At 69.5% G+C, this 55801-nt stretch carries 54 protein-coding genes and 3 pseudogenes (1 of these 57 cut by a window edge); 15 read left to right on the forward strand and 42 right to left on the reverse strand.

Going from position 1 to position 55801, the window contains the following annotated elements; genetic code table 11:
- Nucleotides 1-202 precede the first annotated feature (202 nt).
- The 3 genes and pseudogenes from ACIQVL_RS44115 to ACIQVL_RS44125 all read right to left on the reverse strand — a co-directional run bounded on the left by ACIQVL_RS44115 (nt 203) and on the right by ACIQVL_RS44125 (nt 1917).
- On the reverse strand, nt 203-838 hold the full coding sequence (locus ACIQVL_RS44115) for a hypothetical protein (protein ID WP_403445966.1): 636 nt from the start codon (nt 836-838) through the stop codon (nt 203-205).
- Nucleotides 839-905: 67 nt separating this feature from the next.
- A pseudogene (locus ACIQVL_RS44120) lies at nt 906-1559 on the reverse strand (IS701 family transposase); the annotation flags it as partial.
- Nucleotides 1560-1590: 31 nt separating this feature from the next.
- Complete coding sequence (locus tag ACIQVL_RS44125) at nt 1591-1917, reverse strand: integrase core domain-containing protein (protein ID WP_403478293.1); 327 nt, start codon at nt 1915-1917, stop codon at nt 1591-1593.
- 11 nt (nt 1918-1928) lie between these two features.
- Here ACIQVL_RS44125 and ACIQVL_RS44130 point away from each other — a divergent pair, with 11 nt between their 5' ends.
- On the forward strand, nt 1929-2909 hold the full coding sequence (locus ACIQVL_RS44130; protein ID WP_403478294.1) for a TniQ family protein: 981 nt from the start codon (nt 1929-1931) through the stop codon (nt 2907-2909).
- Between the two features lie 61 nt (nt 2910-2970).
- On the opposite strand, the gene ACIQVL_RS44135 is transcribed toward ACIQVL_RS44130, so the two are convergent.
- From ACIQVL_RS44135 to ACIQVL_RS44180, 10 genes are all read right to left on the reverse strand, one after another.
- Nucleotides 2971-3438, reverse strand: coding sequence for a hypothetical protein (locus ACIQVL_RS44135; RefSeq protein WP_403445957.1), 468 nt, complete (start codon nt 3436-3438; stop codon nt 2971-2973).
- 44 nt (nt 3439-3482) lie between these two features.
- A complete protein-coding gene (locus ACIQVL_RS44140) occupies nt 3483-4982 on the reverse strand; it encodes an MFS transporter (protein WP_403478295.1) in 1500 nt (499 codons plus the stop codon).
- 99 nt (nt 4983-5081) lie between these two features.
- Nucleotides 5082-6095 carry an NAD(P)/FAD-dependent oxidoreductase gene (locus ACIQVL_RS44145; RefSeq protein ID WP_403445952.1) on the reverse strand — a complete coding sequence of 338 codons (1014 nt, stop codon included), beginning with the start codon at nt 6093-6095 and terminating at the stop codon, nt 5082-5084.
- Nucleotides 6096-6292: 197 nt separating this feature from the next.
- Nucleotides 6293-6481 (reverse strand): hypothetical protein, encoded by a 189-nt coding sequence (locus ACIQVL_RS44150; RefSeq protein ID WP_403478296.1) that lies wholly within the window; start codon nt 6479-6481, stop codon nt 6293-6295.
- Nucleotides 6482-7262: 781 nt separating this feature from the next.
- Entirely contained in the window at nt 7263-8804 is a 1542-nt protein-coding gene (locus tag ACIQVL_RS44155; protein ID WP_403478297.1) for a glycosyl hydrolase family 79 C-terminal domain-containing protein, read from the reverse strand.
- A 157-nt stretch (nt 8805-8961) separates the two neighbouring features.
- Nucleotides 8962-9120, reverse strand: coding sequence for a hypothetical protein (locus ACIQVL_RS44160; protein ID WP_403478298.1), 159 nt, complete (start codon nt 9118-9120; stop codon nt 8962-8964).
- Between the two features lie 49 nt (nt 9121-9169).
- Entirely contained in the window at nt 9170-10060 is an 891-nt protein-coding gene (locus tag ACIQVL_RS44165) for an IS3 family transposase (protein WP_403478398.1), read from the reverse strand.
- 17 nt (nt 10061-10077) lie between these two features.
- Nucleotides 10078-10383: a transposase gene (locus ACIQVL_RS44170; protein WP_403434926.1), complete on the reverse strand. Its 306-nt coding sequence runs from the start codon at nt 10381-10383 to the stop codon at nt 10078-10080.
- A 67-nt stretch (nt 10384-10450) separates the two neighbouring features.
- Nucleotides 10451-10861 (reverse strand): nuclear transport factor 2 family protein, encoded by a 411-nt coding sequence (locus ACIQVL_RS44175; RefSeq protein WP_403478299.1) that lies wholly within the window; start codon nt 10859-10861, stop codon nt 10451-10453.
- Nucleotide 10862: 1 nt separating this feature from the next.
- Nucleotides 10863-11696, reverse strand: a complete 834-nt coding sequence (locus tag ACIQVL_RS44180; protein WP_403478300.1) for a TauD/TfdA dioxygenase family protein — start codon at nt 11694-11696, stop codon at nt 10863-10865.
- A gap of 241 nt (nt 11697-11937) precedes the next feature.
- Between ACIQVL_RS44180 and ACIQVL_RS44185 the strand changes: the two genes are divergently transcribed.
- The 4 genes from ACIQVL_RS44185 (at nt 11938) to ACIQVL_RS44200 (ending at nt 17358) form a co-directional block, all read left to right on the forward strand.
- Nucleotides 11938-12846 (forward strand): TIGR03564 family F420-dependent LLM class oxidoreductase, encoded by a 909-nt coding sequence (locus ACIQVL_RS44185; RefSeq protein ID WP_403478301.1) that lies wholly within the window; start codon nt 11938-11940, stop codon nt 12844-12846.
- A gap of 343 nt (nt 12847-13189) precedes the next feature.
- Nucleotides 13190-15403: an MMPL family transporter gene (locus ACIQVL_RS44190; RefSeq protein WP_403478302.1), complete on the forward strand. Its 2214-nt coding sequence runs from the start codon at nt 13190-13192 to the stop codon at nt 15401-15403.
- An 81-nt stretch (nt 15404-15484) separates the two neighbouring features.
- Nucleotides 15485-16684 carry a sensor histidine kinase gene (locus ACIQVL_RS44195; RefSeq protein ID WP_403478303.1) on the forward strand — a complete coding sequence of 400 codons (1200 nt, stop codon included), beginning with the start codon at nt 15485-15487 and terminating at the stop codon, nt 16682-16684.
- On the forward strand, nt 16681-17358 hold the full coding sequence (locus ACIQVL_RS44200) for a response regulator transcription factor (protein ID WP_355712364.1): 678 nt from the start codon (nt 16681-16683) through the stop codon (nt 17356-17358). The genes ACIQVL_RS44195 and ACIQVL_RS44200 overlap by 4 nt, the downstream gene beginning before the upstream one ends.
- Nucleotides 17359-17759: 401 nt before the next feature.
- Here ACIQVL_RS44200 and ACIQVL_RS44205 read toward each other — a convergent pair whose 3' ends face one another.
- From ACIQVL_RS44205 to ACIQVL_RS44235, 7 genes are all read right to left on the reverse strand, one after another.
- The gene (locus ACIQVL_RS44205; RefSeq protein WP_403478304.1) at nt 17760-18275 is read right to left on the reverse strand and encodes a DUF302 domain-containing protein; all 516 of its coding nucleotides are present in this window, start codon (nt 18273-18275) and stop codon (nt 17760-17762) included.
- A gap of 53 nt (nt 18276-18328) precedes the next feature.
- Nucleotides 18329-19207: an alpha/beta fold hydrolase gene (locus ACIQVL_RS44210; protein WP_403478305.1), complete on the reverse strand. Its 879-nt coding sequence runs from the start codon at nt 19205-19207 to the stop codon at nt 18329-18331.
- Nucleotides 19208-19319: 112 nt separating this feature from the next.
- Nucleotides 19320-19496 carry a hypothetical protein gene (locus ACIQVL_RS44215; protein ID WP_365695030.1) on the reverse strand — a complete coding sequence of 59 codons (177 nt, stop codon included), beginning with the start codon at nt 19494-19496 and terminating at the stop codon, nt 19320-19322.
- A 29-nt stretch (nt 19497-19525) separates the two neighbouring features.
- Nucleotides 19526-19876, reverse strand: a complete 351-nt coding sequence (locus ACIQVL_RS44220; RefSeq protein WP_403478306.1) for a UBP-type zinc finger domain-containing protein — start codon at nt 19874-19876, stop codon at nt 19526-19528.
- Entirely contained in the window at nt 19873-21345 is a 1473-nt protein-coding gene (locus ACIQVL_RS44225) for an ATP-binding protein (RefSeq protein ID WP_403478307.1), read from the reverse strand. The genes ACIQVL_RS44220 and ACIQVL_RS44225 overlap by 4 nt, the downstream gene beginning before the upstream one ends.
- On the reverse strand, nt 21342-22982 hold the full coding sequence (locus tag ACIQVL_RS44230) for an FAD-dependent oxidoreductase (RefSeq protein ID WP_403478308.1): 1641 nt from the start codon (nt 22980-22982) through the stop codon (nt 21342-21344). The genes ACIQVL_RS44225 and ACIQVL_RS44230 overlap by 4 nt, the downstream gene beginning before the upstream one ends.
- A gap of 113 nt (nt 22983-23095) precedes the next feature.
- Nucleotides 23096-23911 carry an oxidoreductase gene (locus tag ACIQVL_RS44235; RefSeq protein WP_403478309.1) on the reverse strand — a complete coding sequence of 272 codons (816 nt, stop codon included), beginning with the start codon at nt 23909-23911 and terminating at the stop codon, nt 23096-23098.
- A 204-nt stretch (nt 23912-24115) separates the two neighbouring features.
- Between ACIQVL_RS44235 and ACIQVL_RS44240 the strand changes: the two genes are divergently transcribed.
- Nucleotides 24116-24739, forward strand: coding sequence for a TetR/AcrR family transcriptional regulator (locus ACIQVL_RS44240; protein WP_403478310.1), 624 nt, complete (start codon nt 24116-24118; stop codon nt 24737-24739).
- A 396-nt stretch (nt 24740-25135) separates the two neighbouring features.
- Here ACIQVL_RS44240 and ACIQVL_RS44245 read toward each other — a convergent pair whose 3' ends face one another.
- The 4 genes and pseudogenes from ACIQVL_RS44245 to ACIQVL_RS44260 all read right to left on the reverse strand — a co-directional run bounded on the left by ACIQVL_RS44245 (nt 25136) and on the right by ACIQVL_RS44260 (nt 28687).
- The gene (locus ACIQVL_RS44245; protein WP_403440847.1) at nt 25136-25465 is read right to left on the reverse strand and encodes a hypothetical protein; all 330 of its coding nucleotides are present in this window, start codon (nt 25463-25465) and stop codon (nt 25136-25138) included.
- A gap of 276 nt (nt 25466-25741) precedes the next feature.
- Nucleotides 25742-27026, reverse strand: a pseudogene (locus ACIQVL_RS44250) (ISAs1 family transposase).
- A 418-nt stretch (nt 27027-27444) separates the two neighbouring features.
- Nucleotides 27445-28074: a DUF3887 domain-containing protein gene (locus tag ACIQVL_RS44255; RefSeq protein ID WP_403440844.1), complete on the reverse strand. Its 630-nt coding sequence runs from the start codon at nt 28072-28074 to the stop codon at nt 27445-27447.
- Nucleotides 28075-28366: 292 nt separating this feature from the next.
- Complete coding sequence (locus ACIQVL_RS44260) at nt 28367-28687, reverse strand: hypothetical protein (protein WP_403440841.1); 321 nt, start codon at nt 28685-28687, stop codon at nt 28367-28369.
- A 318-nt stretch (nt 28688-29005) separates the two neighbouring features.
- Between ACIQVL_RS44260 and ACIQVL_RS44265 the strand changes: the two genes are divergently transcribed.
- Together ACIQVL_RS44265 and ACIQVL_RS44270 are read left to right on the forward strand one after the other, a co-directional pair.
- The gene (locus ACIQVL_RS44265) at nt 29006-29707 is read left to right on the forward strand and encodes a hypothetical protein (protein ID WP_403440838.1); all 702 of its coding nucleotides are present in this window, start codon (nt 29006-29008) and stop codon (nt 29705-29707) included.
- 141 nt (nt 29708-29848) lie between these two features.
- Nucleotides 29849-30067, forward strand: a pseudogene (locus ACIQVL_RS44270) (transposase); the annotation flags it as partial.
- A 498-nt stretch (nt 30068-30565) separates the two neighbouring features.
- Here the strand turns inward: ACIQVL_RS44270 and ACIQVL_RS44275 are convergent.
- From ACIQVL_RS44275 to ACIQVL_RS44300, 6 genes are all read right to left on the reverse strand, one after another.
- Nucleotides 30566-31507, reverse strand: coding sequence for a LysR family transcriptional regulator (locus ACIQVL_RS44275; RefSeq protein WP_403440836.1), 942 nt, complete (start codon nt 31505-31507; stop codon nt 30566-30568).
- A 4-nt stretch (nt 31508-31511) separates the two neighbouring features.
- Nucleotides 31512-32873, reverse strand: coding sequence for an aminomethyl transferase family protein (locus ACIQVL_RS44280; protein ID WP_403478311.1), 1362 nt, complete (start codon nt 32871-32873; stop codon nt 31512-31514).
- A gap of 234 nt (nt 32874-33107) precedes the next feature.
- Complete coding sequence (locus ACIQVL_RS44285; RefSeq protein ID WP_403478312.1) at nt 33108-33530, reverse strand: substrate-binding domain-containing protein; 423 nt, start codon at nt 33528-33530, stop codon at nt 33108-33110.
- Nucleotides 33506-34033 (reverse strand): LacI family DNA-binding transcriptional regulator, encoded by a 528-nt coding sequence (locus ACIQVL_RS44290; protein WP_403478313.1) that lies wholly within the window; start codon nt 34031-34033, stop codon nt 33506-33508. Before ACIQVL_RS44290 ends, ACIQVL_RS44285 begins: the two co-directional genes overlap by 25 nt.
- 128 nt (nt 34034-34161) lie before the next feature.
- Entirely contained in the window at nt 34162-35586 is a 1425-nt protein-coding gene (locus ACIQVL_RS44295) for an NAD-binding protein (RefSeq protein ID WP_403478314.1), read from the reverse strand.
- Between the two features lie 226 nt (nt 35587-35812).
- Nucleotides 35813-36886, reverse strand: a complete 1074-nt coding sequence (locus ACIQVL_RS44300; protein WP_403478315.1) for an MBL fold metallo-hydrolase — start codon at nt 36884-36886, stop codon at nt 35813-35815.
- A 366-nt stretch (nt 36887-37252) separates the two neighbouring features.
- Here ACIQVL_RS44300 and ACIQVL_RS44305 point away from each other — a divergent pair, with 366 nt between their 5' ends.
- Nucleotides 37253-37888, forward strand: coding sequence for a TetR/AcrR family transcriptional regulator C-terminal domain-containing protein (locus ACIQVL_RS44305; RefSeq protein WP_403478316.1), 636 nt, complete (start codon nt 37253-37255; stop codon nt 37886-37888).
- 110 nt (nt 37889-37998) lie between these two features.
- Entirely contained in the window at nt 37999-39114 is a 1116-nt protein-coding gene (locus ACIQVL_RS44310) for a cobalamin-independent methionine synthase II family protein (RefSeq protein ID WP_403478317.1), read from the forward strand.
- A gap of 57 nt (nt 39115-39171) precedes the next feature.
- On the opposite strand, the gene ACIQVL_RS44315 is transcribed toward ACIQVL_RS44310, so the two are convergent.
- The 6 genes from ACIQVL_RS44315 to folP form a co-directional block, all read right to left on the reverse strand.
- Nucleotides 39172-40251: a chorismate-binding protein gene (locus tag ACIQVL_RS44315; RefSeq protein ID WP_403478318.1), complete on the reverse strand. Its 1080-nt coding sequence runs from the start codon at nt 40249-40251 to the stop codon at nt 39172-39174.
- 75 nt (nt 40252-40326) lie between these two features.
- The gene (locus tag ACIQVL_RS44320) at nt 40327-41190 is read right to left on the reverse strand and encodes a bifunctional 5,10-methylenetetrahydrofolate dehydrogenase/5,10-methenyltetrahydrofolate cyclohydrolase (protein ID WP_403478319.1); all 864 of its coding nucleotides are present in this window, start codon (nt 41188-41190) and stop codon (nt 40327-40329) included.
- A 250-nt stretch (nt 41191-41440) separates the two neighbouring features.
- Nucleotides 41441-42349 carry a formyltetrahydrofolate deformylase gene (purU, locus tag ACIQVL_RS44325; RefSeq protein ID WP_403478320.1) on the reverse strand — a complete coding sequence of 303 codons (909 nt, stop codon included), beginning with the start codon at nt 42347-42349 and terminating at the stop codon, nt 41441-41443.
- Nucleotides 42346-43218, reverse strand: a complete 873-nt coding sequence (locus ACIQVL_RS44330) for a methylenetetrahydrofolate reductase (RefSeq protein WP_403478321.1) — start codon at nt 43216-43218, stop codon at nt 42346-42348. The genes purU and ACIQVL_RS44330 overlap by 4 nt, the downstream gene beginning before the upstream one ends.
- Nucleotides 43219-43302: 84 nt before the next feature.
- Nucleotides 43303-44649: an aminomethyl transferase family protein gene (locus tag ACIQVL_RS44335; RefSeq protein ID WP_403478322.1), complete on the reverse strand. Its 1347-nt coding sequence runs from the start codon at nt 44647-44649 to the stop codon at nt 43303-43305.
- 143 nt (nt 44650-44792) lie between these two features.
- Nucleotides 44793-45683: a dihydropteroate synthase gene (folP, locus tag ACIQVL_RS44340; RefSeq protein WP_403478323.1), complete on the reverse strand. Its 891-nt coding sequence runs from the start codon at nt 45681-45683 to the stop codon at nt 44793-44795.
- Between the two features lie 373 nt (nt 45684-46056).
- Here folP and ACIQVL_RS44345 point away from each other — a divergent pair, with 373 nt between their 5' ends.
- From ACIQVL_RS44345 to folE, 3 genes are all read left to right on the forward strand, one after another.
- Nucleotides 46057-46956 (forward strand): LacI family DNA-binding transcriptional regulator, encoded by a 900-nt coding sequence (locus ACIQVL_RS44345; protein WP_403478324.1) that lies wholly within the window; start codon nt 46057-46059, stop codon nt 46954-46956.
- A gap of 425 nt (nt 46957-47381) precedes the next feature.
- Nucleotides 47382-48728 carry an aminomethyl transferase family protein gene (locus ACIQVL_RS44350; RefSeq protein WP_403478325.1) on the forward strand — a complete coding sequence of 449 codons (1347 nt, stop codon included), beginning with the start codon at nt 47382-47384 and terminating at the stop codon, nt 48726-48728.
- Nucleotides 48729-48837: 109 nt separating this feature from the next.
- The gene (folE, locus tag ACIQVL_RS44355; RefSeq protein ID WP_403478326.1) at nt 48838-49443 is read left to right on the forward strand and encodes a GTP cyclohydrolase I FolE; all 606 of its coding nucleotides are present in this window, start codon (nt 48838-48840) and stop codon (nt 49441-49443) included.
- A 374-nt stretch (nt 49444-49817) separates the two neighbouring features.
- Here folE and ACIQVL_RS44360 read toward each other — a convergent pair whose 3' ends face one another.
- The 5 genes from ACIQVL_RS44360 to ACIQVL_RS44380 form a co-directional block, all read right to left on the reverse strand.
- Complete coding sequence (locus tag ACIQVL_RS44360) at nt 49818-50189, reverse strand: fic family toxin-antitoxin system, toxin component (protein ID WP_403440796.1); 372 nt, start codon at nt 50187-50189, stop codon at nt 49818-49820.
- The gene (locus ACIQVL_RS44365) at nt 50186-50443 is read right to left on the reverse strand and encodes a hypothetical protein (protein WP_403440793.1); all 258 of its coding nucleotides are present in this window, start codon (nt 50441-50443) and stop codon (nt 50186-50188) included. The genes ACIQVL_RS44360 and ACIQVL_RS44365 overlap by 4 nt, the downstream gene beginning before the upstream one ends.
- Nucleotides 50444-51209: 766 nt before the next feature.
- A complete protein-coding gene (locus tag ACIQVL_RS44370) occupies nt 51210-51794 on the reverse strand; it encodes a hypothetical protein (RefSeq protein ID WP_403440791.1) in 585 nt (194 codons plus the stop codon).
- Complete coding sequence (locus tag ACIQVL_RS44375; RefSeq protein WP_403478327.1) at nt 51791-53275, reverse strand: ATP-binding protein; 1485 nt, start codon at nt 53273-53275, stop codon at nt 51791-51793. Before ACIQVL_RS44375 ends, ACIQVL_RS44370 begins: the two co-directional genes overlap by 4 nt.
- On the reverse strand, nt 53272-53964 hold the full coding sequence (locus tag ACIQVL_RS44380) for a response regulator (protein WP_403440789.1): 693 nt from the start codon (nt 53962-53964) through the stop codon (nt 53272-53274). The genes ACIQVL_RS44375 and ACIQVL_RS44380 overlap by 4 nt, the downstream gene beginning before the upstream one ends.
- A 139-nt stretch (nt 53965-54103) precedes the next feature.
- Here ACIQVL_RS44380 and ACIQVL_RS44385 point away from each other — a divergent pair, with 139 nt between their 5' ends.
- Entirely contained in the window at nt 54104-54994 is an 891-nt protein-coding gene (locus ACIQVL_RS44385; RefSeq protein WP_403478328.1) for a DUF3152 domain-containing protein, read from the forward strand.
- Between the two features lie 304 nt (nt 54995-55298).
- Entirely contained in the window at nt 55299-55754 is a 456-nt protein-coding gene (locus ACIQVL_RS44390; RefSeq protein WP_403478329.1) for a sensor histidine kinase, read from the forward strand.
- Between the two features lie 24 nt (nt 55755-55778).
- Here ACIQVL_RS44390 and ACIQVL_RS44395 read toward each other — a convergent pair whose 3' ends face one another.
- Nucleotides 55779-55801, reverse strand: partial view of a flavin-containing monooxygenase gene (locus ACIQVL_RS44395; RefSeq protein ID WP_403478330.1) — the end only. The gene runs 1777 nt beyond the window's last position; the window shows 23 of its 1800 coding nt (coding positions 1778-1800); its start codon lies off the right edge, out of view; its stop codon occupies nt 55779-55781.

The following is a 55801-nucleotide window of genomic DNA, read 5'->3' on the forward strand; positions in this document are numbered from 1 at the left end:
CCCGCCGTTGTCACTACCTGCGGCGTTGTCGCACGATCGAGGGGCGGTCCCCGTGAGACCGCCCCCACACGATCGAAGCCGCGCTACACTCCGGCCGCCCGGTGAAAGACCAGGTCAGACAGCGAAATCCTGCTGGAGTACTAATACTCCAGCCGTAGATCGTGATCTTGTTAGCAGGGACCACGGCCTCCACGAGTTCCTGTCAGTACCAAAGAGTGAGCCCGACTGCGCCGACTCCCAAGTGCGCCGCGTACCGCAGCACCCGAAGTGGGCCGTCGATCAGCTCGTTGATGTCGCAGTTCGGGTCATCCGCCATCTCGTCCAGCCACAGCCGGATCCGGGCGGTCACGTGCGCCCGACGCGGCGGGGGAAGGACGAGCGCTTGCTCAGCCGCGGGGAGCGCGGCCCGTACTTGGGCGGCATCGAACAGGAACTGCCCGCAGCAGCCGGGGGTACGGAGTGTCGTGTCGCGGCCGAGCCCCCACATGAGTGCCGCCGCGCCGTCGCTCCTGGGTACGGCGGCGCAGAACATGCCTTCGCTCTCCTGCTGCGGGACTGCCTGAAGCAGGTAGTCCTGGAACTCGTCCACCTCGGGCTCGTCGTTCCGGACTCTGTACACCGCGTCGGCGAAGCGAGCGATTTCGTCAATGCGCGACGGCCGCGCGGGTATCCCGTCGAGCAATTCCGCGGGCGCGAGAGGCTCGCACCACTGGCTCATGTCGGCGGAGGACGTCGGCCACGTCCCGTGGGCGCCTGCAGCGTCGGGGAATCGGCGCCGCGCTTCCTCAAGGGGACCGTCCGCTACTACGCCGACCACCCAGACCCCCATCACGCCCATCCGCGCTCCCTACATCCATGTCACCCAAGACCGGCGATGGGGAAAGCCAGTGCCGTGACCGGGAAGGTTACCGTCGGAGGGCCTGGCGCTGGTAGTGGCTGCTACGCGCACGGGCCTGGTGTCGTCGGCGCCAGTTTGACCAGCTGAGTCGGTGAGCCAGGCCGCGTGGTTGCGGTGCGGCGAAGGCGGTGAAGAGTCGTTGGATCTCGCCGCAGGTCAGCGGGGCGAGCCCTGGTGGCGTGATCACGGTGGTCCGTTCGTTGGCTGCCGTGACCACGAGGAAGGCGTGCGCGAGCATGGCCAGCGTGGTCCAGCGATGCCAGGAGGTCCAGCGGCGGACCTGGTGCTCGTCCAGGCCGGTCAGGCCCTTCGCGGACTGGAAGGTCTCCTCCACCGTCCAGCGGCGCCCGGCCACCCTGACCAGGGCGCTCAAAGGAACGGGTCCAGCCGAGTAGCAACGGTAGAAGGCGAGTTCGCCGGTGCGCCGGTTGCGTCGAATGAGCAACGACCGGTGACCCGTGCTGCTCGCCGGGCTGTTGATCTCTACTTGGGCCCAGTCGTAGAAACGGTGACCTTTGGCGCCTTCTCCGGCTGAGAGTCGCTGCCATGCAGTCTTCGGGAGGCAGTGGGCCAGCATGCCGGCCGTGAAGACGCCCGCGCGGGTCGGGATCGGTCGCTTGCGCGAGACGGCGAGGACGTAGCCGAACTGACGGCGCTCGAGTTTGTCAATCCCCTCGCAGCGTGGAGACGATCTATGCGGCCAGTCCCTCGGTGAGGGTGGCTCGGTAGTCACGTTCGTAGTCGATCGGGCTCTTGAACCCGCATACGCTGTGTAGCCGCCTGGTGTTGTAGAAGTCGGTGATCCAGGTGGCGATCCTGATCCGGGCCTCGGTGCGGGTGGCGAAGGTGTGCCGGTGGACGTACTCGACCTTGAGCACGCTGTTGAATGCCTCGCTCACGGCATTGTCGAAACAAGATCCAACTCTGCCCATGGACTGGGTGATGCCCAGCCTGCGGCAGGCCCGCTGGAACGTCCGGGAGCAGTACTGGGCGAGTTCAACCGATCCCAGGGGAGTCACTGACCAGCTGGGTGAGTGAGCTGGCCCATCAACAGGATTTCGAGATGAAGCCGCTTCTTCGGGAACTTCACCTCGACAGGGTGGGTGGGCTCACTGCGGCCGAAACGCGGTTGTCCGATGCTGTGGTCCGGCGGATGGAGAAGCTGACCGGGATCGACGCCGAACGCCTGCACGCGATGACCCTCGCGCGCTACGCCGGTAACGCGCTGCCGCATCTACCGCTGCTCGCATCTGATGGCGTGGCAGTTCAGCAGTGGCACACGGGGGCGTGGCTCCACCGTTCGCGGGCACGCTGGTGCCCCAGGTGCCTGCGCAACGGCAGTAGTTCGCGCTGGCTCCTGCGCTGGAAACTGCCCTGGTCATTCGCGTGCGTTGATCACGCCGTCTACATGGTGACCGAATGCCAGTCCTGCTGGGACACCGTCGATTTCCGGCACGACGCCCCACCCCAGCGAAACTGCGACAACATGACCGACGAGGGCGAGTGGACCTACGACCTCAAGGAACCCTGCGGACACCCCCTGAAAATGTGCCAGTCGGTACCCATCAGCGACGACTCCGTCCTGACCTCGCAGGAGCGTGTCAACGCCTGGCTCGACGGAACGCCCACGCATGAGGACAGGCAGCTCGTGGCCCTTGCGGCCGTACTTATCCCACTGCTTTCGCCGTCGATGGTGCGCCGCGGTGACCCCCTGCTGCGGTATGCAGTCCGGTCTCCGCGGGGCACCGCGCAGCGGCAGAGGAACGGCAAAAGGCCGTGGACCGATTCGCTTCGGGTGGCCGCCGCGGTATATGCCGCAGACCGGCTCTTGGACGGGTATTCAGTCAGCGACATCGTTGACTGGATCTTCGACCTACGCCTTATCGATCACCGGCGCAGACCATGGCACATGGACATCGCGGAGCTGGCGTACGGGCCTGGACTGCGGCCCAATCCCTTCGTCGAGCCGCTGGTGCGCCGCGGGCTGATCACTCTCGGCGGCTGGCTCTGATCGGACCAGCGCGGCGCGCTCGACGTCGTCCAGGTCGGCGGCACGGAGGAAGTCGGCGACCTTACCCGGCATGTCGAGGGTGACCGGCAGCTCCGGGGCTGGGGTACCCCGGGTCGGCGGCCTTGTACTGGGGCAGGGGGTCGGCGACGGCGGTGCGGATGGCGCCGCAGCTGATGGCGTGGTCGGGGGCGAGGGCGGCGATGGACCGGCCTTCCAGGTACGCGGTGTGCACGGCGTCGGTCTTGTTGGCCGCGATGGCCGGGCGGCGCCCGCCCCTGTTGCCCTTGGCCTCGGTGGTCCGCAGTCCGTCGTCGTAGGTCAACTCGCGTGGGAGGTCGCCCTGGAGATCGCCGGCGGCGAGGGTCTGCACCATGAACTTCACCGTGGACAGCGGTTCTCCGGTGCGCGGGTGGCGGGCGGTGAGGTCGATCGCGGAGGACGCTCCGTCGTCGATGCGCAGGGCGGGACGGTCGCGGTGGAAGCCTGGAGTTGCCCTCCTTTCCTGCGCTGATGCGTGTCGTGAGAACAACAGTCATCGCAGGAAAGGAGGGCAACTCCAGGGTGGTTCCAGGCTCAGTGGGCCATCACCGGCTCGCCCTCGGACGGCGCCAGAGCCCGGTTCGGGATCAGGAGCGCCGCGATCACCGCACCGGCTACGAAGAACCCGGAGCCCCACGCGAAGGTGGCTGTGTAGCCCTCGACCCCGGCCTGCGCCGCGGCCAGCGCGCTGGGCTTGTGCGACGTCAGGTAGTCGGTCGCGGCCGAGGAGGCGATGGTGGTCAGCAGCGCCGTACTGATGGAGCCGCCCACCTGCTGACCGGTGTTGATCAGCGCCGAGGCGACGCCCGAGTCCTCGTGGTGCAGGCCTGAGGTCGCCCCCTGGAACGCGGTGGTCATCACGCTGCCGATGCCGAGACCCATAAGGATCATGCCGGGCATGATGTGGGTGGCGTAGGTGCTGTCCAACTCGATCCGGGTCAGCAGGGCCATACCGGCGGCGGCGAACAGGAAGCCGGCGGTGATCACGATCTTCGGGCCGACCCTGGGCAGCACCAGCACAGGCATGGTGGTCGACGAAGCGACGACGGCCGCGACCATCGGCAGGTACACCAGACCGGTCTTGATCGGCGAGTAGCCGAGGCTGGCCGCGAAGTAGTAGGTCAGGAACAGGAAGATCGAGAACATTCCCATGCCGATGACGAACACCGCCATGAACGAACCACCGCGGGTCCGGTCCAGCACGACGCGCAGCGGCAGCAGCGGATGCGCGACCCTGGACTCCAGCCAGACGAACACCGCGAGCAGCACCGCGCCGACGATCATGGAGCCGAGGGCGACCGGGTCGGTCCAGCTGGTGGACTCGACGTGCGCGAACCCGTAGACGACGGCGAACAGCGCGGCACTCACCACAACGATGCCCGGAATGTCCAGTTGAGGCTTCTTGGTGATCACGGGCTTGGCCAGCAGCAGCAATGCACCGATCAGGGCGGGGACCGCGAAGACGACGTTCACGTACATCACCCAGCGCCACGACGCCCATTCGGTGAGCATGCCGCCGACCAGCAGCCCGATCGCGCCGCCCGCACCACCCAGCGCACTGAAGATACCGAAGGCCTTCGCCCTTTCGGACGGTTCGGTGAAGGTCACGCTGAGCAGGGAGAGTGCCGCGGGCGCGAGCAGTGCGGCGAAGAGGCCCTGGGCCACACGTGCCGCGACGAGGATCTCGAAGTTGCCGGCCGCGCCGCCGAGAACGGATGCGGCCCCGAAACCTGCCAAGCCGATCACGAAGAGGGTGCGTCGGCCCAACAGGTCACCCAGTCGCCCGCCGAGCAGTAGCAGGCTGCCGAACGCCAGGGCGTACCCCGTGATGACCCACTGCCGACTGCCGTCGCTGAAGCCGAGGTCCTGCTGCGCCTCGGGCAGCGCGATGTTCACGACGGTCGCATCGAGCATGACCATGAGCTGTGCCAGGCCTATGACGGCCAGCACCCACCAGCGCACGGCATGTGAGCCGCGAAGGCCCGAGTCATTCTTCCCGGAGGCGGGCGCCTCGCGGTCGATGCTGGTACTCATTTTCTTCCCTTGCTTGGTGGGCATGACTGAACGCCGTCTGGAATCTGATGGGGTTTCCTCGCCGGTGAAGGTGAGGGTGGTGGGTGGTGGGCGGGGATTTCAGCCCTGGAGGGCCGCGTCGGTGTCCGCGATGGCCAGCTTCTTGTTGATGTCGATGCCGGCCAGTGCGCCGGCCGCTGCGGAGGCCCCGACCTGGGCGACCGGATCGGTGACGTTGCCGGCCACCCACACACCCGGCACCTCGGTGGTGCCGTCCGGGCCGGAGGCGAAAGCGCGGCCCACATTCGGCAGGTCCCGCACCGGCAGGCCCAGTCCTTCCAGGCCCTGAGTGCGGGCCTGCATCTGCGGGACGACCCCGAGGACGCGGCGGGCCACGACCTGCCCGTCGGCCAGGCGCACCCCGGCGAGGGCACCGTCCTCGTCGTCGACGACCTCGGCAACCGGGGTGTCGATGACGCGGATACCGCGGGCGGCGAAGCGTGCGCGGCTGTCCTCGTCCAGGTCGGTGCCGTTGGTGAAGTAGGTCAGGTCCTCCGTCAGCTGCCGGAACAACAACGCGGGGCCGATGGAGGCCGGACCGGTGGCGAGGATGCCGATGGGCTCGTCACGCACCTCCCAGCCGTGGCAGTACGGGCAGTGCACCACACTGTTCCCCCAGTGCCCGGCGAGCCCGGGCACCTCCGGCAGCACATCCTTCAGGCCGGTGGCCACCAGGATGCGGCGGGCGGTGATGCCGCGGCCGTCGGCCAGGGTGACGGTGAACCGCAGGTCCCCGTCCGCCGACAGGGCGGCAGGCTCGGCCGAGACCACCTGGCCGTGGACGACGCGTCCGCCGTACTGGCGCACCTGCTCCCGGCCCCGCCGGAGGATCTCGGAGGGCGGGGTGCCGTCCAGGGCGATGAGGCCGTGAACGGCGTCGGCGGGCGCGTTGCGCGGGGAGCCGCTGTCGATCACGACGACCGAGCGGCGAGAGCGGGCGAGGATCAGTGCACCGTTCAGCCCCGCGGCGCCCCCGCCGATCACCACCGCGTCGACGGTCCCCTCGGCCAGTGCGTCGCTCGCGTACGCAGGAGCCGTCACAGCTGTCGCCTCCTGCTTTTCCTTGTCAGTCATGGTTCGCTCAACCCTTCGAGTTCCGGATGGTTTGCAGGGGGATTCAGCTGTTCAGGAAGCCCAGGAAATGGTGGGCGACCGTCTTGGGCTGCTGTGGAGGGCTGCGCCGAGGAGTTCAAAGGCATGGGTTGCCCTCGATCGCGCCAGGCGTGCACGCAGCCGGTCCGGTGAGCTCAGGACCGTTGTGTACTGAACAGTCAGAAACGTAGGCGGTTCTGTACTGAGTTGTCAAGTTGAACAGGGTGACCCTCGCCCATCAGGGCAATGTCCGTAATGTCAAGTTTGGGCTTCTGGGTGATCACGGGCTTGGCCAGCAGCAAGCCACCGACCAGGGCGGGGCCGTGAAGGCGGCGGTTACGTACATCACCCACCGCCACGACGCCCATTCGGTGAGCGTGCCGCCGGGCAGCAGCCCGAAAGGCTCGATGGTTCCGGGCCCGTAAATGCCGGCGAAGTCCTCGCCGAGGCGAACAGCAGAAGACCGCAGCGCCACGCTCTGATCGAGACTCAGTGCGTTGCGGAAAAGGGGGTACCTGTTCGATGAGCGGGGGCTTCTTCGTGTGCGGTGCGTGATCGCGACGGGGTAGGGGCAGGCAGGGGCGGCTCGTTGTGACGGCGTGAGTCGCGGGCACGGCAGGATCTGGAGTCCTGGACAGAGGTTCCGGAGCAGGCTCAGGCGGAGGTGCGAGCCGCGCGGGAGCGAGTCGAGCGGGCCCGGGTGGGGCGTGAGGAGCCCGTGTCACTGCTGGCCGGGGAGAACATGGTGAGTTCGCCGGTTTCCGTGCCGTCCGGTGGTGAAGCGGTTGCCGCTGGGGGGTCGAGTGGCTCCGGCGCGAGTCATGGCGAGAGGCCACCGGTGTGGGCGGTCGGGCGGCCGAACGGGCGGTTCCTGACGGCTGCGGCGTGAGAGGCCCAGCCGAAAGGCCGACGTCAGCCAGGAACACCTCGGCAAACGGTTCACACGACGGTCGGCGATACGCCGAAGCCGCGGGCCCACAGAGCAGATGCGCCACCGTTCGCGCCGGGGCGGGACACGGCCCGCCGCACCGCCAGCGCGCTACCCACCCCGAACGGAGACGCCACCCTCATGAACGCTGCCATCGGCGCGGTCACCGCTACCGCGCTGGACGCCCCTCAGACGCGGTACGCGGGCCCCCGACCGTCGAGTCACCGTCTGCGGTCGGTGATGTTCAGCAACACGGCGCTCGGAGTGGTGAATGGGACGTTGAAGGTGCTGCCGGTGACGGGGATCCGCAGTGGCCTGTTCGGGGTGAAGCTCCCGTCGGGAGCGACCTGGGAGCCGGCGAACCGGACTCCCGAGGTCGCCTCCAGCGAGGGACCTTCCAGTCGCTGAAGACCGGCCCGGCGGGCGGTAACGCCGTTGATCCTCACCGCGACGGTGCCTTTCAGTGTGTTGTCGAGATTGTCGATCACGACTCGGACAGCGCGGTCAGGACTCCGCACGGCATAGGCGGTGACGTTCGCCGCGGCGCCTGAGACACGGGTGGGCAGGAACTGTCCTCCGTGCAGGGCGGAGACCAGCAGGCCGGCGTAGTAGGAGGGTTGCGCCTGTAGTCGTGCGTCGGTGGTGGCGGTCTGGTCGGGGAAGCAGATCCAGGTGTAGCCACCGCAGTCGTGGGGCTGCTGGTGAAAGTTGATCCCGCTGATTCCCTCGTGAGCGGCGGTCAGCGCGTAGTCGACGGTCCACAAGGCAGCGGCCAGGGTGTTGGACACCCCAGCCTTGCCTCCGTTGGCGACGCTATTGGTCTCTGAAATGTGCGCCGGCAGCCCGGCCGTGCGTGCTTGCTGTGCGAACAGGTCGACGAAGTTCCTGGTGTTCGCGGCGGTCGTTTTGGACAGGAGGTTGTCGATGGTCGCCGGTGTTTGGATCTCGGGCCTGTTGACCAGCGGGTAGTAGTGCTGGTCGAGGAACCGGGTCTGGTGACCGAACGCGCTTGTGTAGGCCGACCACCAGCTCGGTATCGGCTTGGTGATCGGGTCGGCCTGGGGCAGGCCCCACAGGAATCCCGCGGCGTCGGGGCCGGAGAAGCGCACCCCGTGCGCGGACTTGCCGATGGCGGCCAGGTAGGCGGTGGCCTGCTTGATGTAAGTGTCGGTGGTGTAGTTGGGGACGCCGCGTATCGGCAGGTACAGGTTGGGTTCGTTGCCGAGCTGGATCGTGCGCAGCAGTGGCCCGAACTGGCGCCGTGCGGCGGTGGCCAGGCTTGCGGCCGCGGCCGGGTCGTCGTGGAACAGGTTGACGCCCAGATCGATCGGCCACCGGGTGTGCCGCGCCAAGGCGCCGGCGCGGGCCAGGTCGGTCGGGGTGATGACCTGCCCGTCGGCCCAGGCCGGCGGCGGCACGGAAGGATCTGGCTGCCAGGCGGTCGCGTCGGCACCGTTGGCGGCGAACCGCATCGAGCCGCGGCCGAGGTTGTCCAGCATTCGGGCCAGGTTGCCGTGGCTGGCGCTCACCCACGGCTCGTGCAGTGCTCCCTCTTCGAACGACAGGCCAAGGAAGTCGCCGGGAATGGCCGCTTCGCCCTGGCCGGAGGCGTCAACGGTCACCGTCAGCGCCGGGGACGGGCGGGCGGTCGATGCGTGAGCGACGGCGGGCGTGATCGCGAGCACGGCGGCCGCCACGGCGGCCGGAAGCCGGACTTTACGCATGGTCACCTCGGGTCGATTCAAGGGCTGCGGGTGGGTCAATTCAACGGCTGGTTTTGGTTGCTGAGTGGTCAGTTGCTGCTCGGGGTCAGGCGGCCCTCGAAGGCGATCTGGAACGCATGGAGGGGTGCCTTCCAGCGCATGGTCCACCTCTTGCTGCGGCTAGGACCTTTGAGATCCCCATTTGTCGGAGTGTCGGCTACGTTCCGCTTTGGGTGGCTTCCCAGCGGGCGGGTGCGGGCGCATCGGCCTGCAGCGGACGCTGATAGGCGAGATCGGTCCGGTCCCGGGTCCCTTTGAGATAGCCCTGTGCGGTGAAGAACGGAGACCGCAGCACGGAGGCGTCGGCAGTGAACATGACCTCGACGGTGGAGTGAAGTTCCCCCGTGATCGTGGACAGCGGATGGTTACGCTGCAGGGGCGAGGTCTTGTGTCGTCAGGGCCCTGGTCTCGACCGGGGTGACGTATCCGTAGACGGGATGCTTCCGCAGGCGGGTGCGGTTGTACTCGACCTCGATGAAGCGGAAGACATCGGCGCGAGCTGCCTCGTGGGATGCCCAGATCGTGGTGCCGATCTCCGCCTTCAGCAGCCCGAAAAAGCTCTCAGCTGCGGCGTTATCGTAGCATGAGCCCGTTCTTCCCATGCTCTGCCGAATACCCAACTCCCTTATGAGAGTGCGGTATTCGTGTGAGGTGTATTCCGAACCGCGATCCGAGTGCGCGATGCAGCCGGCCTTCAGCCCGCCTCGGCTGGCGGCCATCCTCAACGCGTCGACGACGAGCCCGGCCCGATGGTGGTCAGCCATCGAATAGCCGACGACCTCGCGAGTGGCCAGGTCGATCACCGTGGCGAGATACCACCAGCCGGCCAGTGTGGGCAGGTAGGTGATGTCGGAGACCAGTTTCGCGCCGGGCTCGGTGGCGGTGAAGTCACGTCCGACCAGGTCCGGCGACGCGGACGCCTTCCTGTCCGACCGGGTCAGGCCACGGCGCCGGCGGCGGGTGATCCCGCTGATGCCACGTTCGCGCATCAACCGCTCGACCTTCTTCCGGTTGATCCGCCGCCCCTTCCTGCGTAGCGCCGCCGTGATCCTCGGGGCGCCGTATGCGCGGCGGGACGCAGTGTGGATATGCCGGATCTCGGCAACCAGTTCGCCCTCCTGGCGGGCGCGTTCCTCGGCCGTGGGCCGGGCGGCGAGGTGGGCGTAGTAGCCCGAACGGGACACGCCCAGCACCTTGCACATCAGGGTGACACTGTGACCACCGGGGTTGTTCTCGGTGGCCTTCTCCGCGTCGATGAACGCGTAGCGCGCGGCTACTTCGTCGACTCCCTCGCGAAGAAGGCCGCGGCTTTTTTCAGGACCTCGATGGTCTGCTGCTGTTCCCGGTTCTCCCGTCGCAGGCGGCGCAGTTCCTCTTTCTCGTCGCTGGTCAGCGCGCCCGTCGGGCCCTGGCCCCGGTCGGCTTTGTCCTGGTTCACCCAGTTCCGCAGCCCCTCCGGACTCACGCCGATATCCCGGGCGACCTCGGTCACCGTCTTCCCCGACGAATGGACCAGCGCGACCGCGTCCCGCTTGAACTCGGCCGTGTACCGCTTGCGCATGTTGCTCTTCTTGCTCACTACCTGGAACTGCTTCCTCCGGGACCAACCGTCCCAGTATCAGGCTGTCCAGCCCCAAGGGGGAACTTCAGGAGCGACGTAGCGCGATGCGCCAACGGCCTTCGCGTCGTTCCAGCCGGTCGAGGTAGCGGCCGCTGACTATTTGTGCTGTGCGCCCGTCGGTGCCCAGCAGGACAACCAAGGCGTAGCTTTCGCAGTGCGCCGTGTCGCCGTCGATCTCGCAGGAATGGGTCGTGATGTTGTGCGTATGCACCTGTGAGGTGGCGGCGTGCGCGGGGTTGACCCAGTCTGCGTAGTCGGCGCCGGTGTTGGTGGCGAAGCCGTGCTCGTCGAGCGCGTCGGCATGGTACGCGCTGGTGATCAACTCGTCGTCGTGCCGGTCGCAGCCGCGAGCGTGGCGGGCGAGGCAGTCGAGGATCTCGCTGCGGTCCAACAGGTAACGCACGTCGCGTTCGACGGTGTCGGGACGGGTCTTCATGTCAGGCCACCGTCTCCTCGCCGACGAGTGTGGTGCGGTGCATCAGCCGCCGTGATGTGGGGTCGAAAGGCAACGCCCGGTGCAGCATGCCGGTGTTGTCCCAGATGACCAGGTCACCGCGGCGCCAGTGGTGGCGCAGCGCGAAGCGCGGCTGGGTGGCCCATTCCAGCAGATGGTCCAACAATGCCCGTCCTTCGTCGGCGGCCAGGCCGACGATCTCACCGGCGGTGGCGCCGAGCAGCAGGGACTTTCGGCCGTTGCGCCGGGTCCACACCAACGGATGCACGGCGGAGGGCACCTGATCCCACGCGGCGCGCTCCTGTTCCGAGGCATCCGGGTTCGCTCGCAGCTGTGCGGCGGCGAAGCTGTGCGCCACGCGAAGATCCGAGATCTTGGCGCGCTCTTCGTCGGGCAGCGATTCGTAGGCGAGGTAGGTGTTGGCGAACTCGGTGTCGCCGTCGGCATCATCGACCTCGCGAGCGGTCAGCAACGTGGCCTTCTGCGGCAGCATGTCCGTTGCGCCGTCGATGTGCCACAGGAAGTTGCCCTGCCGGTATGTCGCGAGCGCAGCGTTCGTCTTCGCCGGGTCCAGGGTGATCGTAGCTATCTCGGGATACCGGTGTTCCCCCGTTTTGGCGGTCACCACGTCGCCGAGCAGTCGACTGAGCGCGACCAGTTCGTCATCGCTGATGTTGAGTTCGCGATAGACCACGACACCATGCTCATCCAGTGCCGCACGGCACTCCTCGGCTGCCTCCTGGTTGACCAGCTGGTGGCCGGCAGCGCCGGTGACCTCGACCCCGAACGGCTTCAGAGTTGCGTAGGTGAAGGCCATGGCATCTCCTCAGAGGTTTGCTGTTTTGTACAAGAAGACTATATTCGAATGAGGAGAGTCAAGTTCTCATCCTTGAGAAGTGAGACTTCCATTAGGTGGAAGGGGTATCTCGCGAGTGCACTTGGCGCCGATCACAGCCTGGAGAACTTGCGCGGGATGCGGCCTTCCTCACAGGGCGGTTTCTCTCGGCCGAGTCGAGCTCCGACCTTCCGGTCGGACGTACTGAACCAAGGAGGCAGCGATGCGGATCGGCCTGACCGGCGGCGGTTCGTCCCTCGACAAGATCGTCCAGCAGGCACAGCGCGCCGAGCACGACGGCTTCAGATCCCTGTGGTATGCCAGCGTCGTTGCGGGCGACCCCCTCGTCGCCATGGCGTTCGCCGGGCAGGCGACATCGTCGATCGAACTCGGCACCGCCGTCCTGCAAACCTATCCGTGCCATCCACTGCTGCAGGCCAACCGTGCGGCATCCGTGGTGAACGCGATGGGCCGGCCCGGCCTCACCCTCGGCGTCGGCCCTTCGCACGAAACACTGATCCGTGACGTGTACGGCCTCTCCTATGACAGGCCCGGCCGCAACACGGAGGAGTACATGGCGATTCTGACCGGCTTGCTGCGCGGCGAGGAGATGGACCACGTCGGCACCGAGTGGACAACGCACAGCGCAGGCCGGATGGCCTCACTCGATCATCCGGTTCCGGTGCTGGTCGCCGCGCTGAGCCCGCGCCTGCTGCGCGTCGCGGGTGAGCTCGGCGAAGGAACCGTGCTCTGGATGGCCTCGGCGCAGGCGATCGAGACACACGTCGCTCCGCGGCTGCACGCGGCCGCGGCCGGACGGACGACGCCCCGGATCGTCGCCGGGCTGCCGGTGGCGGTCCACGATGATCCGGCCGAGGCGCGTGCGGCCGCGGCCGCACGCGCCAGGGTTTACGCCGGAATGCCGAACTACAACCGAATTCTCCACGTCGGCGGCGCCAGCGAGCCAGCCGACGCTGCCATCGTCGGCGACGAGAAGTCGGTGAGTAAGCAGTTGACGGCTGTGCTCGACGCCGGCGCAACGGACATCTGGGCAGATGTCTTCCCCGTGGGGAACGACCGATCCGCATCCCGGCGCCGAACCATGGACCTCCTTCGCGAGCTCGCGACGTAGCGAACCGCAGCACTCTCGATGATCATCTTCTCGAAGTCGTCCATGCCACCGCCGAGCCCCGTCCCCGGACGATGTGGACCGCGAAGCTGATGGGAGGCACCACGGCCCGACCGCCTGTGGTCCCGCACAGGCCTGCACCGGGCATGCCGTGCCGGTTTGACTATGGAGGGCATGGGCCGCAGCACGTGGTGCGCAGGCGCCATCTCATTCTCAAGGAGGAGGCATCCGGCCCGCTGCTGGTGCGCTGCTACTAAGCACAACTGCCAGTAGGTGCACGATGCCCGGAGGGCTCGGATCCACGAATCTTGGGGAGTACCCGACTTCGATGTGGAGACCCTGACTCGTGGCTACCCTCCTCTACCGCGTGGGCCGCGGCGCCTTCCAGCGGCGCCGGCTTGTCCTTTTCGTCTGGACAGCGGTCCTCGTGGCCGTCGGCGCAGGCGCCGCCCTGGCACCGTCCGCCAACGACAGCGGCACGTCCTTCATGCCCGGCATCGAGGCGCAGAAGGCCTACGACCTGATGGCGAAGCGCTACCCCGGGGCGAACGGCAACGCAGCCAGCGCCCGGATCGTGTTCGTCGCGCCGCACGGCGAAAAAGTGACCGCGGGCAGCAACCGCAGGATCATCGAAGAGTTCACCACCGCCGCCGGTAAGGGACCTCAGGTCGCCACCGCGGTCGATCCCTTCGACGCCGGTACCGTGAGCAAGGACGCGTCCATGGCGTACGCGACCGTCTCGTACAAGATCGCGGCCAAGGATCTCACCGACGCCGGGAAGACCTCGCTCCAGCACTCCATCGACGTGGCGCGCAAGAGCGGGATGACCGTCGAGGTGGGTGGCACGGCCCTCGCCACCCAGCCGTCCGCGGGCGGCGCATCCGAAGGTATCGGCATCCTCGTCGCCGCACTGGTCCTCCTGGTGACCTTCGGCTCCCTCGCCGCTGCCGGTCTCCCCCTGCTCACGGCGATCATCGGCGTCGGTGTCAGCACGGCAGCGATCATGGCGCTGTCCAGCACCTTCAATCTCTCATCGACGTCCGGGACGCTGGCATCCATGCTGGGGCTGGCGGTAGGAATCGACTACGCCCTGTTCGTCGTATCCCGGTACCGCGAGGAACGGGCGAAGGGGCACGCGCCCCAGGAAGCCGCCGCACTCGCCGCCGGCACAGCGGGATCCGCCGTCGTCTTCGCAGGCGTCACGGTCGTCATCGCCCTGGCGGGTCTGTCGGTGATCGGCGTTCCGATGCTGACCAAGATGGGGCTGGCCGCAGCCGGTGCCGTCGTCATCGGTGTCCTGATCGCTCTCACCCTGATCCCGGCTCTTCTCGGCTTCTGGCCCAACGCTGTCCTTGCCCGCCGCGACCGTAGGAGGGGGATGCCCCAGGACCACCACAAGGCCAACGGCGGCAGCCGCTGGGCCCGGTTCGTGCTGCGCCGGCCGGTCCCCATCCTGATCGTCGGGACGGTCGGCTTGATCGCCGTCGCGGTGCCTGCCACGGGTCTGCGCCTGGGCATGCCGGGCGACGAGTCCAAGCCCACCTCCACCACCGAGCGCCGCGCCTACGACGATCTGTCCCGCGGATTCGGAGCCGGGTTCAACGGGCCGCTGACGATCGTCGTGGACGCCAAGGGTGCCCACGATCCGAAGGAGGCGGTATCAGCGATCAGCGAGAAGATCAGGAGTACCGAAGGGGTCGTGAGTGTCTCGGCGGCCCGGTACAACGCCTCCGGTGACACCGCGATGATCTCCGCCACGCCGTCGACCGGCCCGACCGCGGAAGAGACCAAGGACCTCGTCCACACCATCCGCGGCGAGCGTGGCGCACTGGAGTCCGCCACCGGCGCGACCTTCGAGGTCACAGGCAGCACGGCGATGAACATCGATGTCGCCCAGGCGCTGCAGGACGCGCTGATCCCCTACCTGGCCGTCATCGTGGGCCTTGCCCTCCTGCTCCTGCTGGTGGTCTTCCGCTCGGTTCTCGTGCCGGTCAAGGCAGCCCTTGGCTTCCTGCTCTCGGTACTGGCAGCACTGGGGTCGGTGGTCATGGTGTTCCAGTGGGGATGGGGAGCCGGCCTCCTCGGCATCGAGCAGCCCGGACCGATCATGAGTCTGATGCCCATCTTCCTCGTCGGGATCGTGTTCGGACTCGCCATGGACTACGAGGTCTTCCTGGTGTCCCGTATGCGCGAGGCCTACGTCCGCGGAGAACGGCCCAGTGAGGCGATCGTCAGCGGCTCCCGCAACAGCGCCCGTGTGGTGGTGGCGGCCGCGGTCATCATGATGGCTGTCTTCTCGGGCTTCATCGGCGCCAGTGAACCCATGATCAAGGCCATAGGCTTCGGCCTGGCCATCGCGGTGCTGTTCGACGCCTTCGTGGTCCGCATGGCGCTCGTGCCCGCGGTACTCGCTCTCCTTGGCGCACGGGCCTGGTGGCTGCCATCCTGGCTCGACCGGATTCTGCCCCACATGGACGTCGAGGGCGAAGGGCTGACCCAGCAGCCGTCCCTCATGACGTCGGGCACCAGCACCCAGGCTCACCAGCCGGCCGGCATCTGAATCCGGACGCTCATGGGTCGCCGTTCCCTCACCGGGCGGCGACCCAGGCCATGACGTCGATGTCCTTGAACGGAGACAACGATGAAGCTCACGGGGCGCAGCGCCGCAGCGAGAGGCTACCGCCCGGGCACAACCGCCCAGGTGCTCGCGCTGCTCTGCTTCACCGTGGGCGGCAGCCTTCTCTCCGACGGACTGCTGGACAGCCGGACCACCATCTGGCCCGGCGTGGTCCTGTCAGCCGTGGCCTGCCTGGCCCTCTTCCGGCAGGCGGATCAACCCCGTCTCGTCGTCCTCATCACCACCGCGTGCACCATGGCCGAGGGAGTACTGGGCTATCTGCTCACTCCGTTGGTCATGGCCCCGATGATGGCGGCGCTCTACCTGATGGGTGCCCGAGCCGACCGGTTCATCATCCGCAACTGGTCCCTGGGAACGGCACTGGCGGTCGGAATCACCACGCTGATGTTCGGGCCGGGCGGCAGATCAGCCATCCTCACCACCGTGAACCCCATGGCGTGGGCCCTGCTCCCCGCGGCCGTCGGGAGCTACGTGCGGGTACGACGGGCCTACATCGCGGAAGTGCACGCCCGCGCCGAGCACGCGGAACAGACCCGGGAAGAGGAGGCACGCCACCGGGTGGCCCAGGAACGGATGCGCATCGCCAGAGAACTGCACGATGCTGTCGCCCACCATCTGGCCCTCGCCAACGCCCAGGCCAGCACCGCGGCACACCTCACCCGGACCCGTCCGGAGACGGTCGGACCGCTGCTCGACAACCTGGCGGAGACGACTGCCTCCGCCCTGCGCGAACTCAAGGCCGCGGTCGGACTCCTGAGACAGGACACCGACACGGACACCGCACTCGTACCGGCGCCCGGTCTGGAGCGACTCGACGAGCTGACCGACGGCCTGAAGGCCTCAGGACTCGATGTCGACGTGACCGTGGACGGCACCCCCCGCAGGCTCTCGGCCGGAACCGACCTCACCGCCTTCCGCATTCTGCAGGAAGCGCTCACCAACGTCGCGAAACACGCACCGACCGCCACCGCGCACGTCCGCATCGCCTACGCACCGAACCGTCTGACACTCACAGTGATCAACGGCAACGGAACCGTAACCGCAGCTCCCGTGTCCGCCACGGGCTTCGGGCTCATCGGCATGCGCGAGCGCGCCCACTCGCTCGACGGCACCCTCAAGGCAGGTCCCCGTTCTGACGGAGGGTTCGAGGTTATTTGCGATATGCCTTTGCCCCCACCAGCTGACGAAAAGACTCACTCATGACGATTCGCGTGCTCCTCGCCGACGACCAAGCGCTCCTGCGGGCCACCTTCCGCATCCTCATCGAGTCAACCCCCGGGATGACGGTCGTCGGTGAGGCGGCGGACGGGCTGGAAGCGATCGACCTCGTCCGAACACATCGGCCCGACGTCGTCCTCATGGACATCCGTATGCCCAACAGTGACGGTCTGGCCGCGACGGCGGCGATCTGCTCGAATCCGGAGCTGGCGGACGTCCGAGTACTCATCCTCACCACCTTCGAGAACGATGAGTACGTCGCTCGGGCTCTGCGGTCCGGTGCCAGCGGATTCCTGGGCAAGGACGTCAGCGCCCAAGTCCTCCTCGCGGGAATCCAGACCGTGGCTGCCGGAGAGTCCCTCCTTTCCCCGGCGGCGACCCAAGCCCTGATCACGCGTTTTCTCGCCACGCCGGACCCCGACGAACAGCTCGCGTCGCCCGAGACGATGGCCCTGCTCACCCAGCGGGAACAGGAAGTCGTAGTACTGGCGGCACACGGCAAGTCGAACAGCGAGATCGCCGAGGAACTCGTCGTCAGCCCGCTGACGGTGCGCAGCCACATCCAGCGAGCCATGACAAAGCTGAGCGCCCGCGATCGTACTCAACTCGTCGTGATGGCCTACCAGTCGGGCCTGGTCCGGGCCCTGCCGAGAGACTGAAACGGCTCGGCGGAACATGAACTCTGCTCACCAGCGTGCCGGCGCCTCCGACTCGACACGCAGTGGGCGCCGGCAGGAGAGATCCTTCCGGTCGCGTGCGCCCTTGAGGAAGTCCTGTTCCTTGTAATAGGGCGCCTGAAACGCCCTGGCTTCACCCTCGCTATCGGTCCGTCCTACGCACCCCTCGTCCATGGCTCAGTCAGTTACTCGAAGGCGTCGAACAGGCCGTAGTCGGCGTTGCTGACGACGCGTCCAGGCGGCCGACGTGTGCGGGTGCCTGCTGGAGGGCCTCGGTGGTGGCGGCCCTGGCCGTCATGTTCAGGACCGGCGAAAGGATCGCCGCGCCGTGGGCGGCAAATGGGCCTGTCTTCAAGATGACGGGGCCTCATGCGCGATCGAGGTCAGGCCGTGATCAGCTCCGGTGGTACCGGCAGTGTCATGAGGCGGAGCAGTTCAGCGACTTTGGCGTCGAGTTGTGCTCCGACCTCGGCGATGCGGGGATCGCCGAAGCTGGCGAATTTGCTCGACGGCTGGTCGATGCTGAGTTGTACGTGCCCGGAAGCGGTCTCGTAGATCGCGGTTCGCAGGGGGGCGTACAGGATGGTGCCGGGGTCGTGCCGGAACATGGTTTCCGCGATGACGTTGTTGCCCATCATGTAGGTGACCGCGCGCAGCCGGTGTCCCGACAGTCGCATCACCGGCATCGGATCCAGCGTCCAGTAGATGGCAAACGAATGAGGCGTGTGTGTGGCGATGTAGGCCTGCAACGCCGCGAGGTCGCCTGTGCCGGCCACCTCGGCGAGTTCGGCGAAATCGATGGCGGGTACCAGCGATTCGTAGCACCGGCGGACGTCGTCGAAGGAGTCCTCGGTGTCGATGACAAGGCGGTTGACGAGGTGGGGGACGGCCTGAGTCATGGTTCTTTCCCATGTCTGGACGGGGATTGGCGGGGGGTGCCGGTCGTTTGGGGTCAGGCCGCGTCGAGCAGGATGCGTGCCATCTCGTCGGGGCGCTCCAGCGCGGAGAAGTGGCCGGTGCGGGGCACGGTGATGCGGTGGACGTCGGTCAGCGCGTTGGCCACGCGGTCTCGTTCGGCGGGCTTGGACCAGTCGTTCTCGCTGTAGACGAGGGTGACGGGTGCCGACACGCGCGGATAGCGCTCGCGGGCCCGGTCGAATCCCTTGAGGCTGCGGAAGATCCCTCGGCCGACCTTGTCGTAGCCCTTGCGGCGGCCGCTCCTCAGCAGCTCGGTGATGAAGTCCTCGGGCAGCTTGGTCTTGTCGACATAGCCGCCCTGCAGGATGGCCCGGAAGATGGGTCGCGGCTCCTGGGTGGCGAAGAAGGGGCCCAGCACGGGCATCCGCACGCTGGAGATGATGACGCGGGCGATCAAGTTCCCGCGTTCACCTCCCTGGGGGTAGTCGTAGCTGTTGAACGCCACGACCCGGCTGACCCGGTCCTTCAGGTCGACCGATGCCGACAGGGACAGGGCGCCCCCGAGCGATTCGCCCGACAGGGTGACGTCGTGCAGGTCCAGTCCGCGGACGAATTCGACGACCGCGGCCCGCAGCTGCGGCTCCTCGTACTGTGCGCCGGGGACGATGTCGGACCATCCCATCCCGGGCAGATCCAGCGCGTAGACCGTGTAGTGGTCCCACAACAGCGGGATCACCCGCTGGAAGTAGTCGAGCTGACCGCGCACGGTGTGCATCAGCACGAGGGCGGGGCCGGTGCCCACGGTGTAGTAGCGCAGCCGCGAGCCATCGGCTCTTGTGAAAAACCGCACCTCGCCGCGGCCGTTGCTCCAGGTTCTCGCGTACGTCGCGTCGGGAAACTCGTTGCGCTCCATGGTTCTGTCCTTTCAGACGAGGAGAATGCCACAATGCGGGCAATCTGCTCATTTCTTTGATCTGTGAAGTTGATCAGGCGCAAAGAGGTGCGGTCGCCCGAAGTGTTCTGTCTCAGCGGCCCGCGAGGGCCGTGCCGGTGATCCGGTGGAGCGTCGGCCGGTAGCACTGCTCGGCCATGACCCGCAGCCCGGCGCGGGTGTTCTGCATGAGCAGCGCCTGCGCTCTGGAGTCGACGTCGTGGCCGACGTCACCGTCCCGCTGCCCCTGCCGGATGAGGGCGGCTGACATCCACCACTGGCAGCCCTGGTCGGCCAGGCTCAGCGCAGCGTGTCCGCCCAGTTCGCCGGCACGCGCCCCGCCGGTCCCGGCGAGGGCTGGTCGGCAGGGTGGGCGTCCGGGGGCGCCAGGGCCGGACCGGACTCGTACAGCTCGGACGTCTCGTAGTTCCAGAACCAGGTCTCGCCCGGCTCGTAACTGCGGATCACTGGATGGCCGGTGTCCCGGAAGTGGCCGGTGGCGTGCTTGGCCGGTGAGGCGTCGCAGCAGCCGATGTGGCCGCACTGGGCGCAGCGCCGCAGATGGAACCACCAGCCGCCGTCGGCGTCGCACTCGACGCAACCGGCACCGCTGGGCGGGACGCTGGGGTCGATGCCGGTGTCCATGGTCATGACGGCTCCTGGGCCGGGTCGGGGACGGTATCGGGGTCGGGGGCGGTGAGGGGGAGCAGCACCTGGAAGCGGGTGTCGCCGGGTACGGACTCGACTTTCAGGTCACCGTGGTGCTTGTTGACGACGATCCGCCAGGAGATGTCGAGCCCCAGCCCGGTGCCCTCGCCCACGGGCTTGGTGGTGAAGAAGGGATCGAAGATCCGTCCCCGGATGTCCGGCGGCACTCCGGGGCCGGTGTCCCGGAACTCCACCAGCAGCCGGTCGTGTTCGAGGGCCGTCCGTACGGTCAACGTCCCTTCGCCGCCCGCGCTCTTGATGGCGAAGACGGCGTTGTCGATCAGGTTGGTCCACACCTGGTTCAGTTCGGCCGGGTAGGCCGGGATCCTCGGCACCGAACGGTCGTACTCCTTCACGACCTTGACCTGGGGACCGAACTTGCCCGACAGCATCAGCAGCGTGCTGTCGAGGAGTTCGTGCACATCGGCGACCTGGTAGGGCGCGCGGTCCAGCTGCGAGTACTGCTTGGCGGCGTCGACGAGATGCGAGATACGGGTGGTGGAGTCCTCGATCTCGGACATCAACAGCTCGGTCTCGACCGTGTAGGTGAGCCACCCGATGGCACTCTGCAGGGTTTCCTGCTCGTCGACGGCCGCCGCGATCTGCTCCAGCCAGTCGACGTCGAGACCGCCCTGCACGAAGGTCGGCGCGATCTGCCAGCCGTTTGGGACACCGTGGTCGTCCAGCCAGTCGGCGAGTTCGTCCTCCCGGTCGGACGCTTCCAGCGGGCTCAGTGCCGGCGCCTTGGAGACCCGCTCGGCCGTACGCTCCTGGAAGTCGACCAGGGCCACAAGGAGGTCGCGGTGGTAGGGGCCCGAGGCGATGACGCCGAGCTTGTTGCGCATCTGCGCGACCCGGTCCCTGAGCGCCGAGGTGGCCCGTACGGCCGCCGCGGCCGGGTTGTTGAGCTCATGGGTGAGACCCGCGGACAACGAGCCCAGCGCCAGCAGCCGTTCACGCTGCCCGACAGCCCGCTGAAACGTCTGCGAACCGAGGGTGAGCCCCTCCAGGAGATGGACCGCCATCGGAAACCACTCGTGGATGAAGTTCGCGAACGACTCGGCGGGCAGGACGAAGAACCGTGTCGGCTCCGACACCCGCAGCGAGTTCATGTACCGCTGCGGTTTCCCGTCCCCGAGGAACGCCATCACGGCCCCCGCGTACACCCCTGGCTGGGACGTGCGGCTCACCTCGATGTCATCGCTGCCCACCCGGCGCGACATGACGACCGTGCCCTCGATCATCACGTAGAAGTCGGTCGCCGGGTCACCTTCGGCGAACACCGGCCCGGGGTGGAACAGTTCGACCTGTCCCTCGCTGCACAGCCTGCCGAGCTGCTCGGAGCTCAGCTTCTCGAACAGGAACAGCGAACTGATCTCCGCCGCGCTGCACGGCATCACCCGCCCGCTCACGACTGCTCCCGATACCGGTGTACGAGCATCACGGCCATGGCTCCCTCTCCGACGGCGGACGCGACCCGCTTGGCGGACTCCGCGCGCGCGTCCCCGGCGACGAACACGCCGGGGATGTTGGTCTCCAGGTGGTACGGCGGCCGGTCCAGCTCCCAGTCGGCCGGTGGCCGCCCGTCGGCGGTCAGATCGGGCCCGGCGAGGATGAACCCGCGCTCGTCCCGCAACACGGTGCCCTCCAGCCAGTCGGTCAGCGGGGCCGCGCCGATGAACACGAACATCCACTGCGCGTCGACCCGTTCGGTCTGACCGCTCGTCGTGTCGCGCAATGTCAGCTGTTCCAGATGGCCGTCGCCGTGCGCGGCCTCGACGACCGTGTGGGCCCGTACGAAGATGTTCGGCGACTGGGCGATCTGCTGGACCAGGTAGTGCGACATCGACGCGGTGAGATCCGCTCCGCGCACCAGCAGGGTGACCGACTTGGCGCCCCGGGACAGGTACATCGCCGCCTGCCCGGCCGAGTTGGCACCGCCGACGATGTACACGTCGTGGCCCTGGCAGGCGGCGGCCTCGGTCAGCGCGGACCCGTAGAACACCCCGCGGCCCGACAACTCGTCGGCACCCGGCGCCTGAAGCTGCCGGTAGGACACACCGGTCGCCAGGATCACGCTGTGCGCCGCGATCTGCGACCCGTCCGCGAACCGTACGAGCCGCGCGGCCCCGCTGCTCTCCAGACCGGTCACCTCCCGCGCGGTGAGGATCTCGGCGCCGAACTTGGTGGCCTGGCGTCGCGCCCGGTCGGTGAGCTGGCCTCCGGACACGCCGTCCGGGAAGCCCAGATAGTTCTCGATCCGTGAACTCTGCCCGGCCTGTCCGCCGGTCGCCGTCCGCTCCACGAGCACCGTTCGCAGGCCCTCCGAGGCCCCGTACACGGCCGCGCCCAGCCCGGCCGGTCCGCCGCCGATGACGACCAGGTCGTAGAAGTCGGCCGTGGGTGTGGTCGCCAGCCCCACGTGCGCGGCCAGTTCGGGCACCTCCGGCTCGACGAGCGCCGTACCGTCCGCCGTGATCACCACCGGCAGCCGCTGCCCGTCCGCCCCGGCCGCCGCGAGGAGGCGCTGCCCCTCGGGTTCCTCGCTGGAGTACCAGCGGTAGGGCACCTGGTTGCGGGCCAGGAACTCCCGTACGTCCGACGAGCGCGCCGACCACCGGTGACCGACGACCTTGGTGCTCGGCACCGGCCGGAGGTCACTGCGCCGCCACGCCTCCAGCAGGTCGTCGAGCACCGGGTAGAGCTTCTCCTCCGGCGGGTCCCACGGCTTGAGGAGGTAGTGGTCGAGGTCGACGACATTGATCGCGTCGATCGCCGCGTTCGAGTCCGCGTACGCGGTCAGCAGCACGCGCCGGGCGCCCGGGTACACGTCCAGGGCCTGTTCGAGGAACTCGATGCCGTTCATCTGGGGCATCCGGTAGTCGGCCAGGATCACCGCGACCAGATCACCTCGCAGCTTCAGCTCCCGCAACGCCTCCAGCCCGGACTCGCCGGACTCCGCACGCACGATCCGGTATGACCCGCCGTAGCGCCGTCGCAGATCGCGGGCGACGGCCCGGGACACTCCGGGATCGTCGTCCACGGTCATGATGACGGTCCGCGCAGCGTCCAGGAGCGGTCTGACGGGAGATGCTGATGATGGCTTCGGTGTCTCTGGTTCGGACATGTGCGTCTCCTCGGGCGCCGCCCCGTACTGCGGGGTCAGCCGGCCAGTCGGTTGAGCTTGCGGATCTGTCTGTCGAAGGCGTTCGAAGGCACGATCCGGCGCAGGATGCTGACGCGTTTGGCCATCGAGCCGGCGGTGTACCGGAGCTTGGGCCTGGAATCGGTGGAGGCCGCGACGATCACCTTCGCGACAACGTCCGGGGTGTCGGCGTTGCGCACGGCCGCGGCCAGTACGTCTCGGGAGATCTCCCGCTGTGCGGCGTAGACGGGCAGGGGCGAATCGGGTGCCATGCTGCTCGCCTCGAAACTCGTCTTTGTGTAGGCCGGCTCGACCAGCAGCATCCGAACGCCATGCTCGCGAAGCTCGTGATCGACGGACTCGGAGTAGCCCTCGACCGCATGCTTGGCAGCGGCGTAGACGGCCATGAAGGGAGCCGGGATCAGACCGAGTACCGAGGAGACGTTGACCACGCGGCCGCTGCCCTGGGCGCGCATCTGGGGCAGCACTGCGTTGGTCATCCGGATCAGGCCGAAGAGGTTGATGTCGAAGACCTCCATCGCCTGGCTGATCGAGCTCTCCTCGCCGGCGCTGACCGCGCCCACGCCTGCGTTGTTGACCAGGACGTCGATCCGGCCGAACCGATCGATCACCTCTCCGACGAGGGCGCGGACCGACTCGTCGCTGGCCACGTCGAGATCGAGGAACGTCACCCCGGCGAGCGGCTCGGCCTTCGCCGCGTTGCGGCTCGTGCCGACCACCGCGAAGCCGGCGCCCACCAGGGCGAGCGCCGTCGCCCGCCCGATCCCGGAGGAGGCGCCCGTCACGAGGGCCACTCGGTGAGCTGTCTGCATGGTGGTTCCTTGGGTTGTGGGCATGGCTTCGTCGGGCGCGGTGCGGGTTCGCCTGTGCTCGGGCAGACACGGTCCGCACCGATCCTGCAAGTCCGGACCAAGCCTGTCCGGTGAGCTCAGGATGGTTGTGTACTGGACAGTCGGAAACCTAGGCAGTTCTGTACCGACTTGTCAAGAAGGATGGGTCGGCTTTACCGTCTTTGTATGGCCAGACCACGCAGCTTCGACCGCGACCACGTCCTGCATGCCGCCGAGCGGCAGTTCCGCACCTCGGGCTACAACGGCACGAGCGTCGACGACATCAGCGCCGCCACCGGCCTGGGCCGCGGCAGCCTCTACGGCGCGTTCGACGGCAAGCACGGCGTGCTGCTGGAAGCGATGTCCGGCTACTTCGGCCGGCTGGCGCAGGGTCCGCGGAAGATGCTGGACGGACCGGACGAGGGCGCCCTGGAACGACTGCACGCGTACTTGCTCCGCGCCGTCCACGGGGTGCCACTCGCCGCCGACGTACCCCCCGCCCCCGACCGGGCGGGGGCGGCCTGCTTCGCCGCCAAGATGGCCCTGGAGATCGGCGCCTCCGACCCCGAGGTGAAACGCCTGGCCAACGAGTGCTTCTCCGTGGTCCGGGCGGCGGTGGCCGAGTGCGTGCGAGCCGCGCAGCGCAACGGCGACATCGACCCCGACGCGGATCCCCACGACCTCGCCTACCTTCTGCTGACCGTCATCCGCGGCAGCGATGTCGTGGGAGCGTACGGCCACAGCCCCGAGCGCCTGACCTCGATAGCGGAGAGCGCGTTCGCCCTGCTGCCTCGCCCGCACCACACCTGAGAAGAGCACGGCCGACCTCGTTGCACAGGCAGCTGATGCGGTCGGCCCACTTCGACGCCGCAGAGGGTTTGCGCGCCGCCGAGCGGTTGCCTGGGCGGTCGGCGAAGAACTGCGCTCGATTCCAGCAGCGTCACCCGGCGCTCGCGGCACAAGACAACTACTGTAGCCCTCGTCAGGTCCTCGGTGGACCGCCCGAGCGGATACGGCCTCATGCGATCTATTTCAAAATCGATGATTGTCATCAGCTACTACGCTTCAATCTCTGCGGCTTGACTGCTGGCGAGGATACAAACGACATCCTCGCCAGCAGTCAACCTACCTAATGGGATGTGCGGTACGCCGACCTCCGTCGCCGTTCAAAATAACCCGCACTCCCACAACTTCGCCGCAATCCCCCTATGAAGGACGGGCCACATCCGAAGCCAACGCCGCCAGATTGCGAACCTGCCCAATAGCACTCTCACGATCGAAACCTGATCTTAGGATCAGACGCTCCTCGGCAACAGGCAGGATCCGACTCGCGAGAATATCCAGAATCTCTTGGGAGGCGCGGTCTTCGAAATCCCCAAGATCCAGCAAGCCCAAGTTGAGCTCTACAATCTCCCTGAGGCGAGTAGCCAACTCGCCCGACTCAACCAATTCGGCTATCCCGCTAACCACCCAGTCAAACAACCACGACGGCCCGGTCCAGTAACCCCGACCTGAAAGGTCCACCATCCCTGCCATTAAGATCCCTTACCTATCAGAAAGACCCGATCACCAAGCCCGCGCACAAACTGCTCCACCTTGGCGACCTGGGCGGGCGTGAACTGCGAGACATCAACGGGCACATAATACGCCTTGCCGAGATGCCGCACAATTTACTTCTGGAATTGTCCCGCATTCCATTGACGGTCGAAATGCATCCCCGGGGTTGAGTTCGTACGGCTTCGCGGCCACCGGCCCGTCGGGCTGAAGGTAGTAGCCCAGGGCCCCGGGGAGAGCCCTGATCGTCCGTCTTGATCACGGGATTCCGTGGAGGGCGAGAATGGTTTCTGGTCGGGTACGAGCACGTCGGCCGCTGGCGATGTTGGCCCAGCCGGCCCGGTGAAGGGCACCACGGGCGAGGTCGCGTAGCGCGCTCATGACGGCGGGGGTGCGGTGGCGGCGGACCTGGCTGGCGTCCTCGGCGAAGGTGACGTCCTTGGTCCAGTGGACCGTGTTCTCGATGATCCAATGGCCGCGGGCCCAGGCCGCGATCTCGGCTGCGCCTGCCTAATGCGCAGACAGGTCGGTGACAGCGTAGAAGGTCTCGGTCTGCCATCGCTTCGTTCCGATACGGCGCCGCTTGCGGTGGATCCGCACGACCTGGCGGGCGTGGGGGAACAGCAGCCCGTCCACGCTGCAGACCTTCACCTCGCGGACCTCTTCCCGGCCGTGCCCGCGGTCGCGGGAGCGGTGAAGGACGGGGACGTCCCTCCAGGGCAGCGCCCTCAACTGCCGCGCCAATGTGGGCTGGTTGTTCTTTACCGACAGCAGATAGTGGGCCCCTCGGTCCTCGATGACGTAGCGGGCGTGCTCCGTCTGCGCGTGCAGGGCGTCCACGGTGACCACGGCACCGGCCAGGTCCGAATCGTCCACGGCATCCAGCAGCGGGGCGAAGGCGGGGATTTCGTTCGTCTTGGCGCCGATCTCGCGCAGGGCGGCGGTCAGGGCATCACCGTGACGGACGGCGGTGATGACGAATGCCCGGCTGCCGTCGGAGCGGACGGCCCCGCGCAGGCACTTGCCGTCCACCGCGAACGCCTGACGGCGCGGTGGTGGCTGCTCGCTCGCGCGGTGCGCCGCCCGATGGGCGCGGCGCTGTTCACGCTCGCGGACGCCGTCAGGGCCGAGCGCGTCGGCAGGCGTACCAGCCAGCGCGGCCAGGCGCGCGAAACCGGCCGCGGTCAACGCGCCCGGGTCCACCCGGGCGAACACATCGCGCAAAGTCCGTTCGCCCGGCGCCCGGAAGCGACCGGCGAACGGATCGAACGGGCAGCCCAGGCGGGCCAGTACGTCCTGGTCCAAGCGGCGCACCCACTCGGCAATCGCCGTCAGCGAGTTGTGCCCCGCACACGCCATGGCGCACACGCCCACGGCGAGCAGGGTCACCAGCTTGAAGCGCACCCCGCGCCGATCACGCGGATCGGGAACCTGGGCCAGCGCATCGAGCAGCCCGGGCCGGCGCCACCACTGTCCCGGCGGCAGAGAGCATGGGTGTCGCGTCCGGCGCAAGAGACATACGGGATGACGGAGCAACGAGCACGGGGACCTTGCCCTTGTCGACGTCTGTCGGGCAAGCACCGACGAACGGGCGTTTCAGAGCCGAGATGAATCAGAGAGTTGAGGAACGTTGCACCGCAGACACCCGCCGCGCTGACGTCCCGACGGTTACCGGTCCTCGCTCCGGCTGTCCCTGAGGTAGGCGAACAGGCGAACCCAAATGCGCGGACGGCCAGCCATATCTGTGGCGAGAACTGCCGGGTGTGCGGGTGGCGTGCGATGTCGATCATGCACAGGACGGCTGGCAGGATCGCGATCAGCGCAACGATCGCGATCCACAGTGTGGGCGGCGATGTCGTAAAGGAGTCACCCGACGGTCTTTCTGGGAGCGGTGGCGCGGAGGGCGGCCGCGGTGATGACGCCGAACCAGCCGGGCTCGGGTCGTAGATGCGGACGGGGCTTCACGGCGTTTCGGGCGTGAGGATGAAGAGTCCGGCGACCTTTTCGTCAGTGTCGAACGCGACCCGGGCCTTCATGTCGCCGGCCTCGTAGCGCAGCGGGATGTCGACGACTATGTGGTCGCCGATGCGGCGGACGAACGGCTCGCCCTCGCCGAAGCCCTCGAACGTGCCGACGAGTCCGGCGACCGCGGCCAAGCCATCGCCTCGGACCTCGTTGGTGAATGCTGCCAGGACCTCGGCGTTGAACGATTGCCGGGCTTCGTCCATGCGTCCTTCGAGGACGTCCGTGACGATCTGGACAGCGCGTTCCACGGCGTCGGTCATGCGTACTGTCTTGTCCATGGGTTCTCCCGTCCGGGGGTCGATGGGCTTACCGAACCGCTGGAAGGCGGCTTGGCGGGTGACTCCGAGCAGGTCCCCGATCTCCTGCCAGGTGTGGCCGGCGTCCCGGCTTTGCTGCACGCACAGCTTGAGCACCTGTTCGGCCAGGACATCGACATCCTGGGCGCGTCGGACCAGGTCGAGGTAGGACGGCGGGGTCAACGGGCTTCCGACCGACGCCGCCAGGACCGAGCTCTGCTCGGCAAGCAGGGCGCTCAGTGCTGTGAGAGACAGAGGAGCATCGGCCACGTGTAAAGGATGCCTTTACAGAACCCTAGTGTCAAGAAACCCTTGACATCGACCTTGGTCTCCGAGATCTGGGCAGACCAAACGGACGATCAGGACTCTCCCCGGGGCCCTGGGTAGTAGCCCTCGCCGATGCGCAGGACGTCGAGCCCGAACTCCTCGACGCGGCCACTGTTGTCGCCCCCTCCGGAACGCACCGAGTCCCCCACCGCGCCGGCGTACGTCGCGCTTACCCGTCCGGCCGGTCAGTCATTGTCCGCGGGGGCGGGCGGCGGATCGGACGGTCCCCGGCAGGTCAGGCGATCTCGGAGTCGATGCCGGTGATCACTGCGGGGCCGAGCGGCGCGCTGTCCGCGTCGAGCCCGGCGTCCCGCAGCGCGGCAGCCGCGAGCCGCCGCGCCTCACCCTCTGCGTCGGTATTGCTGTCCGCCTCCACGGTGAGCCGGAGGGCGAAGGTGTTGTCGTCGTTGACGGCGAGCACGTCCAGGTCCTCGGCGCTGCCCATCCTGGTGCCGTGCGGATCCGCGGGCCGCAGCGCCCGCCGCAGCCGCTGCCGTGCCGCGTCGTCGACACCAGCGGTGAAGGTGCCGGGCACGGTGATCACGTAGGTGGTCATGACGATCCTTCCGTCGGGTGCCACACCACCTACCCCCAATCACGGCGAGGAGTGCGTCCGTACCCCGGGCGGCCCCACCCGTGCGAAGCGCGGGCCGCGGGAGAGTCGGGGAACATCGGTGCGGCTACGGAGTGCGACCCCTGCACGGTCTTGAAGGGGGCTCCGTCGAGAGCCGACCCGCACGCCCACGGGGGGGGCGCGATGCGTCCCGCCCACGGGGGGGGCGCGATGCGTCGCCCCCCTCCAACCACGCATGTACATGCCCCATACTGCCCGCACGGGAGGCCTACCCAGGGGGAACCAGTGAGAGCTGGATCGATGAGACGGTCAGCGGTGTGCGGCATGCTCCTGCTCGCCCTCACCGGATGCACCGACGGCGACGGACGCCGACCACAGGACGCCCGCCCGCCCGCCGCTACGACCCGGACGTCGGCACCCACGAAGCCGGCGGCCGTCGCCGGCCCGGCTCGCCCGGTGGAAGCGGCGGCGGGGCTCGGACCGGCGGACGAGGTCCTGGCCAGGGTTCTCAGCACCACGACCCTCCCCGCCGGCGCTCTGCGGCCGCCCCGGGAGGCGGTGGTGGTGGTCCGCCGGAACAGCGAGGGCGCCAGGGTCTTCGGATGGATCTCCGGCGACCGCTACTGCCTGGGCCACTCCCGCCAGGAGGCGATCTCCCTGACTTGCGGCCCGTACACGGGCACCGCCACCGTGCCCGCGGCCCGGGCGGGCTACGAGCCCGCGACGGAGGTCGGCCGGATCCAGGGGTTCAACGATGCGCTGTGGTCAACCAACTCTCCCCACCAGTACTACTACTCGCTCGCCGTCATCGTGGACGACGCCGGTCCCTTCCGTCTCACGGGGGCCGACCACCACCGGGGCGTCATCCACCAGGCCGCAGCTCGACTGGCGCCACACCGCGCGGTCACCTTCGTAGAGTGGGGCTACTACGGCCCGGAGATACCGGACGGCGCCAGAGTCTGCAGCACGTCGACCCACCGCTGCATCACCGACTTCGACTGACGGCGCTTCGGCCCGTACGCCCGACGAAGATCCCCCTCGCAGAAGATTGACGTACGCAGGTGCGGCGCTATTGACCTGCCTCACCTCTGAGGTTCCAGTTCTGGTGGCTGGCTGACAGCCCTTCACGGAAGGCTGGAAGTCATGCCTCGTCCCTGTCCTCCGGAGTTCCGGGCGCGCGCCATCACGCTGGTCCGCGCCGGCAAGCAGGCCAGACAGACAGCGGTGGAGCTCGGCATCCATCGCGTCAGGTTGTCGAGGTGGTTCTGGCAGGACGACATCGACAACGGGCGGCGGCCGGGCACGCCGTCGAGCGAGTCTGCTGAGCTGCGGACCGCTCGCCGGCGGATCCGTGAGCTGGAAACCGGGGGCGTTGGTGATGCTGGCGGCCTCGTCTGGGCGCCGGTTGCGCAGCAGCCGGCCGACGGGGACGAGAAGGGCCTCTACGGGGTGCATGGTGTTCCTGTTTCAGGAGTCGGCGATACGAAGGAGCAAGGGGGCGATGCGGAGCAGGTCGACACGCTCGTCGGCGGTGAGCTCGGCGAGCCGGTCGTTCAGCCAGTCCTGCCGGTGACGGCGGGGGGAACGGCGGATGCATCCCGGCCCTGATCCGTCAGGGTGAACAGCACCTTGCGCGTTCGCGAGGTACGAGGACAGGGTGTCGGCGATCTCGCGGTCCTGGTCGGTTCGGCCTTGCGCGGCAGCGTCCGGGTAGAGGTTGCCGAAGAAGTACACGATCTCGCAGCCGTGGTACGCGCCCCGGATGGCATGCAGTCGTAGTCGGGAAGCATGCAGGTGGTGTCGGCGTAACCGCCGGTCAGATCGGTCGTGAGGACGGCTCGGCCGAGCGCCGGGCGTCGGTCACCGCGGCGCCGCTCGCCCGCTCCCCGCCCACCCCGCACCGCCGGGGACCGGGTTGTCCTTGTACCAGCGGGCGAGGAAGTCGAGGAACACGGTGATCTTGCGAGGGGTGGGCTGCCCGGGCCCGTAGATGGCGTAGAGGGGCCGGTCGGGCACCGTGTGGCCCGGAAGCAGCGACCGCAGTCTGCCGGCGATCAGGTCGTCGTGGACCGACCGCTCCGGAAGCAGGGCGATGCCCCGACCGTGTACGGCGGCCTTCTGCAGAGCGATGTAGGAGTTGGACGAGTAGGCGACGTTACGGATCTTGTGCAGGGCCGAGGTGGCCCCGTACCCGAACCGCCAGACGGGCTCGTTGACGTGTGCGAGGCAGTCGTGTGCCGACCGGTCGTTCGGGTGGGTGAGCGCCTCGTGTCTGTCGATGTACTCCGGCGACGCGCAGAGCACGAAGGGCAACGACGTGATCTTCTTGAGGTGGACGCTGGAGTCCCGCAGATCGCGGGTGTGCAGGGCGACGTCGAAGCCGCTGTCCAGGAATTCGTAGGTGCGGTCGGACAGGCCGCCCAGCTCGAACCGTACGGAGATCTTGGGATGGGCGGTGGAGAAGGCGGCGATCACGTCACCGAGGTCGAGGCTGCCGATCCACTTGGGCGAGACGATGCCGAGGCTTCCCTCGGCCCGGTCGTGGACGCACGCGATGCCGGCGTCCTCGGCCTCGATCTCCTTGAGGATGCGGGTCGCGAACTCGGCGTAGCGCACGCCGGCTTCGGTGAGGCTGACCGAGCGGGCCGTCCGGTTGACGAGCCGGACACCGATCTGCCGCTCCAGCTCCGCGACATGGCGCGAGACGAGCGATCCCGAGGAGCTGAGGGATCTGGCTGCCTGACTGAAGCTGCCCGCCTGCGCGACGGTCACGAAACTGTTCATCAGGAGGATGCGGTCCATGGCGTCACCCCGCCGATACGTCGGTTCGTCGGCGGTCCGGCTTGAAGGGCAGTGCCGCAACCGTCGCCCTGATCTCGCGCTGCGCGGTCCCGGGCCCGCCCCACACCACGACGACCTCGGTTCCGGGGGTCGCGCGGCTTTCGTCGATCACACAGAGCGAGATGGTCGACCGGAGGTTCACGCTGACGGTCCGCCCCGTCGAGACGCCCACCGGACGTCCGCCCGCGAGCACCTGGTCGAAGACGGGGCCTCGCCCGCGCGGCAGCTCCATGGGGTCGGGCAGGTCGCCCTCCCCCAGAGCGGCGGTGAGGACGCCGACGACGTCCGCCGTGTTCCAGCGCAGCCCCACGAGGGTCCGCCGGGGTCCCCCGCCCGCCGCGTCCGCCGCCAGCGCGTCCCGCCCGAGGAAGTCCCGGCCGGGTACCCCCTTGCGGAAACCCCAGCCGAGCTCGGCCGGCTTGCGGAAGTAGTCCGTGATGCCGTTCTCCGGCACGTAGCTGCCACCGGGCCTGCCGGTCCTGAACTGGGTGGGCGCACCCGGGGTGAGGATCGAGGCGGGGAGGTAGTCGAGGCCGTTCGTCGCGATGCCGGCCTCGATGTGCTGCACCGGCTGGGATCGCAGGCCGAGCTGGCTGATCCCGAACGGGCGGCCGGCCTCGACGGTCGCCGACCAGATCTCGCCGGCCTGTTCGGCGGGACCGTGGATCTCGTAACCGAGCTCGCCCGAGATCCCGGTGCGCAGGAGCCGCACCGGCACTCCGGCGAGCCGCGACATACGGCTCCGGCTGAAGCCGATGTCACGGAGGCTTTCGCCGGTCAGGTGCTCCAGTGTCGCCAGCGACGCCGGCCCCTGGACGCCGAAGATGAACCGCTCGGGGCTGACGTCCTGGAACTCGGCGTCCCAGTCGCCCTGGCCGAGCTGCCAGATCAGCCAGTCCCCGCTGCCGGCCGTGTACAGGAACTCCTCCTCGGCCAGGCGGCACAGGATGCCCTCGGACGCCACCCGGCCGTGCTCGTCGAGCTGGACGTGGTGCTTGATCTGCCCGTGCTCGAAGCGGGTCAGGTCGCGCATGCCCAGCCAGGCGAGGAAGTCCCGGGCACCCCGTCCCCTGACGACCACCTTGTGCAGGCTGGACCAGTCCCCGAGGTAGCAGGCGCTCACGTGTGCGGCGCTCTCCTCGGTCCAGTTCGTGTACTCCAGGGGCAGGAGAGTCTGCGCGAACTCACCGAAGCCGCCCCGGGTGTTGCTCTTGTCCTGGGCCGCCGCGGCGGGACTGAAGTAGGCCGGCCGCTGGGCGATGAAGGGGGCGCCCTTCAACCGCTGGACCGCGTCGTACGTGGTGCGCTGAATGTCGGCTGTACCCATGACACTCTCCTGCTCGCGGGCGCTGGTGACTCTCGCCGCCCCGGCCCGGTCGTACCGGCCGAGGCGCGGGCGCGCGCGTGACCTCTTCGTTCGTCCCTGACGAAGAAGCCACCAGATCGAGTCACTAGATCGGTTCACTAGATCGGTTAAGTGCGACCGTAACAGACGATTCCACCGATGGCGAAGAACCCGTCGGAGACCAGTTTTCCGAGCAGTGGAGCGGGCGGTACGGGGTCAGACCGACTCGCGCACCACGATCCGGCTGGGCACCGGGGACAGGCCCGCGGTGTCCAGGCCGAGGGCCTCCCGCGCCGCGATCCGCCCAAGGACCTCGGCATCGATACGGACGGTCGTGAGGGCGGGAGTGGACAGGGAGCCGTACTCCGTCTCGTCGAAGCCGATCACTGCCACCTCGTCGGGCACCCGCCGTCCGAGGTCGCGCAGGGCCGTGAGGCTGCGCAGCGCGATGTCGTCGTCGAACGCGGCGAGGGCGGTCACCTCCGGATGCGCCGCGAGCGCCGCCGCCACGGCTACCTCGCCGGCCCCTCGCGGTCGCGGTACGACCAGACGCTCCAGGGGCGGAAGCCCCAGACGCCGGGCCGCCTCCCGGGCGAATCCGAGGCGTGCCCCGGTCAGCGGGAAGTCATGGTCGGGCATGGCCATGGCGATGTGACGGTGCCCGCGTTCCGCGAGGTACCCGATCTGCAGGCCGGCGTTGAAGGCGAATCCGCGCTCCCAGTCCTCGTCGGCGGGCTGGTCACCCCGCATGTAGGCCTCACCGAGCCGGAGGACCGCCCGCGGGACGATGGTGTCCAGATCTTCTTCAGGTTCTCCGGCGCCGCACGCCCGTGCCGGACGAGAAGCACGTGGTCGTGTGCGGCCAGTTCCTCGTCGAGGCCGAGGACGTAGCTCCGGGAGAAGTTGCCTTCCAGGCCGTGGTCGACGTTGAGCACGACGATGCGCGAGGAGCCCTCACGCAGTGCCCGGGCGATCCCGTGCGGGACGTACCCGAGGTCGCGGGCGGCCGCCAGGACGCGTTCGCGGGTGGCGGTGGAGATGGTCTGCCGTGGGTCGTCGTTGAGCACGAAGCTCACCGTCGCCCGCGACACGCCGGACGCCTCGGCCACGTCGGTCAACGTCACCCGGCCGGAACGTGCCATGTCGGACGGACTCCCTCTGCTGCGCGCGCAGCGGCTGTCCACCGTGCGTCGGCTGTCCGTCAACCTTATGGGACTGGATCGATTCAGCCGCGGGCGCCGCCGCATCCTCATCCTCCTCGGCGGTCCCGTCACCCCCGTGAGGGGAGGAGAGAAGACGACGTCCTCTCCTGACGCGTCGCGGACGGATGCCCGCAACGCGTCTGGGCCGGCAACTCGCTGCGCCTGAAGGAGTCCCCGGAATCGTGCAGATAGATGTGGTCCTGGTGAACGACCACTCCGGTGACCGGCTCGCCGAGAAGGCGGGCGACGACGTAGGCGGCGGCCATCCCGGTGACGTCCCTGACCGTTCCCATCGGCAACAGCGAGCGGGTCTCGGCGATGGCCTCGTGTTCGCCGGCCCTGATGAGGACACGGACATGAGGAGCCACACCGTGGGCGGCGATGGCGACGGCGATGTTGTCGAGGTCGTCGGAACCGACCGCGGCGAGTGCGCGGGCCTGCCTCAGGCGCAGCCGGTCCAGTACGTGGCGGTCACCGCCGTTCCCGGTCATGACCGGTATCCCCAGGCTGCGTGCCAGCCGCGCGGCGGATGCCTGCGGGTCCCGCTCGACCCCGACGACGGGGACGCCGAGGCGCCGCAGCTCGACGCAGAGGCGCATGCCCACCTGGCCCATACCGACGACGATGACGTGGCCGGTGCGCGGCAGGGTGCGTGGCCCGATGAGTCCGATCAGCCGGGGACCGAGCATCCGCTCGACGACTCCGGCCGTGAACAGCGCGCTGAAGGCGATGGTGGCGAGCATGGCGAGGGCCGAGAGCACCTGGTACTCCCGGGCCTTCGGCGGAGCCACGGCAGGACCGACGCCCGACACCACGCGCGCCGCGTCGAAGAACGCTTCCGCCGCAGGGTGGCCGTGCCCGGCGAGCCATGCCCAGTCGGCGGCCAGGACCGTCAGCATGGCCAGCATCCCCAGCACCAGCAGGCGGGTGCCGGCGTCGTGCGGCCGCAGTTGGCCCAGCGCTCTGCTCGCGCGGTTCCGCCATCGCGCCTGCGGCCTCTCCTGCCAGTCCTCGACGTACAGGACGTCCTTCGGGACGTCCTTCAGCATGTCCTTCGTGACGTCCTTGTTCTGACGCACCGCCCGGACCTGCCCGTCCTGCCGTCGGACCGCGATGATCCCGGGGTCCAGGGACGGGCCGGCCAGCGCGGGTGCCACCAGGTCGGCCGGCGACGTGATGTCGCACTGCGGCAGCAGGCGGCGCAGTTCGTCGGCCACCGTGCGGTCGAAGACCGTGGCGACCAGCGGGGTCGTGGGCGAGAGGTGCGCGACGGCGAGGGCGTGGCGCAGCGCTGCCACGTCGTCGTGCAGGAGGACGGCCACGCCCCTCGGCCGGCCGCTCATCGCGGTGCGGAGATCCTCGTCTCCGGGCCGGGCGAGATGGTCGACCGTCCGGTGGCCGGCGCACAGCGTGGCACACACGCGGCTGGCCAGATGCGTTTCACCGATCACGATGTAGGGGTGGGCACCGGGGCCCGGCGAGTGCGTGGTCACGTTCCGTGGTTCCTGCCGTAAGAGGGCTTGAGAGGGCCTCGCCACGCCGGCCGTGAGCCGCGTCGGTGTGCCGACAGCGGGGTGCCGACAGCGGTGTGCCGACGGCGTCGACGCTCGGGGCTGTCGCTGAGGGCGAGGTTGTTCGGTCACTCTTGCGGTGGGGAGATGGTACGGGCGCGGAACGCGCGGTGGGCGAAAGCTGAGCTTGCGCGCGACTGGGCGCGATTCACCTCTCGACGGGAAGGTGCAGCAGGTCTTCGCCCAGGACCACCCGGCCGGTGAAGCCGCCTCGCCGTGCACTGTCCTTGAGCAGCCTGCGCCAGGTCGCGTGGGGGACCACCGCCGGGTCGCCGGGGCCGAGATGGGTGGCGACCAGCGTTCGCACGCCGGCCTGCGCCGCGATCCGCCCGAGGTCGGCGACGTCGGTGTGGGTGGCCAGGATGTGGTCGATCAGGGCCTGGGGCAGCCCGAGGCCCGCCAGCCCGGCCGGGTAGACGGCTTCATGCACCAGGACGTCCGCGTGCCGAGCGAGCCCGACCACGTTCGTGTTCGGTGCCGTGTCTCCTGAGAAGACGACGCTGCCGTGTTCGGTGTCGAACCGGTAGGCGTAGGCCGGGAACACCGCGCCGTGCGGGACCAGCACCGCGGTGACCTTGACGTCGTCGTCCTCCATGACGGTGAAGGGGGCCATGTCCGGTGCGGTGTCCGTGGCCGACGCGCCGGTGCTCGCCGGCGGCAGCACGTCGTGGACGCGCAGCAGTGTCATGGGGTCGATGCCCGCGTGCTCGCTCATGAAGAAGGTGGGGGACGCGGCGTACGCCCGCGCCGCCAGCTCCGTCATCTCGACGGTGCCCGGAACCGGGCCGGGAGCGGCGGCGACGGTCGAGGCGATGCCTGCCGGGCCGGGCCCGTGGACGGTGATCGGGGCGGCGAAGCCGACGCCGGCCGAGGCGCCGGCGGCGAGCATGGGGAAGGCGAAGTAGTCCACGACGTGGTCGGCGTGCAGGTGGGTCAGGAAGATGCCGGTGAGCGACGGCATCGACAGGCCCGCCCGCAGGTACTGGCTGACCGCTCCGCGTCCGCAGTCGACCACGTAGGTCCTGCCGTTGACGACCAGCGCGGAGGAGATGCCGTACCGCGTGGCCAGCGGCGCCGGACCGGCGTTGGTGCCCAGCAGGGTCAGGGAGAGCGGGGCGGCGCCGGACGGGGACGCGGATCGTGGCGTGGCCGCGGCCGCGGTCTGGGCACCGCTCCACTGCCCCGCGGCCGCCGCCGCGGTGGCGGCGAGTCCGGCGAGCATCGTCCGGCGCGTGGCCGTCCGGTGCGGCACAGGCCCCGCTTCGGCTGCCTCACGGTTGCTGGACGACATGGAATCTGCGGCCTGGCACATACTCGGGACCTTTCTTCGGCTCACCGGAGCAGGCGTGAGCGCGAGGGGGCCCACGGCTGCGTGACGCAACGGGAGATCTCCGTGATCTCTCCCGTCGCCGTGCCACGGTGTCCAGCGGCCCGGGATCTGTCCACAGCGCGGTACGAAACGGTCCTTCCTGCAGCGCAACATTAGGTACTGCGTTTTCCGCTTGCGCCCCCCGAGCCGACGCACCGACAGGAAGGCCGGGCCGAACCACAGGAAGGCGGTCCTGTGCCGTCCCATAACATCCAGGACATGGCAAGCGAGCGGAGAATGACCGCGACGGACCGGCGGCGACTCATCGTGCGGGCAGCCGGCGAGCTGTTCATCGTGCGGGGCTACAGCGGCGTCTCCATGGACGATGTGCTGGCAGTGGTGGGCGGGTCGAAGGGAACGCTCTACCGGTACTTCTCCGACAAGAGCGCGCTCTTCCGCGCCGCCGTGGAGTCGCTCTGTGACGAGTGGTCGGATCCCTTGCACGCCTTCTCGCCGAGCGGCAGGAGCCTGCCCGAGACCTTGGTGGCCCTGGGCGAGCACTTCGCCTCGATCGTCCTGACCCCGCAGGCCATCGCCCTGCACCGGCTGGTGACCGCCGAGGCGGGGCGCATCCCGGGGATCGGGGACGCGTTCTTCGAGCACGGGCCGGCCGGCGGGTACGCGGTGCTCGGGCGCACCCTGCGGCAGGCGTGCGACGACGGTCTGATCGAGGTCGAGGATCCGCTCCGCGCGGCGGCGCAGCTGTACCAGGCCATGCTGGGAGACGCCCAGATGAGGCTGCTCACCGATGCCCCGTACAAGCTGACGGAGGCCGAGGTGCGCGCGTCCGTCGTCGAGGCGGTGCGGGTCTTCCTCCGCGGGGTGTCCGTCCCTGGGGCCGACGCCCGGGGCTGATGCCGTCCGGCGGCCGACCCCTTGTCCTCTGTTCGTACCGTACCGTACGGTCGCTGCCGCCGTCGGCAGACGCCGGGGCGCGCATCGGGCACCGCACGGAGGGATGACCCATGGGTACGACGACCATCCGGGCCGAGCATGTGGGAAGCATGCTGCGCCCCGCCGAACTGCTGACGGCCCGTGCCGAGGTCCGGCGGGGCACGATGACGGCGGAACGTCTCCGTGAGCTGGAGGACGCTGCCGCGACCGCTGCGCTCAAGCTGCAGGAGGACGCCGGGATGCAGGTGTTCACCGACGGCGAGGTGCGGCGCGACGACTTCATGGCCTCGGTGGTGGAGACCGTCGGTGGACTGGTGCCCGCGGCGGAGTCCGCGGGCCGCCCTCGCTGGCACCGCGACGCCGACGGCGCCGAGTTGGAGGGCGAGGTCGCTCCCGTCACGATCGGCGCCCCGCTGTACCGGCGTACGCCGTTGTCGCTCACCGAGGCGCAGTGGCTGGCCGGGAACTCCCCGGGACCGTACAAGATCACCATGGCCAGTCCCACCATGGTGGCGGGCTTCTGGCGGCCGGGAGTGTCCAGCGCCGTCTACCCGACCCGCGAGGACGCGGTCGCCGCGCTGGCCGGGATCTACCGGCAGGACATCGCCGACCTGCTCGGCTCCGGAGTCACCTGGCTCCAGCTCGACTCCCTGGCCTACTGGGCCAACATCGACCCGGAGGCCGCCCGGATGCGCCGGGTGAAGGACCTGGACGGCCATCTCGGCCATGTCATCGACACCGACAACTCCCTGATCCGCGCGGCGCGTTCGCACCGGCCCCGGGTGACCGTCGCCATGCACTTCTGCCGCGGGAACATGCGCAGCGCCTGGTCCGCCCAGGGAGGCTACGAGCCCATCGCGGAACGCGTCTTCGGCGAGGTCGAGGTCGACCGCTTCCTGCTGGAGTACGACACCGGGCGCTCCGGTGGTTTCGAGCCGCTGCGGTTCGTTCCGCCCACCAAGACCGTGGTGCTGGGGCTGGTCTCGTCCAAGGTGGCGGAGCTGGAGTCGGTCGACACGCTGCGCCGCCGTATCGACGAGGCCTCCCAGTACCTTCCCCTGGAGCAGCTTGCCCTCAGCCCGCAGTGCGGGTTCGCCTCGACGAGTCAGGGGAACCTGCTCACCGTCGACGACCAGCGCCGCAAACTGGAACTGGTGGCCGAGACGGCCCGCCTGGTGTGGGGCTGACGGGCGTTCGAGGGTCGTCGTGCGGCCCCGGTGACGGGTGGTCGGCCGGCCAGTCGCTCACCCACCGGTGATCACCGTTTCGGTGATCAGGTGCCGGACGGCCGCTCGGTGTCCCTCCGGCCCACCCTGGGACGCGATGGCCAGAAGTCTGGCCGCCTTCAGTTCGGTCTCCTCCCACTCCCGGTCGGGATCCGACCCCCAGGTGATGCCCGCTCCGGTCCCGAAGAGAAGCCGGCCGTGCGCCCGGTCGATCCAGAACGTGCGGATGCCCACGGCGAGTTCGCCGGTGCCGCGGTCGGCGTCGACCCACCCGATACCCCCGCAGTACGGGCCGCGCGGCGCGGTCTCCAGCGCCTCGATGATCCGCAGGGCGCTCGCCTTCGGCGCGCCGGTGACCGAGCCCGGCGGAAAGGAGGCCGCCAGCAGTTCCCCCCAGCCGGCACCGTCCCGCAGCTCTCCCCGGACGGTGGAGACCAGGTGCACGAGCCCCGGGTGTTTCTCGACCGCGCACAGTTCGGGGACGGTGACACTGCCGGTCGCGCAGACGCGGCCGAGGTCGTTGCGGACCAGGTCGACGATCATCACGTTCTCGGCGTGGTCCTTGTCGAGGAGGTCGGCCGCGGTGCGTCCGGTGCCCTTGATGGGACCGGACTCGATCACCCTTCCGGTCCGCCGGAGGAACAGCTCGGGGGAGGCCGACGCCACCTCGATGCCGTGCTCCGGCAGGCTGATCATCCCGGCGTACGGCGCCCGGTGGCGCTCGGCCAACAGGTCGGCCAGGGCCTCGATGTCCGCGCCGGGGGTGACAGGGGCGGACAGGACACGGCACAGATTGGCCTGGTACACCTCGCCTGCCGCGATGTGCTCGCGGATGCGCCGCACACCGGCGGTGTAGGCATCCCGGTCCAGAGATGTCGTCCACTGAGCCCGTCCGGGCCCGTTCCACCGGGTTCCGGGGGCCGCGCGTCGCGGCAGCGACCGTACGTCGCGGAAGCGGGCACAGGTCAGCCGGCCTTCAAAACCGGCCACGAGGGCCCACATGCCCTGCGAGTCGAGTGCCTCCGGGTCGGAGGTGACATCGACGAGTCCGCTCATGACGCGACCACCGAACCGGGCTGCGGAGGGGAGATCCTTCATGTCCAACGCCTTCCTGAGCGCAGGGGACGGATCGGTGGCCCCGCGTGGCGCCCGGGGGGGGCGGGCGGGCGCCGACTACGCGGGGACCGCTTCACGTCCGGCGCTCCATTCGGCGGCCTGGAGTGTGTTGACCAGGAGCATGGCTATGGTCATCGGGCCCACTCCCCCGGGAACCGGGGTGATGCGGCCGGCGATGCCGTCGAGTTCGGCGGCACGCACGTCGCCGGTCAGGCCGCCCGGCGTGCGGTGGATGCCGACGTCGATGACGGTCGCGCCGGGCTTGACGTGTTCCTGGCCGATCAGGCCGCGCACGCCGGTGGCGACCACGACGACATCGGCCGGACGGGTCACGGCGGCGAGGTCCGCGGTGAATTCGTGGGCCACGGTCACCGTCGCCCCGCGGCGCAGCAGCAACTGGCTGAGGGGGCGGCCCACGAGTTCGCCCCAGCCGACCACGGCGACGCGGGCACCCTTGAGTTCGATGCCCTCGGCGTCGAGGAGTTCGATGACACCGCTGGGCGTGCACGGGCGCAACCCGCGTTCACCCCGGGCCAGTCGGCCGGCGCTGGCCGTGGTCAGTCCGTCGACGTCCTTGGTGACGGGGATGCGGTCGATCAGCGGCGGGGCGTCGAGCTGTGCGGGCAGGGGCAGTTGGAGGAGGATGCCGGAGACGTCGGGGTCGGCGGCAAGGTCGTCGATGACCGCCGCCACCTCGACCTGCGTGGCCTGGTGCGGTAGATGGCGGTGGATGTCGTGCATACCGGCTTCGCGGATGGCGCGGCGTTTGGCGGCGACGTAGACGGCGCTGGCGGGGTCGTCGCCGACCAGGACGGTGGCGAGCCCCGGTACCTGTCCGGTGGCCGCGGCCGCGGCCACCCGCTCGGCGACCCGGATCCGTATGGCGCGGGCGATCTCCGCGCCGTCGATGGTGTGTGTCATGGTGGCGAACCGCTTTCTGTCGGCGAACGATTCGCCCGGTGGAGAGGACCGCGTGCGGGGACCGCGGCCTGGTGCGGCCACGGTGTACGGCGCCGGGGATCGGGGCGGCGGCGAGCATCGCGGCGGACCGTGCGGAAGTCCGCCGTGTCTGCCGCGTCCGCCGCCCCGACGGCCTGTTCCGGCGCACGACAAGACCACCTGTCCCTGTTCCGGGCGGGTTTCCCTGTCGGGGGTACGAGTGAAGGGTGGTTCAGGCGAAGACGATGGTGTGGTTGCCGTCGCGGATCACCCGGTCCTCGGCATGCCACAGCACGGCCCGGGAGAGCACCGCCCGCTCCACGTCGGCGCCGCGGCGGGTGAGGTCGGCGGCGGTGTGGGCGTGGGTGACGCGGACGACGTCCTGCTCGATGATCGGGCCCTCGTCGAGGTCCTCGGTGACGTAGTGCGCGGTGGCCCCGACCAGCTTCACGCCCCGCTGCTTGGCCTTGGCGTACGGCCCGGCGCCGATGAAGGCCGGCAGGAAGGAGTGGTGGATGTTGATGATCGGCACTGCGGCCTTCGCGATGAAGTCGCCCGACAGGATCTGCATGTAGCGGGCCAGGACGACGAAGTCGACGTTGTTCTTCAGGAGCCGCAGATGCTCGGCCTCGGCCGCCGACTTGTCGGCCCCCTGGCACGGGACGTGGAAGAAGGGGATCCCGAACGACCGTACCTCCTCGGCCAGATCGGGATGGTTGGAGATCACCATCGGGATGCTGACCGGGAGTTGGCCCTGCCGGTGCCGCCAGAGCAGGTCGAGCAGGCAGTGGTCGGACTTGGAGGCGAAGATCGCGACGCGTTTGGGTGCCGACATGTCGCGCAGGGTGCAGCTCAGCCCGAACTCCTTCGCGAGATGCTCGTCGAGGTCTTCGCGCAGCGCGGGCAGGACGGCCTGGAGGCCGGGGAGGGTGAAGACGGTGCGCTGGAAGAAGGCGCCGCCCTGCGGGTTGTCGGAGTACTGGTCGAGGGAGACGATGTTCGCGCCGTGCTTGCTGAGAAGCGAGGTCACCGCCGCGACGATGCCGGTGGCGTCGGCGCCCTGGACGATCAGCGACGCCTGGTGGTCCGCTTCCTTGCCCTTGCCGGTGTTGCCGGCGGGCGCGGTCTGCGTGATCGTCATGCGCGGGCTTCCTTCCTGAACTGGCCGATCCATTCGGAGGTGGCCTTGAGCCCGCCGAACGTATAGAAGTGGATCTTCACCGTGCCGTGCCGCTCCGGGTCGTAGCCGTCCGCCAGGGCGTGCAGGAACCGGTCCGGCCCTGCGGTGCCCATCAGGTTGGTGAGCGACAGGCCGTACTTCTTGGCGATCGAGGCGCTGGTCCCGACGCCGAACCGGGCCGCGTAGCCCATGAGTCGGCGCACCCCGGCCGGGCCGGGTACACCGATGCGGATCGGCAGGTCCATGCCCTCGTCGCGGACGCGCTCGACCCAGGTGAGGACCGGATCGACGTCGAATCCGAACTGGGTGATGATGCTGCCGTCCAGGCCCTGGGCGGCTATGGCCGCGCTCTTGTCGCGGAGCGCCGACCACAGCTTCTCCCCGCTGATGGCGGGGTGGCCCTCCGGATAGCCGCTGATACCGACGTGCCGTACGCCGTGTTCCCGGAGCAGGCCGGACTCGATCAGGGCGAGCGAGTCCTCGTAGGGACCCTCGGGCCGAGTGGGGTCCCCGCCGATGGCGAAGACGTCGGTCTCAGTCCCGTCGGCCTGGAGTCCGGCCAGGAACTGCTCGAAGTCGGCACGCGAGCCGAGCCGGCGGGCCGAGAAGTGCGGGACCGGCACGAAGCCGAGCCTCTTGACCGCGCGAGCGGCATCCAGCCGCATCGGCAGGTTCTCGTTGCCGAGGAAGGTGACGTTGATCCGCGTGCCCTGCGGGATGAGGTGGCTGGCCTCCTCCAGTTTGGGCACGTCCTTGCCGGTCATTTCCAGGGAGAAGTCTTCCAGCAGCGATGTCCTGACCGCCGCGGAAGCCGTACTGAGCTGGCTCATCGTGCTCCTAGTGGTGAGGGACGCGGTCCGGCCGGCAGCCGTGCGCCGAGGCGCCGGTCCGGACCGCGGGGGTACTGCTCCGCGTCAGGCGTTGCGGCGGTATTCGGTGCGGGCGTGGCGGTCGTACGGGCTGGGCTGGACCGTGGCGCGCATGCGCGGGAACCCGAGGTCGGCCTCGGGGTCCGTACCGGTACCGGGGTGCTCGCCCCAGACCACCGCGACCTCGGTGCCGGGCTCGGCGTGCGCGGCGTCGATCAGCGTCTGCGACAGGAGCGTGCCGACCGGGTCGATGGACGCCGTCTGCATCGTGACGCCGGCCAGACCCGCGGAGGTCTCCACCCGGTGGCGGGCGTAGCTGAGCACGAAGCCCGCGTCCGCTCCGCCGCCCAGGACACGGCGCACGTCGTCCGGGTCGAAGACCAGCGTCACCTTCCTGCGCAGTCCGGTGCCCTCCTTGGCCGCGAGCAGGGCGTCGCGGCCCAGGAAGTCGTGGCCGAAGTGGATCAGCTTGCCGTAGCCCAGTTCGTACGGGGAGACGTAGTAATCCTCGATGTCCTCGGAGAAGAAACTGCCGTTCAGAGGGCGCTTGCCCTCGATGCCGAACAGCGGGAGCCACTTGCGGTATTCCGCCAGTTCCGGGTCGGAGTAGATGCCGGGGACGGGCGAGGGGATCCAGCCGCTCTCCACGCTCGGCGTGGCGTACGCCAGGGCGCCGACCTGGATCAGGCCGAGAGGTTCGCCGGCCGTGAGGAACGCGTCGTGCACGTGGGCGGCGTGCTCCCAGGGGCCGATGAACTCGTAGCCGGCCTGTCCGGCCATGCCGTGGCGCAGCGCCTTGAAGGCACGGCCGTCCAGGGTGACCGGCGTGGCGTGGAAGAACTTCGTCTCCGGGATCGGGGCGCCGAAAACCTTCTCGATGAGTTCGAGCGCTCCCGGTCCCTGGATCTGGTAGCGGAACAGCTTCGGATCGCCGCCGCCGGGCCGGAAGGCGCTGGAGGCGTCCGTCTCGAAGGCGACGTCGTAGCCGCCCTGCTCCGCGTGGTACTGCACCCAGTGCTGGGCGGCCGGGATGCCGCTGAGCAGGTAGGCGTTGTCGGCCTCCCGGGCGAGGATGCCGTCGGTGACGATGTGACCGTGGCGGGTCACCGGCACGTACTGCTTCGCCTGCCCGACGGCGAACTTCTCGAAGTTGTTGGCGCCGTGGTCGGCGAGCAGCCGGGTGGCGTCGGGGCCCTCGATCCACAGGTCGTACATGTGGTGCGACAGGTTCAGCAGCGCGACGCCCTCGTGCCAGGCCGCCTGCTCCTGTCGCCATCCGGTGTACTCGCGGGCGACGACCTCCGGGGTCCACGGCTCGGCGCCGGGCTTCCACAGCAGGTCGATGGGCGAGCCGGCCTTGTCGATGCCGTCCTGGAGGCTGGGGATTGCCATGCGGCTCCTTCTTTCATGGAGATCCATCAGGTGACTGAAACAGGTGCTAAATCGATCTAGTTACCGACCGAGAGCGGCCTACTCGGCGGGGATGACCGCAGGAAGCGGAACAGCGGGAAGCGGAACCCCGGTGCTAAATCGATCTAGCGCAAGCTAGCAGAGGCCACTTTCTCCGGCGAGACCCATGAGGCACTTTTCTCGTCAGGCGTCCGGCGGGCCACTCCGGGCGAGAGCGTCCGGCCACCGTCGACCCAGGCCGCGGCCATGCAGACCGCGTGGAGGCTGGAGCGGACATCGTGCACGCGCACGCAGGCCGCCCCGGCGGCCGCCGCGAGCGCGGAGACGGCGGCGGTCGCGGCGTCCCTGGCGCGGGGCGCGGACCCGCCGTCCGCGCATCCGCTCAGCGCCGCGCCGATGAAGCGCTTCCTGGAGGCGCCGACGAGCACCGGGAAACCGGCGGCCCGCACGGTGCGCAGCTCCGCGAGCAGCCGCCAGTCGTGGCCGACGTGCTTGGCGAAGCCCAGGCCGGGGTCGAGGATGATGCGCCCCGGATCCACCCCAGCCGTGACGAGCGCGTCGACACGCCTCAGAAGCTCCGAGACGACCTCGCCCACGACGTCCCGATAGATCGCGTGACGATGCATCTCGCGGCTCGGCGCCCGCCAGTGCATCACGACGTAGGGGACGCCCAGTTCGGCGACGACGGCCGCCATCGCCGGGTCCGCGAGACCGCCGCTGACGTCGTTGACCAGGCACGCCCCCGCCTCGACGGCGGCGTACGCCACCTCGGCGTGCATGGTGTCGACGCTGACGGACAGTCCGGCGCGCGCCAGTGCTCGCACCACCGGCACGACCCGGGACAGTTCCTCCGCCACCGGGATCGGCTCGGCCCCCGGACGCGTCGACTCCCCGCCCACGTCGACGAGGTCGGCGCCTTCGCGGGCCATCCGCAGGCCGTGGCGCACCGCGCGCCGCGTGCCGGCATGACGGCCGCCGTCGGAGAACGAGTCCGGCGTCACGTTCAGTATCCCCATCACGAGGCACCTGCCGGGCCGCGGAAGCCCGTCGGGGAGCTCGGAGGGCGGTCGGAGGGCGGCAGGGGATTCCATCTCGATCACGGCTCGGGAACCTCCTCGGCCCGCGGATCGGGACCTGCGGGCAGGCACTGCTCAATCGATATGACGGTGAGGTTACATGAATTCGCTAAATCGATCTAGCCCTACACGGGAAGCCGTCGGACGTGGACGAGCCGCTGCGGACGGTGCCCGTGCGGGCCGCGGGCGGCGACCGCGTGCGCGACGGGCCGGTCCCTAGAATGGCAGCGCGCCGGCCCGGAGGGGGATGCGGCGCGTGGACCGCATCGGAGCAGGGGTGATGGGCGCTTCCCGAAGAGTGACGCTGAAGGACGTGGCCGCGGCCAGCGGCGTCTCACGTGCCACCGTCAGCTTTGTCCTCAACGACGATCCGCGCCAGACGATCTCCGCCGCGACGCGGGACCGCGTCCAGCAGGCCGCCCGCGATCTCGGCTACGTGCCGCACGGAGTCGCCAAGGCCCTTCGGGAAGGCACCTCACGGGTGGTCGTCCTGAACATCGACACGGGCATGGAGGGCAACTACTCCTCCAGTTACGTCCGCGGTCTCGATGCCGAACTCGCCGCCCACGACCATGTCCTGCTCGTCCGTCACGGCCGCCACACGCCACGCTCCACCCAGCAGGTACTCGACGCCATCGCCCCTCGTGCCGTCGTCCGCTTCGGTGAGACGTATCTGACGGGCGACGACCTCCACGACCTCGGAGGCGGCTGGCGTGACGGGCTCGCGGCCCACTCCGCACTGCAGCTCCGTCACCTGGTGGAACACGGCCACGCCCATGTCGCCGTGGCACTGCCGGACGTCGAGGCCCCACTGACCGCGGCCCGTCTGAAGTTCACCGGACATGCCGCGATGAACATGGACATCCCTGTCCCGGTCTCCTTTGCCGCTCTGCGGAACCGGGCTGCCTGCGCCGAAACCGTCGGGAGGTTCCTCGCCGGCGCACCCGAGGTCACCGCCTTCGCCGGGTTCAACGACGATGTCGCCCTGCGCGTTCTCGTGGCGCTGCGCGACCTCGGCCGCCGCGTGCCCGATGAGTTCGCCGTCATCGGCTTCGACGACAACGGGTTCGGCGCGTACTCCGCTCCCGCGCTGACCACGGTCAACATCGACGCCGAGGCGCACGGCCGGCTCAGCGCCCGCCTCGCCCTGGGCCTCGAGACCAGCGGCCTTCGCCCGCCGCCCGCCCGGGTCGTCGTACGCGAGTCGGTCTGACCGCCGACCGCCGGCCCGGCTCGGCGCCGTCCGGGGCCAGACCTGCGCCGACCACGACGAGCGGCTTTCCGCCTCGGAGGCGCACCGCGGGACGCACCCCTCCACGGAGCGCAAGGTAAGCCTGCGCCGGGCGCAGACTTCGACATCCGGGCAGCTCAGAGGGGAGAAAGCCCTCCGGGAAGGCGGCACTTGGATCTCGGTGCGCGCCTTGTGACGCCTCGAAGGCGTACCGTACCGTACGGTTCCGTACCGACGTAGGCACCTCCGTCGGCGGCCCCACCCGTGGGGTGACGTGATCGCGGTCGGACACCCCGCGCCGGTTCGTCCAGGACATCCGGGCGACCTACCCGTCGGTCGCGTCGCGCGGCGACCGCCGCCGCCCCTGCCGCCTTGCCCGCACATCGCGCGACGACATGGAGAACCCGATGGCACACCTCGAAGACCAGATCCAGGCGAGCGGTGGTCCGCTGGCCCTCATGCGCAGCGGCCGTTCCGGCGCCTACCCCTTCCCGATCAGGGCCGAGTTCACCAACTGGCGTGACGAGCAGGAGTCGTGGCGCAACTCGGCGGCCCTGATGGACCTGTCCCACCACATGACCGACCTGACGGTCGAGGGCCCGGACTGCTACCGGCTGCTGTCGGAGGTCGGCGCCAACACCTTCGCCGGTTTCGGCCCGATGAAGGCCAAGCAGTTCATCGCCGTCAACCACGACGGTTACATGGTCGGCGACTGCATCCTGTTCTGCCTGGCCGACAACCTGGTCCGGCTCGTCGGACGGCCGCCGGCGCTGAACTGGGTCCAGTTCCATGCCGAGACCGGCGGTTACGACGTCACCCTGCGCCGCGACGAGCGCACCGCGCAGAACCCGAACGGCCGCGAGTTCTTCCGTCTCCAGCTCCAGGGCCCGCACGCGGCGGCCGTCTTCGAGAAGGTCAACGGCGGCCCCATGCCCGACATCCCGTTCTTCTCGATGGGGAAGTTCAACATCGGAAAGCACGAGGTCACCGCACTCAACCACCGCATGTCCGGCTTCCCCGGCCTGGAGTTCTTCGGCCCCTACGAACACCTCGACGACGTCCGCGACACCATCCTGGAGGCCGGCGAGTCCTTCGGGGGCCGTCAGGTCGGCGGGCGCGCCTACGCGTCGGTGGCCACGGAGTCGGGCTGGATCGCCAACACCGTCCCCGCGGTCTACTCCGGAGACGCGATGAAGCCCTACCGCGAGTGGGCGAACGCGCGGAGCTTCGAGGGCAGCCTCTCCCTCGGCGGCAGCTTCGTCTCGGACCGGGTCGAGGACTACTACGTCACCCCCTGGGACCTCGGCTACGGCCACATCCTCAAGTTCGACCACGACTTCATCGGCCGTGCGGCCCTGGAGGCGAAGCGCGGCCAGAAGCATCGCAAGAAGGCGTGGCTGTCCTGGCACCGCGACGACGTCGCCAGGATCTTCGCCAGCCAGTACGAGCAGGGCGAACGTCGCTTCAAGCACATCGAGATGCCCGCGGCCTTCTACGCGGCCTCGCAGGTCGACCGCATCGAACGCGACGGCCGTCTCATCGGCGTGTCGACCCTGTGCAGCTACACCGCCAACGTCCGGGGCTGGATCTCCGTCTGCATGATCGACGAGGACGAACTCACCTACGGCCAGGAAGTCGAACTGGTGTGGGGCGAACCGGACGGCGGTTCCGCCAGTCCCACGGTGGAGCGTCACTCCCAGACGAAGATCCGCGCCACCGTCTCCCGCCGGCCCTTCGCCGGCGACAGGCACTGACCGCACTCCACCCCGGCCCGTGAACAGCGGGGCGAGTCGCCCGGCAGACACTGTTCTGCTCGGCCGTCACGGTGACTTGTCCCCGCCCGGCCGTAGAGACGGGAGGCTCATGACCGACCTCGTAATACCCCTCGTCGGCGCTCACCCGGGCCGATTCGATGCCCGACGAGCCGAGAACGCCGTTCGGGAACTGCTTCTCGCCATCGGCGAGGACCCGGATCGCGAAGGGCTGCGCGCGACACCGGCCCGCGTGGCACAGGCGTACCGGGAACTCCTCTCGGGGATGCGGCAGGAGCCCGAGGACGTCCTGGCCACGACCTTCGAGCTCAGCCACGACGAGATGGTGCTGGTCAAGGACATAGAGATCGTCAGCCTCTGTGAACACCACCTGCTGCCGTTCCGCGGTACGGCCCACGTCGGTTACATCCCCGCCCAGGACGGCAGGGTCACCGGACTGTCCAAGCTGGCCCGCCTGGTGGACGTCTACACGCGCCGCCTCCAGATCCAGGAACGGCTCACCGGGCAGATCGCCGACGCCCTGATGCGCATACTCCACGCTCGCGGCGCGATCGTGGTCGTCGAAGCGGAGCACATGTGCATGTCGGCCCGCGGCATCCGCAAGCCCGGTGCGCGGACGACGACCTCAGCCGTACGCGGCCAACTGCGCAGACCGGCAACCCGCGCCGAGGCGATGAGCCTGATCCTCGCACGCTGACTTGCGGGGAGACGGCGGGCGAACCGGGGCCGCCGATCTCGCACCGATCGCACCCTGGCACTCGAGGACAAGACGCCGGTGTGGTCCGACTGCTGGGCGACGACGCACTCGACAAGCACCCCGACCCGCAGCCGTCCTGCAGTCCTGGCTCGACTCCCCCGCCGCAGGTGAGATCTTCTCCCGCTCCGAGGTCTACCGCGCCGTCGTGAAGTCCCGCCACCACACCCCGGAGCACCTGCGCCAGATCCCCGCCGACGAGGTCCTCGACTCCCTGGACGGCGCACCCGCCGGGGCGCGCGCGTCCTGACCCGGCTGCTTCGTGCGTCACGCGATCCAAAGGCCCTGGACGGACGGCCGGCCGTCCGGACGGCTGGTCAGGGCTTCCAGGTGCGCAGGAGGACGGCGATCTGTTCGGCGGTGCAGCGAGGGCTGTTCAGCTCGCGGGCCAGCGCCGAGAGCTGTTCGCGGGTGGGGTCGACCGGGATGTTCGACGCCGCGAGGTACATGACGGCGACGGCGCAGGCGACGGTGAGGTTGGAGCGCTCCAGCCACCGGCAGCGTCCCAGGGTCTGCACCAGGGCGGCGGCGCGCGCGTAGGGGCCGTCGTAGACGGGGCGGTCGAAGAACTCGCCGCGGTGCCGGGCGACGGCTGCGAGTGGGACGCCGTAGTCGTCCACGCCCGGATCGCGGTGACCGGCCCGTTCGGCGACTTCCAGGATCCAGGACTCGTCGACATGCACGATCACGCCGCGGCTCCCGGGCGCACGTCGCCGGCCGGCTCGTCGAACTGACGCTCCAGGTCATCGAGGAATCCGCCGTGCTGGTCGATGAGGCGCTGCGCGGCCTCCATGCCGGCGGCCCGCGCACCGGTCGTGTCTTCCACGATCAGCCGCTCGACGTACTTGTTGAAGTCAAGCCCGCGGGCCTTCGCGGCGTCCTTGCCGGTGGCGAGGACGTCAGGGGACAGGCGGAGCTGGGTCTGCTTCCGGTCAGAGGCCATACCTCATGGTAGCAGGGTGGTAGCAGGTGGAGTAGTTTGCGGCCGGATCATGGAGCGACCCTGCAGCCCGTCCTCGTCTGAGCCTGGAGGACAGCGGCCGCTCCGGGGAGGTGGGTGCCAGAAGCCCACCGATCGCGAAGCCGGCCAGCATGTGAACCTGCCATGCCAGCTCAGTGGCCTCTTCGGTCGGAGCACGTGCGCGGCAGGGCAGATGGCGCCGGATCACCTTCCGGCGATCCGGCGTCCGCCCACGTCTTCGCCCGAACTCCGGTGAGCCGTGCCATGAGCCGGGAGAGACGCCGTCGAGAGCGAACTCGCCGGTGACTCCCATCTCGCAGAACAGGGCGTCGTCGTGCCGCACGCCCGCCGGCCAGGGCCCCAGAACCGGTCGCCACGGTCAGCGTCGGGGCCGACCACGCCCGGGACGGCGCTGTGGGGGCAGTCCGCCGGGCGCCGCGGATCGGCCAGCACTACGGCCTCTGCCGCGCCCTGACCGAGAACGTTCCACACCGGCGGATCCACCGGGGCGGCCGGAGCGATGCTGTACAGGTGAAGGCCCTCCGACAGCAGGGCTTCGGCATAGTCGACGGGCCGCCCGTTTCGCGATCACTTGAGATGAAGAACGGGCGGTTCCTGCTCACGTCCAACGCCAGCACGGAGCCCTTGTGTCTCCCCCTCTCTGTCTGGTGGAGAGAGCGGACCGCGTGGTGACTTCCGCGCATGTGTCCAAGGCACCTTGGGTGAAAGTGTCCGCTGACAGTGGGTGTCAGTCACCGGGGCACCTCGTGGCGGCTTCCTCGAAGCGCCGGCCGTCCGGGAGCGTGACCGTCACCGGCCCGGGTTCGCCGACGGGGTCGGCTGTGCGCTGTGCCGCGTCGGCCGTGCAGGCGAGTTGGGCGGCCGCGAGGCCGGGATCGCCCGGCTCACCCGCCGCGGACGACAGTCGGACGGAGATCCGGCGGGCGCTCACCGTCACTTTCACGAGGTCCGCCGAGGACGTTGTCCGGGGTACGGCGGTGGCTCCGCCGTACGCCGGGACGGCCGGGACCGCCGTCGGAATGCCCGTGGGCAGGGGCAGCCGGGTCGTCAGTCCCTTGTTCAGCTCCGCGGCGGTCGGGCCCAGGAGCAGGTCCCGCACCGCCGCCGCGGCATCACCCGGCGCGGCGGTCGGGCGCCGGACGGCGACCAGGGCGCCGTCGCGCACGAAGTACAGCCGCGCTGTCGGCACGACGCCGCTGGCGGGACCGCCCGCCTGCACCACGCCGGTCGTAGGGATGCCGCAGGAGGCCAGGACGCACACGGCCGGGGGAAGGAGGAGCGCGCGGCGGACCCGCCGCCGTAAGGCCGTCACCGGTCCTCCCCGGGCGGTTCGTCGGCCGGCAGGGGCAGCCGTACGGTGAAGACGGCTCCGCCCCCGGGCCGGTTCGCGGCGCGGACCGTGCCGCCGTGCACCCGGACGTTCTCCGCGGTGATGGCGAGGCCCAGGCCGCTGCCCTCGGTGCGGGTGCGGGCGGCGTCCGACTTGTAGAACCGCTCGAAGACCTGCGGCAGCACGTCGTCCGGGATGCCGGGTCCGCTGTCCAGCACCTCGATCACCGCGAGCCGTGCCCCGCCGGGCTCTCCGCCGTCGTACAGGCGCAGCACGACGGGCCGGGCGCCGTGCCGCAGCGCGTTGCCCACCAGGTTGGCGACCACGACGCCGAGGCGGCGCGGGTCGACGCGGCCGCGCAGCGTGCCGGGCGGCGGCAGGTCGCACTCCACCAGGCCGGCCCAGGCACGGGCGTCGAGGCTGCGCCGCAGGGACTCGGCGAGGTCGATCTCGTCCAGGTGCAGCACCGCGGCGCCCGCGTCGAAACGGGAGATCTCCAACAGGTCGTCCACCAGCCGGGCCAGTTTCACGGTCTCCTCGCTGATCAGACGGACAGCGGTGGCGGTGTCCGGGTCCAGGCGGGCGGCGTCCTCGTCGAGGACGTCGGTGACGGCGGACATGGCGGCGAGCGGGGTGCGCAGTTCGTGCGACACGTCCGCGGCGAACCGGCGGGCCCGGGCCTCCATGCCGCGCAGTTCGGCCACCGACTTCTCCAGCGCGGCGGCCGTCTCGTTGAACGTGTGGGAGAGATCGGCGAGTTCGTCGGACCCGTCGACGGCGAGCCGGGTGTCCAGGCGTCCCTCGGCGATGCTGCGGGTGGCATGGCGAAGTGCTCTCACCGGTCGCAGCACCCCGCGGGCGGCGAGCAGCGCCAGCAGCACGGCGAGCGTCAGCGCGGGCACGGCGGCGCGTTCGGCGGCGGTGACCAGGGCGTCGACGTAGGCGCGCTCGGTGGTCTGCGGCACGGTCAGGAAGACATGGACACCGGAGGCGTAGACGCCCGTCGTGGGTGCCTCGGCGAAGGTGACCGACATGCCGACGACGAGTGCGGTGCGGTCGCCGACGGCCACCCGCTGGAAGACGGTGGCCATGCTGGAGCCGACGGCCGCGCGGACGGCCGGGGTCAGTTCGGTGAAGCGGTCGCCGGGGGCGGAGGTGGCGCTGAGGCGGCCGTAGGCGGCCAGCACCCGCCAGGTCCCGGAGGGCTCGGAGCCGGCCACGTCCGCCGCGAACCGCGTCAGTGCGGCCCGGTCCGGCGGGAAGGCGAGGTCCGGGGCGAGCCGCCCGACCTGGGTGCGCAGCTGCTGGATCACGGCGTCCTGGCTCTGCTGGAGGACGCCGGTACGGGCCTCGCGGAAGGTCAGGGCACCGGTGGTGGCGGCCGTGACGGCCGCCACCAGCGTGAAGGCGAGCACCAGGCGGATCCGCAGACCGCGCAGTTGTGGCAGACGCGGGCGCTTCACCGGGCCGTGAACCGGTAGCCGAAGCCGCGCACGGTCTGGACGAAGCGCGGCTCGCGCGGCGGCTCGCCCATCTTGGCGCGCAGCCGCCGCACGCAGGCGTCCACGAGTCGCGCGTCTCCGTGGTAGCTGTGCTCCCAGACCGCTTCGAGGAGCTGCTGGCGGCTGAACACCTGACCGGGCGAGGCGGACAGGGTGAGCAGCAGCCGGAGTTCGGACGGGGCGAGCGGGACCGGCACCCCGCTGCGGGTGACGGACAGCCCGGCCCGGTCGACGGACAGCTCTCCGTAGGTGTCGATCCTCGGTATGCCGGCGTCGGCGGGCGGCCCGCCCGCCCGGCGCAGCACCGCGCGGAGGCGGGCCTCGAGGACCCGTGCCTGCACCGGCTTGACCACGTAGTCGTCGGCGCCCGCCTCCAGGCCCACGACGATGTCCTCGTCGTCGCCCCGCGCGGTCGCCATGACGATCGGCAGGGTCTGGTCGAGGCCGCGGATCCGGCGGCACACGTCGAGTCCGGGCATCCCGGGCAGCATGAGGTCCAGCACCACGACGTCCGGCCGGAAGGACCGCACCCGTTCCAGCCCGTCCTCCCCGGTCGCGACGGCGGCGAGTTCGTGCCCCCGGCGGCGCAGGGCGAGGGCCACCCCCTCCCGCACGGCACGGTCGTCTTCGATCAGCAGAACGCGTGGCATGCGCTCAGTATCCGCATGCGATCCGCACAGCTGTGCGTTTGTTACGGGACGATCATATAAACCCGCAACCCCTTGTCCGTTATCTTCTCGTTATCGCTTGCGCCATGCTCGATCACATTCCGGTCACAGCCTGACCGTCATGACCACGCGCACAGCACGTTCCTCCCGTGGCCGCCGCCGGAGCGCCCCCGCCCACGCCGTCCACCGCGGGCGGAAGGGGAGAGGCCCGGTCCTGGGAGCCGTGGCCGCGCTGGCGGTCCTGGTGGCCGCGGGGTACGTGGCCGTCGGCGGGAGTTCGTCCGGTACGGGGGCACCCCACGCCGGCGACAAGGGCCGGTCCACCGAGCGGGCCCGGTCCGGGCGCGTCGGCGCTACCGGCCCGGCGCACGGCTCCCGGTCCCCGTCGCCCGGCCCGGCCTCCGGCTCCGCCTCCCCGGGCCCCCGTACCTCGCCCACGCCGCGGATCCCGGCCACCGGACCGGGCAGGTTCGTCACCGCGACGGGTGGCAGCACCAGGGTCGGCTCCGGCACGCTCCTGCGCTTCCGGGTCGAGGTCGAGAACGGGACCGGCCTCGCCACGGCGGACGTAGCCCGGCAGGTCGAGCACATCCTCGCCGACCCGCGTGGCTGGACCGCCGACGGCCACTCGGCGTTCCAGCGGGTGTCGAGCGGTCCGGCCGACTTCGTCGTCCGGGTCGCGACTCCTGGGACGGTGGACAGGGTCTGCGGGAAGTACGGCCTGGACACCGGCAGTGAGGTCAACTGTAACGTGGCCGACCAGGTCATGGTGAACCTCAGACGCTGGCTGCTCGCGACCCCCGTCTACGCTCACCGCGTCAAGGACTACCGGGCGCTGATCATCAACCACGAGGTCGGCCACTTCCTCGGCCACGGGCACGTCGGCTGTCCCGGTCCCGGGCAGCCGGCCCCCGTGATGATGCAGCAGATCAAGGGCATGCACGGCTGCCTGCCCAACGTCTGGCCGTACGACGGGCAGGGCCGGTACCTGACCGGACCGGCCGTGTCCTGACCGCCGGGCCGGCCGCCCCCGGCGTCTGACGGGTCACAGCACCGCGAGCCGTTCCACCGCCTGGAGCGGCCGCGGATGGACGAGGCGCACGTTCGGCTGGTCCAGGACGCGGCCCACGAGTTGCGCACCCCGCTGACCAGCCTGCGTACCAACACCCCGTCCTCGGCCGTCTCGACGGCCTCTCCCCCGCCGCCGGGGCCCGGCTGCTCGACGACGTCGAGGGCGAGACCCGTGAACTCAGCGGCCTGGTGGAGGAGCCGGTCGAGCCGGCGCGGCCCGGGACCGGGAGGAGCCCGAGGAGTCCGTGGACCTGGGCGAGGTGGCCCGGCGGGCCGCCCGCCGGGTCCACCGCCACACCCGCCGCCTCATCCGTGTCGACGCCGACGGCTCCGTGATCCTGGGCCGGCCGCACCGGCTGGAATGCGCAGTAAGCAATCTGGCGGAGAACGCGGCGAAGTTCGACGCCCGCAGCGCCGGGGAGACGGAGGACGCCGAACCGGTCCGGCTGGAGATCCGTACCGGGCGGGTGACCGTCTCCGACCACGGCCACGGCATCGGCGCGGCCGACGCCACGCGCGTCTTCGACTGTTTCCACCGCGTCGACTCCGCACGCGGCCTGCCGGGCTCGGGCCTCGGCCTGGCGATCGTCCGGGACGTCGCAGAGACGCACGACGGCACCGTCTTCGCCCGCTCCCGTCCGGGCGGCGGCGCGGAGGTGGGGTTCAGCGTCGGCGGACGGGGGCTGCTCCCGCCGGGCTGACCGTCCGTGGGCGGCGCCACCGGGTCAGGTGCGGGTGAAGCTCAGTC

This window comes from Streptomyces sp. NPDC090499 (assembly GCF_044769305.1).
Taxonomy (GTDB): Bacteria; Actinomycetota; Actinomycetes; order Streptomycetales; family Streptomycetaceae; genus Streptomyces.

What these genes read in the sequence shown, in the direction of transcription:
- ACIQVL_RS44380 (WP_403440789.1), bottom strand. Translation starts at nt 53,964, where the DNA reads ATGCCACGCGTTCTGCTGATCGAAGACGACCGTGCCGTGCGGGAGGGG.
- ACIQVL_RS44290 (WP_403478313.1), bottom strand. Translation starts at nt 34,033, where the DNA reads ATGGCACGTTCCGGCCGGGTGACGTTGACCGACGTGGCCGAGGCGTCC.
- ACIQVL_RS44140 (WP_403478295.1), bottom strand. Translation starts at nt 4,982, where the DNA reads ATGAGTACCAGCATCGACCGCGAGGCGCCCGCCTCCGGGAAGAATGAC.
- ACIQVL_RS44230 (WP_403478308.1), bottom strand. Translation starts at nt 22,982, where the DNA reads ATGACCGTGGACGACGATCCCGGAGTGTCCCGGGCCGTCGCCCGCGAT.
- ACIQVL_RS44150 (WP_403478296.1), bottom strand. Translation starts at nt 6,481, where the DNA reads ATGGGCGTCGTGGCGGTGGGTGATGTACGTAACCGCCGCCTTCACGGC.
- ACIQVL_RS44215 (WP_365695030.1), bottom strand. Translation starts at nt 19,496, where the DNA reads ATGTCAGCCGCCCTCATCCGGCAGGGGCAGCGGGACGGTGACGTCGGC.
- ACIQVL_RS44385 (WP_403478328.1), top strand. Translation starts at nt 54,104, where the DNA reads ATGACCACGCGCACAGCACGTTCCTCCCGTGGCCGCCGCCGGAGCGCC.
- ACIQVL_RS44220 (WP_403478306.1), bottom strand. Translation starts at nt 19,876, where the DNA reads ATGACCATGGACACCGGCATCGACCCCAGCGTCCCGCCCAGCGGTGCC.
- ACIQVL_RS44115 (WP_403445966.1), bottom strand. Translation starts at nt 838, where the DNA reads ATGGGCGTGATGGGGGTCTGGGTGGTCGGCGTAGTAGCGGACGGTCCC.
- ACIQVL_RS44145 (WP_403445952.1), bottom strand. Translation starts at nt 6,095, where the DNA reads ATGACTGACAAGGAAAAGCAGGAGGCGACAGCTGTGACGGCTCCTGCG.
- ACIQVL_RS44305 (WP_403478316.1), top strand. Translation starts at nt 37,253, where the DNA reads ATGGCAAGCGAGCGGAGAATGACCGCGACGGACCGGCGGCGACTCATC.
- ACIQVL_RS44275 (WP_403440836.1), bottom strand. Translation starts at nt 31,507, where the DNA reads ATGGACCGCATCCTCCTGATGAACAGTTTCGTGACCGTCGCGCAGGCG.
- purU (WP_403478320.1), bottom strand. Translation starts at nt 42,349, where the DNA reads ATGACGATCACGCAGACCGCGCCCGCCGGCAACACCGGCAAGGGCAAG.
- ACIQVL_RS44300 (WP_403478315.1), bottom strand. Translation starts at nt 36,886, where the DNA reads ATGCTCGCCGGACTCGCCGCCACCGCGGCGGCGGCCGCGGGGCAGTGG.
- ACIQVL_RS44200 (WP_355712364.1), top strand. Translation starts at nt 16,681, where the DNA reads ATGACGATTCGCGTGCTCCTCGCCGACGACCAAGCGCTCCTGCGGGCC.
- ACIQVL_RS44210 (WP_403478305.1), bottom strand. Translation starts at nt 19,207, where the DNA reads ATGGAGCGCAACGAGTTTCCCGACGCGACGTACGCGAGAACCTGGAGC.
- ACIQVL_RS44260 (WP_403440841.1), bottom strand. Translation starts at nt 28,687, where the DNA reads ATGACCACCTACGTGATCACCGTGCCCGGCACCTTCACCGCTGGTGTC.
- ACIQVL_RS44365 (WP_403440793.1), bottom strand. Translation starts at nt 50,443, where the DNA reads ATGGCCTCTGACCGGAAGCAGACCCAGCTCCGCCTGTCCCCTGACGTC.
- folE (WP_403478326.1), top strand. Translation starts at nt 48,838, where the DNA reads ATGACCGACCTCGTAATACCCCTCGTCGGCGCTCACCCGGGCCGATTC.
- ACIQVL_RS44245 (WP_403440847.1), bottom strand. Translation starts at nt 25,465, where the DNA reads ATGGCAGGGATGGTGGACCTTTCAGGTCGGGGTTACTGGACCGGGCCG.
- ACIQVL_RS44180 (WP_403478300.1), bottom strand. Translation starts at nt 11,696, where the DNA reads ATGGCCTTCACCTACGCAACTCTGAAGCCGTTCGGGGTCGAGGTCACC.
- folP (WP_403478323.1), bottom strand. Translation starts at nt 45,683, where the DNA reads ATGGGGATACTGAACGTGACGCCGGACTCGTTCTCCGACGGCGGCCGT.
- ACIQVL_RS44185 (WP_403478301.1), top strand. Translation starts at nt 11,938, where the DNA reads ATGCGGATCGGCCTGACCGGCGGCGGTTCGTCCCTCGACAAGATCGTC.
- ACIQVL_RS44240 (WP_403478310.1), top strand. Translation starts at nt 24,116, where the DNA reads ATGGCCAGACCACGCAGCTTCGACCGCGACCACGTCCTGCATGCCGCC.
- ACIQVL_RS44285 (WP_403478312.1), bottom strand. Translation starts at nt 33,530, where the DNA reads ATGCCCGACCATGACTTCCCGCTGACCGGGGCACGCCTCGGATTCGCC.
- ACIQVL_RS44280 (WP_403478311.1), bottom strand. Translation starts at nt 32,873, where the DNA reads ATGGGTACAGCCGACATTCAGCGCACCACGTACGACGCGGTCCAGCGG.
- ACIQVL_RS44315 (WP_403478318.1), bottom strand. Translation starts at nt 40,251, where the DNA reads ATGAAGGATCTCCCCTCCGCAGCCCGGTTCGGTGGTCGCGTCATGAGC.
- ACIQVL_RS44320 (WP_403478319.1), bottom strand. Translation starts at nt 41,190, where the DNA reads ATGACACACACCATCGACGGCGCGGAGATCGCCCGCGCCATACGGATC.
- ACIQVL_RS44330 (WP_403478321.1), bottom strand. Translation starts at nt 43,218, where the DNA reads ATGAGCCAGCTCAGTACGGCTTCCGCGGCGGTCAGGACATCGCTGCTG.
- ACIQVL_RS44205 (WP_403478304.1), bottom strand. Translation starts at nt 18,275, where the DNA reads ATGACTCAGGCCGTCCCCCACCTCGTCAACCGCCTTGTCATCGACACC.
- ACIQVL_RS44335 (WP_403478322.1), bottom strand. Translation starts at nt 44,649, where the DNA reads ATGGCAATCCCCAGCCTCCAGGACGGCATCGACAAGGCCGGCTCGCCC.
- ACIQVL_RS44310 (WP_403478317.1), top strand. Translation starts at nt 37,999, where the DNA reads ATGGGTACGACGACCATCCGGGCCGAGCATGTGGGAAGCATGCTGCGC.
- ACIQVL_RS44195 (WP_403478303.1), top strand. Translation starts at nt 15,485, where the DNA reads ATGAAGCTCACGGGGCGCAGCGCCGCAGCGAGAGGCTACCGCCCGGGC.
- ACIQVL_RS44175 (WP_403478299.1), bottom strand. Translation starts at nt 10,861, where the DNA reads ATGAAGACCCGTCCCGACACCGTCGAACGCGACGTGCGTTACCTGTTG.
- ACIQVL_RS44350 (WP_403478325.1), top strand. Translation starts at nt 47,382, where the DNA reads ATGGCACACCTCGAAGACCAGATCCAGGCGAGCGGTGGTCCGCTGGCC.
- ACIQVL_RS44235 (WP_403478309.1), bottom strand. Translation starts at nt 23,911, where the DNA reads ATGCAGACAGCTCACCGAGTGGCCCTCGTGACGGGCGCCTCCTCCGGG.
- ACIQVL_RS44160 (WP_403478298.1), bottom strand. Translation starts at nt 9,120, where the DNA reads ATGTTCACTGCCGACGCCTCCGTGCTGCGGTCTCCGTTCTTCACCGCA.
- ACIQVL_RS44265 (WP_403440838.1), top strand. Translation starts at nt 29,006, where the DNA reads ATGAGACGGTCAGCGGTGTGCGGCATGCTCCTGCTCGCCCTCACCGGA.